We start from the raw sequence: 57,671 nt of genomic DNA on the forward strand, positions 1-57,671 counted from the left end.
AACCCGGAAGCTAAGCCCTTCAGCGCCGATGGTACTGCACTCGACAGGGTGTGGGAGAGTAGGACACCGCCGAACACAACTTGAGAAAGCCCCCCAACATTGTTGGGGGGCTTTTTCGTGTCCCCGAAACACCCCCGGGATCGAGCGAACGGTACACCCGTCGCCTCGGATCGACCGAACGTACCGTTCGCACCATCACCGGCGGGGCAATCGAGGCGAACTGGACTCTGTTACAGCGCTGATTCCAATGTCTCGCAGAGCATTTCGAGTGCCCGAGGGTACTGGGACGGCGAGGGCGTGCTGTATCCGACAACGATGCCGTCGGAGCCGGCGGAAGACGCGTCGGGGTGCCGGAATGTTGACAGCCCTTCAAGGCCGAGGCCGCGCGAATTCGCGGCAGCCATTACTGCTTGTTCGCTGCCACGGGGCAATCGAACTACGGCATGAAGTCCCGCGGAGATCCCCTCGACCCGAACTTCGGGTACTCGCGCAGAGAGGATCGCAACCAGTTGATCGCGTCGTTGTCGGTAGGAAACCCGCATCTTCCGAATGTGACTGTCGAACCGTCCTGACTCGATGAAATCTGCCAGCGTCAGCTGATCGGTTGAACTGACCCAACGCTCGTACGGCCCTTTGACCTCGAGTACCGGTTCGATCAATCTGTCCGGCAACACCATCCAGCCGATACGAATGGCCGGCGAGAGGGTTTTGCCCGCGGTTCCGAGGTAGGCGACGTGTTGTGGGGCGATCCCCTGTAGTGCGCCGACGGGCTTTCTGTCGTAACGGAATTCACCGTCGTAGTCGTCTTCCAGTACTACTCCGCCAGTGCTCGACGCCCATTCGACGGCAGTTGCCCGTCGTGCGGGTGTGAGCGGTCCGCCGAGTGGAAACTGGTGCGTCGGCGTCAGAAGTGCGGCTCTGGCGGTAGTGGATGCCAATTCGTCTGTGCACGTGCCTGATTCGTCAACCGAGATAGGAACGGTTCGTATGCCCTCGTCGATCAGTAACTTCCGGTGTAGATGAAGACTGTAAGCATCCACTGCAAATGTTCCGCCGAGGGCGCGGGCTAGAAGCGAGATCCCGTGACCTGAACCGGCGCTGACCACTATTCGATTCGGGTCTACCCGCACCCCTCTGGTTCGGCCCAGGTATCCGGAGAGGGCGTTGCGAAGTTCGACGCGACCTCGGGGGTCGGTGGCGCCAAACGCGTCGTTAGGTGCTGCGGTCAGAGCCCGTCGGGCAGACGAAATCCAGGCCGAACGAGGAAAGGCTGATACGTCAGGCGATCCGGGCATCAAACTGTGTGTGAAGCGCACTGTCGGTGGTGCGGGCGCCGCGTCATTGCGGGAGTCCGCGAGCGAAGCGACGACGGTGCCGGAGCCCTGACGTGTCGCGAGCCACCCGGCTGCGGCGAGTTCGGCGTAGCAATCGGCTACGGTGTTTCGCGCTATGCCGAGGTCGTGTGCAAGAGTGCGCGACGGCGGGAGTCTGGTGCCAGGCTTCAAGACACCGCCGTCGATCGCGTCGCGAAGTGCCTGCAGAAGCGCTGCTTTGACGCCGACGCCGTGCGGCAGTTCGATGTGCAGATCGAAACCGAGATTGGCCCACGAATTCACTCGCAAATTGAACCATGTTTGAGGGGCATTGCGAGATTATCGTTCTAGGTATGACAACAACAGGGCAACGACTCAACATCGCACAGCTGGCACCCGACGTTTACAAGGCCATGGTTGCGCTGGACAGTGCTGCACGTAAGGGCCTGGATCCCACACTGGTCGAGTTGATGCTGACGCGTGCGTCGCAGTTGAATCATTGTGCATGGTGCTTGGACATGCACACACGTGATGCGCGCAAAGCCGGCGTGACGGAGCAGAAGCTGTACCTGCTGAACGCATGGGAGGAAGCCCGGGATCTCTACTCCGACAAGGAGCGCGCAGCCCTCGCATTGACGGAGGCCGTCACAGTTCTCACCGACGGGTTTGTCCCCGACGCCGTGTACAACGAAGCGGCTGAGCACTTTGCCGACGCCGAGCTGGCTCAGCTCATCAGTGTCATCTTGACCATCAATGCATGGAACCGCATTGCCGTCACTTCGCGTATGGCACCGCCTGTCCGGGACTGATTCCCCTCGTGTGGATAGTCTCGCGGCATGGATCTTCGACTTTCGGGAAAACGCGCAATTGTTGCTGGTGGTAGCAAGGGGATCGGGCTTGCGATCGCCAGAGGTTTAGCCGAGGAAGGCGTCGATCTCGCGATACTTGCCCGAACAGAACAGTCAGTGACCGACACGGCCCGAGAACTGGCGTCGGAGTTCGGGATTCGAGCAATCGGTGTGGCCGCCGATACGCGAGACGACGACGCGATTCAGGCGGCGGTACGTGAGGTTGTCGCGACGTTGGGTGGCGTCGACATTCTGGTCAACTCTGCGGCAACCCCGTGGAGCGCTGGAAGGCCAACGGATTTCTGGTCGACGACCGATGACGTAGTGCGGGGAGAAGTCGAGGTGAAGGTTCTCGGCTATCTCCGTACGGCCCGGGCAGTCGCCCCGCACATGGTGGCGCAGGGCTGGGGCAGGATCATCAACATCAGTGGCCTGGGCGCGCGTACCGCCACCTCGATTGCGCATACGGTGCGCAATGTCAGTGTCTCCGCGCTGACGAAGAACCTGGCGGACGAGTTGGGCCCCAGTGGAATCAATGTGACGGTTGTCCATCCTGGGGTGACTCGAACCGAGCGACTGAAGGCACGGATCGAAGGTGAGATGAATCTGACGGGGCAATCGCTCGCCGAGGTGGAAGCGGGGATTGCCACCAACTCGATTCGCAAGATCGTCGACGCCGCCGAGGTGGCCGACGTCGTCACGTTCCTGGCGTCGCCGCGCAGCGTCGCGATCACGGGTGACGCGGTTGCTGTCGGCGGTGGTATTCCGGGGCCGGTGTACTACTGACCTGCACGAAGGAGTATAAATACATCTTGTGTCTATGTTGCATTCCACGGCGGAGTCGGTATTCCGCGAAGTGAAGGAACTCATCCTGTCCGGGGAGTTACCCGGTGGTGAGCTCATCAGCGAGGGCGAGATCGCCAGTCGAATGGAGTGCAGTCGTACTCCCGTGCGTGAGGCGTTTCTGCGGCTCGAAGCCGAAGGGTGGATGCGCCTGTACCCGAAGAAGGGTGCATTGATCGTCCCCGTGGCGGACGGCGAGGCCGAGCATGTTGTCGCGGCGCGGCAACTGGTAGAGACGCAGAGTGTGCGTGTTATAGCTGACCGACCGCAGGCTCGCAGCGGATTGATTGCAGCTTTGCAGGCGAGCATGGCCGAGCAGCGCGAGCTAGCCGACGGCGGCGACGTCGCAGCATTCAGCGCCGCCGACGCAGATTTCCATAAGATGATCGTTGCTGCGGGTGATAACCCTCTGCTCGATACCTTCTACGCCGGTCTGCGGGATCGACAGCGGCGCATGACGGCACGATCGATCTCGCTCGACCCCGGCAAGCTCCCCAGGATTCTCGAAGACCACGCCGAACTGGTCAGCCTTGTCGAGGCCGGCGATGCCGATGCATACAACGACGCGGTGCTGGCGCATATGCGTCGTGTTCATGGTCTCGGACTGCGCGGGGGCCTGTGATGAGCGTCGAAACCCTGTTGTCGAACAGGTCAACGGAAAACCGTTCTGCCCGAGCCTGGCTCATGGTTGCCGCCAGTATGTTCGCAGTTGCCTGGGGCGGCAACGAATTCACACCGCTGTTGGTGATGTACCGAATCGACCACGGCTATTCGCCCGTGATGGTCGACTTCTTCCTCTTTGCCTACGTCGTGGGGATCGTTCCTGCGCTCTTGCTCGGTGGCCCGCTGTCCGATCGGCTGGGTCGACGCCCGATCATGCTCCCGGCCCCGTTCATCGCGATCGCAGGCTCGACGCTGCTGGCTTTCGGAGCAGATTCCGCAGCCGTCCTGATTGTCGGACGTATTCTCTGCGGTATCGCGCTGGGTATCGGAATGGCCGTCGGCGGTTCCTGGGTGAAGGAACTATCTGCAGCTCCTTGGGATCCGGATGCCACCGAGGGCTCTGGTGCCAGGCGTGCCGCGATGAGTTTGACCGCCGGTTTTGCGTTGGGTGCGGGCTTCGCCGGCGTGTTGGCACAGTGGGCGCCACTGCCCAGCGCGTTGGCTTATGTCTTGCATATCGTGATCACTGTGCTTGCGGGAGTTGCCTTGTGGCGCGCACCTGAGACTCGCGCCGCGCAACCGAAGACCGAGCGTCGACGGTTGATCGACGACCTGAAGATTCCGTCGGCAGGTCATCGCCGATTCCTGTACGTAGTTGTTCCGTTGGCGCCGTGGGTGTTCGGAGCAGCAAGTGTCGGGTACGCAGTCATCCCCGCGCTGATGACCGGCCACAGTGGCAACGCGCCGGTCGCCTTCTCGGCGTTCCTCTGTGTTGTTGCCTTGGCCTGCGGATTTGCGATCCAGTCCCTCGGACGCAAGATCGACACGAACAGCAGTGCACGTGGCGCCGTCGTCGCGCTGGTGTTCCTGGTAATCGGAATGGCTGCAGCGGCCTTGGTGGCGTCGACGCTGACAGTTGCCGCCGCGATTGTTGCGGCTGCGATCCTGGGCTGCGGGTACGGAATGGCGTTGGTGTCCGGCCTGCTCGAGATTCAGCGCATAGCCGGGCCGGATGACCTCGCCGGCCTGACCGCAGTGTTCTACTCGATCACCTACATCGGGTTCGCGGTTCCGGCGGTCTTGGCGATGCTGTCGGAAAGCATTCCGGCGCTGAGCTATACGGCAACCCTGTTGTTCGGCTCTGCGGCAGCTGCGGCCTGCCTCGTACTCGTACTGTTCAAATCCCGGTCGCATCTCCCGGCGGATGAATCGGCTATGGTCAAGGCGGGCTGAGCCTGGCCCACGAATCAGGAGGAATACTCAATGGGGACTTGGGGTTCGGGACCGTTCGAAAACGACGCGGCCGGCGATTTGCTTGTGGCGGTTCGGGCCGGTGAGTTCGACATCGCCGATTTCACCAGCCATGTCGACGACGAGTACGTCGAGGTGGACGATTCGCAGGCAGCAATCGCGATCGCTGAGATTGTTGCGGTGGCACATGGACTCCTACCGGCCCCTGAGCAACTCGACGGTATCGATGCCGTTGCCTACTCCGCGTCCTTGACCCCGGAGCAGCGCGAATGGATTCTCGCGACACTCGAGCGCACGATTGCCGACCCCGAAACTTCCGAACTCTACGAGTTGTGGGCCGAGAACGGTCCGGAAGATGTCGAGGAATGGCGGGCGCCGATCCTGAAAAGGTTGGAGAGCCTCAAAACCCTGAGCTGAGGTCGGACCGGTCGATGCGGCTCAGGTCCGGCGCGGTAAGGGTTTCTGATTGAGCCACGCGTCCCACAGCGGCCTCAGTGGGATGTCGGTGAATCGTGATGCCAGATCGGTGAACTGCTCGGTGCTGACAGTGCTGTGGCGGTGCTTGGTAGTCCACTGGCGGAGGAGCTCGAAGAACTTGTCGTCTCCCAGAACCCTGCGCAAAGTGTGCAGGGTAAGAGCGCCGCGTTTGTAGATTCGATCGTCGAACATCATGGCCGGCCCGGGATTGCCGAGGATGAGATCCTGAGGCTTGCGCATCAGTCCTTGATAAGCGTTGGCCGCAAGGGCTTCGGACGACGGGCCACCAGAGTTTTCAGACCAGATCCACTCCGCGTAACAGGCAAAGCCTTCGTGTAGCCAGATGTCGCACCACGCGCCGATCGTGAGGCTGTTGCCGAACCACTGGTGTGCCAACTCGTGTGCGACAAGGCGTTCGGAGCCGCGTCGGCCGGTGCAGTGATTGGCGCCGAAAATCGAGAGCCCCTGTGCTTCGATGGGAATCTCGAGTTCGTCGTCGGTGACCACGGCGGTGTAGTCGGCAAAGGGGTACGGGCCGAACAGTTTGCCGAAGACGTCGAGCATCTGCGGCTGGCGTGAGAAGTCGACGTCGAACTCGTTGTGCAACCGGGGTGGATGAACCGCGAAGATCGGGACCCGGCCGGAGCTGACCTGCCGATGCTCGTACTGCCCGATCTGAATGGTCGCCAAGTAGGTGGCCATGGGCTCGGTCTGCTCGTACACCCAGGTGGTTGCGCTGGCGCGGGTTTGCTTGCGCACCAATGCGCCGTTGGCGAGTGCGTAGAACGGTGAATCGGTGGTGATCGAAATGCGGTACGACGCTTTGGAACTGGGGTGGTCGTCGCACGGGAACCACGACGCGGCCCCGTTGGGCTGGCTCGCGACGAGGGTTCCTTCGGTGAGTTCTTCCCAGCCGACTTCACCCCAGAGACCTTTGATGGGTTCGGGATTTCCGGTGTACTGAACGGTGACCGAGAGCGCTCCGCCGGCGGGAATCTTGGTGCCGGGCGTGACGATCAGCTTGTTGTTCTGGCGGGAGTACTTGGCGCCGCGGGCGCCGTTGACCGACACCTTGGACACCTGCAGGTTCTGGGCAAGATCGAAGCTGAACTTGGATCGGTTCTCGGTGGTGACGGCGGTGATGACGGCTTTGCCGGCCAGACGGTTACTGAAAACCTTGTAGGTCAGTTCCAATTCGTACCGGGATACGCGATATCCGCGGTTGCCGTTCTGCGGCAGGTACGGATCGATCGGCTCGTCGAGCATCTTGTTCGGCTTCACGAAGCCGCCCATGGGGCAATGGGGTTGCCCTGCCATCGGGTCGACGGCGGAACGGTGTCACCTCGCATGACCAATGATGCAGGTCCGACGGTTGCGCCTGCGCCGATTCCGGCTGCGGGTAGCGCGACACAGTGTGGTCCCAGCGTTGCTCCGGCTCCCAAGGTGACGGTATCCATGGCCATAATCCGATCATGGAAGAGGTGAGTTTGCACGACGCACCCCCGTTCGACGGTTGCCCCGTCACCCAAAGTCACGAGATCTGCTTCGGGTAGCCAGTACGACTCGCACCAAACCCCTTTGCCTATTTTGGCGCCGAGTCCGCGCAAGAAAATGTTCAGTACGGCAGTGCCAGTTGCTGCTCGCGCGAACCAGGGCGCCGCGACAGTCTCGACAAAGGCGTCGGCAACCTCGTTGCGCCAGACGAAGGAACTCCAGAGCGGATGCTCCACCTTCTTGATCTTGCCGACGACAAGCCACTTGGCCGCGACGGTGATCGTCCCGGCAACGGCGCCCGCGATCAGCAAGACGACGCCACTGAGCAGAGCGGCGAACCAGAATCCGACGGCGCCGGCGAGGGCTTCGAGTGCAAACAGCACGCCAAGGCCGATGCCGAAGGTGACCATGACGGGGATGAGTCGGCAGGTTTCCACGACGCCGCGGGCGATCTTGAGACGCGTCGGGGGATTGAAGGTGCGGGCCGCGTCGGTGTCTCCGACTGCACGACGCAGGCGCACGGGCGGGCTACCGAGCCAGGAGGATCCGGACTTCGCCTTCGACGGCGTCGCGGACAACACCGCAACAAGCCCGTTCTTGGGGACGCGTCGGCCGGGGGCGGTCATTCCGGAGTTGCCGAGGAATGCGCGCTTGCCGATCTTGGCGTGCTCGATGTGCATCCAGCCGCCGCCGAGCCCGTAGCTGGCGACCATGGTGTCGTCGGCGAGGAACGCGCCGTCTGCGACGGTCGTGAACTTGGGAAGGAGCAGGACGGTGGACGCTTCGACGTTTTTGCCGATCTTGGCGCCGAGGAGGCGCAACCAGCCGGGGGTGAGCAGGCTGGCGTACAGCGGGAAGAGGAAGGTGCGGGCGGAGTCGAGTAGACGCTCGGTGGCCCAGACCTGCCAGCCGATCCGGCTGCGGACGGGGTGGTATCCCTCGGTCAATCCGATCGACAACAGGCGTACTGAGACCAGCGTGATGATGGCAAAGACCAGCAGGCTCAGAATCGTCGCGAAGGGAAGCATGATGAGCGACTGGGCAATTGCGCTACCGAGGGTTTCGGTGTTGCGAATCCACCAACCGATCAACACGATTCCGGCAACGAGAGCAAAGATCGGGACACCGGCAAGGAAGACGGACGTGATGCCGTACACCGGAACCCAGCCGGGGGCGCGCTTCGGATGTTCCGACGGCCAAGGATGATTCGCTTTGCCGACCTTGGTGGCTGGCGAACCTGCCCACTGCTGATTGGCTTTCACCCGGCCGAACACAGCTGATCCGGGTTCGACGACGGCGCCGCGTCCGACACGGGCACCGGGCAGAAGTGTGGAACGCGAACCGATAGAAGCACCGGCCCCGATCTTGATCTCACCGATATGAATGAGATCGCCGTCGATCCAGTGACCGGACAGGTCGACTTCGGGTTCGACGGAGCACCCGTCGCCGAGTTCGAGCATGCCGGTGACGGGCGGCAACGTGTGCAGGTCGACGCCGTGGCCGATGTCGGCTCCGAGGGCTCGCGCGTAGTACAACATCCACGGTGCGCCCGAAAGATTCGCTGCGCCACTGGCTTCGGTGAGTCGCTGAGCAATCCACAGTCGCATGTGTTCACTGCCGCCGCGCGGGTAGGTGCCCGGCTGCAGGTTTCGCAGCAGCGCTCGGGTACCGATCACCGCGATGGTCATACGGCCGATCGGCGTGATGAAGACGATGAATGCCAACAGAATCCACCACCACGAGACCGTCGGCGCCCAGCTGACGTCGACGAACCACGCGAGAACGTTGTTCGCGATCGCGATCCAGGTAACCCACTGGAGTCCGGCCAGGGTGGTGATCGGAACCGTTGCCGCAACCTGAGCCAGTTGGGTTTTCAGAGGCGTGGGCGTGACGATACGTGGTTCGACGGTTTCCGTAGGAGCCAATTCGTCGAGGTATTCGGCCAGGGACCCCAACCGTGGATGATCGTAGAGCTGGGCGACGGTGACCTCGGGGAAGCGTTCGCGTAGTGCCGTCACCAGCTGCGCCGCGGAGAGTGATCCGCCGCCCACTTCGAAGAAATCGTTGTCGAGGCCGGTGATCTGGGCGCCGAGGATGGAACCCCACAGTCCCGCGACCCAGGCCGCGGTTCCGTCGAGTCCGAGTGCGGCTCCGGCATCTTCGCCGGCACCGGGCAGGGGCCAGGGGAGAGCGTTGCGGTCGACTTTGCCGGAGGTGCGTGTCGGGAGTTCGTCCATCAACGCCAGACGCGGGACGAGCGCTGCCGGCAACTGTTCGCTGAGCGTCGCGTGTGCGGCCTTGAGGTCGAAATCGGGGTCGGTGCTCGCGATGTATCCCACGAGTATTTGGTTTCCGGCCGCAGTCTTCTTGACCGCGGCTGCGGCACCACTGACACCGGGAAGGTTCTGCAGCGCGTTGTCGACCTCGCCGAGTTCGATCCGTCGGCCACCGAGCTTGACCTGATCGTCGGCCCGGCCCTGGAACATGAGCCCCTCGAGCTCGAGTCGGACGAGGTCGCCACTGCGATAGGCACGCTCCCAACCGAGTGAGGGCATCGACGCGTACTTCTCGGCGTCTTTTGCCGGGTCGAGATAGCGGGCGAGGCCGACGCCACCGATCACCAGTTCGCCCACCTCCCCGACTGCGACGGGGTTGTTCTGAGCGTCGACGACTGCAAGGTCCCAGCCGTCGAGGGGGAGCCCGATGCTGACGGGACTCTTGCCGTCCATCAAAGCCCCGCACGCAACAACCGTCGCTTCGGTCGGTCCGTACGTGTTCCACACCTCGCGGCCTTCGACGGCCAGGCGTTCGGCCAACTCGGGCGGGCAGGCTTCACCGCCGAAGATCAGGAGGCGGACAGCTTCGAGGGCCTCGGCCGGCCACAACGACGCCAACGTGGGAACAGTGGAGACGATGCTGACGTCGCGGGAGACCAGCCACGGCCCGAGGTCCATGCCACTGCGCACGAGTGATCGCGGTGCGGGAACCAGGCAGGCGCCATGACGCCACGCGAGCCACATTTCCTCACACGACGCGTCGAAGGCGACGGACAGTCCCGCGAGAACACGGTCACCGGGCCCGATCGGCTCGTCCTGAAGGAACATGCGGGCCTCGGCGTCGACAAACGCTGCGGCATTGAGGTGGGTGACGGCGACGCCCTTGGGTGTGCCGGTGGACCCGGAGGTGAAGATGATCCAGGCGTCGTCTTCGGGCAGGGGATCGCGCACGGGTGGGTGCTCCAGCCGCTTCGGTGCCGTGCCAGGCCCGATGCCGTCACCCGTGATGATCGCGGCTACCTGGGCTTCACCGAAAACGAGTTCGGCGCGCTCTTCCGGATCATCGGCGTCGACGGGTACGTAGGCAGCGCCGGCCGCGAGGATCGACAGGATTGCCACGTACAGCGAACGCGAACCGGACGGCATCCGGATGCCGACGCGATCACCCGCGCCGACTCCGGCATCGGCGAGCCAGCGCGCGCCCTGTTCGATTTCGCCCAGCAGTTCGGCGTACGACAGCGTCGTCTCACCGTCGTCGATGGCAGGTGCTTCGGAGTTGGCCTGCGCGGATGCCCGCACGATGTCGATGAGGGTGCGCGGCGCAGGTGCCTGCGTCGAGCGGAGAAATACGGACGGAATCCCGAAAGACGATTCCGTTTCCGCGTGCGGCTGGAGTGGCAAACCCGTTGATCCTGTTCTGCTCATGAATCTCAGTCGTGCGACCTGTCGAGTTGTTATCTCATGACAAGTTTGCGAGTTGGTGAACAGTTCTGCCTAATGCAACATGCCGACGCGGCGCTTATTCCGAGTTCGTGACGCTCTGCAGGTGTCCTTCGGCCGAATCGGCGAACTCCGGAGTGTCGAACACTTCGCCGCCCAGCGGGTCGACGGCACGAGAATCTGGGGAGATGTCGACGACGCCGGTATCCGGGTTGATGTTGACCGCGTGCTGCGGTACTTCGTGGACTGCGACGAACATGTGGGTATCACTCGGATCGGTGGTGATGCCCGATTGCGACGGCGTCAGTCCGGCGAAGCTCGACGAGATGTTCAGGTCGCGCAATCGTTTGGTCGACGGTTGTGGCACGTCGACCGAGCTGTTGGTGGTCGAGATCCGCAAGTACCGCGGAGCCGCGGCAACCTCGTATCGGAACGCCTTGAGCATCGACAGGCACGCCAGCACCATGATGATCGAGAACGGAACCGCCGTCGCGATAGCCACGGTTTGCAGGGCGGTCAGTGATCCACTGCCGCCGACCAGAAGCAGAACAGCCGCGGCGGCGCCGGACAGGAAGGTCCAGTAGACCCGGGTGATCTTGGATGTCTCGAGATTGCCGCCCGTCGCGAGAATGTCGATGACGATCGAACCCGAGTCGGCCGACGTCACGAAGAAGAACACGATGACAACGATCGCGAGAACACTCGAGATAGTGCCGAGCGGAAGACCGTCGAGCAGCGTGAACAGCGACGTGTTGGTATCGACGGCGCCGGACGCGTCGAGCATGGTGCCCTCGTTGCGCTGACGCAGGATGCCGGAGTTGCCGAAGATCGTGAACCACAGCGAACCGACGAGTGTGGGCGCGAGCAGAACACCGAACACAAATTCACGGATGGTGCGTCCACGCGAAATGCGGGCGATGAACATGCCGACAAACGGCGCCCAACTCATCCACCATCCCCAGTAGAAGATCGTCCACGCGCCGGCCCAGCCGTCGTCGGCAAACGGTGAGGTGCGCAGCATCAGTTCCGGAAGAGCCTGAACGTAGCCGCCGAGGTTCTGCACCCAGGACTGCAGGAGGAACAGCGTGGGGCCGAGGATCAGCACGAACAGAGCCAGAACCGCGGCCAGGATCATGTTGATGTTGGAGAGCCACTTCAGTCCCTTGGTGACGCCGGAGACCACGGAGAAGGTAGCCATACCCGTCACGATCACGATGATGGCGATGACCAACCAGTTGTCGGTCTCCACCCAGCCGAGGTAGTCGAGGCCGGCGGTAATCTGCTGAACACCGAATCCGAGCGAGGTAGCGACGCCGAACAGGGTGCCGACGATCGCGACGACGTCGATGGCGTGCCCGATCTTGCCCTCGATGCGGGCGCGTCCGAGTAGGGGTTCGAGGAGCCAGCGGATCGACAGCGGGCGACCCTTGCGGTAGGTCATGTACGCCAGTCCGAGGCCGACGACAACGTAGATTGCCCACGCGTGCAGGCCCCAGTGGAACATCGTCAGTTCCATTGCCTGATTTGCGGCCGCGTCGGTCGATCCTGCTACCCGGCCCGCGACCGGCGGGTCCACGTAGTGCGAAAGTGGTTCTGCCACTCCGTAAAACACCAGACCGATGCCCATGCCTGCGCTGAAGAGCATGGCAAACCAGGACATCATGCCGAACTCGGGTTGTTCGTCGTCGCGGCCGAGTCTGATGTTGCCGATCCGGCTGATCGCGCAGTAGAGCGCAAAGACCACAAATCCGGTGGCAGACAGGATGTACCACCAGCCGACACCATCGGTGATGGCGTTGTTGAGGCTCTGGAAGGCGTCGGACGCAGTCCCGGAGTAGATCACAGCAAAGGCGATCAACCCGAAGATCACTATCGATGCCGGGACGAATACGGGTTTCCGTAGTCCCCTCCACGCGTTTTTGACCGCAGTCATCTCGCTCCTTCACACAGTTCAGCGTTCTTGTCGCACTCCGGCGACATCGTCGACGCGCTCAGCCCTCGTACGGCGGCCACAGGTCACGTAGGTGGGCATGCGCTCGCACCATCGCAGTAAAGACCGGGCTATTGCTTTGCAATTCAACGTAGCTGCGCAGTTCTGTCGACTCAAATGAATGAAAGATGGTGCAGTGTTGACGAATCTGCCGGTCTTGTTCGACTATCGATCTGTATTTTGTTGCTGTTTAAGGATTCTCGTAATCGTTTGCTCGAAATCTGTTCGAATCTCTCTGGAATACAAGGAATGAAGGGTCATTGCGAGATTCGGAACGAATCGTATTTGTCAAACTCGGTGAATGATTCTGTAGGTCAAGCGCTTATGGCCCGTGAATGCTCCTCGGAAGGTTGCGGTGCCACGGAGGCCGAAACGTTACCGTGATGGTGGTCACCACGAAGAGATGTCGGGCGATTTGTCGGAGTCGAGAGCGTGTTCTGCGTTGGGGTTGACAAGCCGGTTGACTCCTGCCATTCTCGTTTGCAGGTCACGAGTACCAGTGTTCAGCCCCGGCTTGCTGGTCGGCAACCCTCCTCCGCGGTGGGGTGCTCCGGGTGACGACCCGGCTGTATCCGAAAACGGATTCGGCAAGCGCGGACTCTTCCGGGGACATCACCCGAACGAATGAGTCCTTGAACGTGAGGATTGTCTTCGATGACTGCTGTTCTGAGTGCCGATACCTGCACCGCTCCCATTGCCAAGGTTTCTGGTGCCGACCTACAGGTTCCCCTCGTCCAGGGTGGCGAGTGTTCCTACGCGAACTTCGACTACGCAGCGAGCGCGCCCGCATTGGCCCAGGTCACCGATCGCATTGCGGAACTTCTTCCCACGTACGCCAGCGTTCACCGCGGTGCCGGATACGCCTCCCGGATCTCCACGCTGACCTACGAGAACGCTCGCGAATCGGTTGCTCGCTTCGTGAACTGCGCTGACGATCAGGTTGTCGTCTTCACCCGCAACACCACGGACTCGCTCAATCTTCTCGCTCAGTCCGTGCCCGGCAGCACCGTCGTTCTCGACGTCGAGCATCACGCAAACCTGTTGCCCTGGAACGATGCTCGCATCGTCACGGCCGCCGATACCGTCGAAGAGACCATCGAGCGCCTGATTGCGGAACTGTGCACCAAGCCCGCCGCGCTCCTCGCCATCACGGGAGCGTCCAACGTGACCGGCGAGATCCTGCCGATCGCACGCCTCGCGGACATTGCACACCGTTGTGGTGCACGCATCCTCGTCGACGCCGCTCAGTTGGCTCCCCACCGTCGTATCGATCTGCAGGAATGCGGAGTCGACTACCTCGCGTTCTCGGGTCACAAGCTGTACGCACCGTTCGGTGCCGGCGTCCTCGTCGGTCGCCGCGACTGGCTCGACGAGGCCAAGCCGTACCTTGCCGGTGGCGGCGCTGTCCGTGAGGTGACGCTGGAATCCACCGAGTGGGCCTGTGCTCCCGCCCGTCACGAGGCCGGTTCGCCCAACGTCCTCGGTGCTGCTGCAATCGCCGCAGCCTGCGACGCACTGACCGCGCTCGACTTCGACGCCATCTCGGAGCACGAGAAGGCGCTCACCGCTCAGCTGACCGACGGACTGGCCGCCATCGCCGGCGTCAACTTGCTCCGGTTGTGGGCCGATGCTCCCGACGCCGTCGGAATCGTCACCTTCACGGTCGACGGCTACGAGGCCGGCGAGGTTGCCGCATTCCTCTCCGCAGAACACGGCATCGGCGTCCGCGACGGACGCTTCTGCGCGCACCCGCTGCTCTCGCGTCTCGGCCTGTCCGGCGGTGCCGTGCGCGCCAGCCTCGGGTTGGGCAGCAGCTCCGACGACGTCACCCGCCTGATCAACGCCGTGAGCATCCTGGTTTCGAATCAGCGTGATTGGAACTACGAAAAGACCGCCGGTGCATGGAATCCCGTGCCCGAGACCCGCACTTTCCTTGGTGGCACCGCAGGCGACGCCGGCGCGGCCGAATGCGTCTGAGCCCACATCCGGATGCACTGATCGAAATAGGCAACTAACATGGCAGACATGACAACTGCGACGTTTGGAATGTGTACGAGCTGACGATCGTCTCGCGCTCACCCCTCCCTCCATACTTTCGGAGAAACACATGTCTTCTATCGCATCTCATTCCCTGCATGTAGCTGTTGAACTCACCGGATTCGGCCACCACCCCGCTGCCGAAGGAGCTCCCGGAAACCTTCCGCTCATCGGCGCGGATTACTGGGTGGATCTCACCGAAGGTGACACCCTTCTCGATCTGACGGCCTTCCCTGTCAATGTCATTCGTATCCGGGCCAGCGACCTGCGCGATGCGCAGGCTCAGCGCGCCCAGATTCGTGCAGCGATCGCCGAGGACGGCCGCGATCCCGACTCTGTTGCAGTGTTGGTCGATCTCGAAGTTCTGATCGCTCCGGAAGCACGGGCCGCGCGTAAAGAGTTGGCGCAGTTGGACAGTGCGCTGAACGTCCCGCGAGTCCCGGCGTCGCTGCATTACGTCGGTACGCCGTCCGGGCTCGGCAGTTTGATTGCCGATATTCGAGCTGCCGACGTCGCAGACGGTGTGACTTTGCTCCCGTTGTCGTTGCCTCGAACCCTCGAACATCTTGTCGGCGAAACCATTCCGTGGCTGCAGTCGCGGGGATTGGTGACTCCGGCCACCGCTGTCGACGAAGTTCTCGGTCGCTTCGGATTGCCCCAGCGTCAGCGCACTCTCGCGTCCTGATCACCGATTGCATCTGCGTACAGGTGGAACAGCGAGGGTAGTTGGTCGGCGCCGTCCACCTGTGCCAGAAGTGTCCAGCACTGCGCAGTGATCGACCGCGCTCTCTTGCCGATCCAGTTGGTGGGCAGTAGTTCCGGTGGCAGGAGCGGATCGGGTTCCATCGCTCGCGTGAATTCCGCGGCGAGTTCGACGGTCATCGTGACGGCATCGGTGGCAGTGAAGGCTGAGGTGTTCCGCAGTTTTTGCAGGCGCGCGGTCGCCACGTTCAGTAGCTGATCGTATCCGGCCGCAATCTGATCCAGTGGCCACAATTGTGCGGCAATCTTCGACGGGTCTTCGAGGGTGCCCACTTTCAGGTCGCGAGTGGTGAGCGAAGACAGATACTGTTCGACGTCGAGTTGGGCGGCCGCATCGAGAACATAGGGTTCCCACGCGTGCGGCGAGACGTACAAGCCGCCCTGCACCAGGGCTCCACCGAGATAGGTCACCCTGGTGCGCAGTGCATCTCGCGCTTTCCGCGACGACTCCGGAATTGCGAATCCCACCACATGCCAGCGCCCATCCCACGGCGCCTCGGTGCCTCGATCTTGTTGAAAGGCGAGCCGAACGAACTCGACGTCGGGTTCCATCTCCCGCACGGCTTTCGCGGTTGCCCGCAGCGTGGCCTGGCGCCCACGCCCCTCCTGTGTGAACTTTCCCTCGGCGACCAACCGCTTGATGCACAGCCGAATCTGCTGGTCCGTCATGTCGAGGGCGCCGGCGGTGGCATACAGGGTGTGCCCGTCGACAGTTCCGTCTGCGCGCAGAAGTCCCTCGATCAGAATCCGCGTGGGTACATCGACAGCTGTCATCGCTCAGCCCTTTCTTTCCTTCTCGACATCTTCGCCCCTAACTGTACTATCGAAATAGCAACGGTCGTTCGAGATTCGTACGTTAGGGCGGGGAGATGGCAGTGCAATCGGTGCGCGAGAGGACGAACAGCCCACGTTTACGCAGGTGGGTGATCGCTTCTCTGGGGGTGGTCGTTGTACTGATCATTGGTCTGGTCGGCTGGAACCTGTACCAAAACACCTACGACATCCGTGAGGACAAAGTGACGATCACCGGGGGGCCGGTGCCGCTTCAGGGAGTGTTGGCACTTCCCGATCGCGGTGACGGTCCCTTCGGGCTCGTGGTTTTTGTCCACGGAGACGGACCGATCGATGCAACACACGAGACCTTCTACCGGCCGCTCTGGGAGTCGTTTGCGCAGGCAGGCTACGCGTCACTTTCATGGGACAAACCGGGGGTCAACGGGGCGCCGGGCAATTGGCTGGATCAGAGCATGGATGATCGAGCCACGGAGACAGAAGCGGCGATCGAGTGGGCGCGGGGACGCTCGGATATCGATCCGGCTCGCATCGGCCTGTGGGGTGCAAGTCAGGCAGGCTGGGTGATGCCCAAGGTGGTAAACCTCGATTCGGACATCGCGTTCGTCATTGCTGTGAGTCCCGCGATCAACTGGCTAGAGCAAGGTGAATTCAATACTCGTGCAGAGCTTTCCGAACGGAATGCGTCGGCCGACGAGTTCGAGAAGGCCCGGGCCGACCGAGCGAAGAATTTGGAACAGTTGGCCAGGGACGCGTCGTTCGACGAACTTGTGGTGTCCGGCGAGGCTGACGGTCTCACCGAAGATCGCTGGAACTTCATCCGGAAAAACTATCGGTCTGATGCCCGAGCCGATCTCGAAACCGTGGATGTTCCGGTGCTCTTGATTCTCGGCGGACATGACGTGAACGTCGACGTGGCAGATACGGAATCGGTATATCGCGAATTGCTCGACTCACCAGGGCAATTGGTGGTCAAGAAGTACCCTGAAGCGACTCATTCGCTGGTGGAAAAGAACCTCGAAGACTCCGAACTGATGTCGACCCTGGTGGCCGTCCTCGCTCCTCGTTCGCTCTTCGCGCCCGGGTATCTGGCGGATCAAACCGCATTCTTGGCGGGAATTCAGGGCTGAGTGAAGTGACGGACTGTGATGCCGTGCTCGTCGATCCGGACGGTTCCGTCCTCGTACCTACGCTCAGATGACCATGTGGCAGTAGATGCGGTCGCCGCGGTGTAGTGCCCCGGTTGCCAGTTCGGCAAGCTCAGTGAGAAACGGCACGGAATCTTCGGAAGGTTCGATCGTCTCGTCGATTGCCCAGGCGCGAGCCGCTGCCATCACACCTTCGGCATCCAAACCGGCTAGCGCATCCCGTAGTTCGTCGGCGACGGTCAGGACGTAGGCGTCGCCGTCGTCGTTGACAGCAACCAACGATCCTCGCCTGGGTCCGGCTGTGATCTCGTCATATGCCTTGCCGGTGAGCACCGACTCGAGGCGACTGAGGGAGACGATCGGGTCGACACGCTTGGCTTGCACAGGGTCGATCGGCCCGTCGTCCAATGCGGTGGCTGCGGCGGCATCCGAGGGGGCTGCGAAGTAATCGGTGATGGCAGACATACGCCGCATATTCTCACATCTGCCTGACCGCCGGTGGGCCTGGCAAATAAGGAAACCGTCGGCACCTGATGGTGTCGACGGCTTCGCAAGTGTCAGTGCCCGCCTTGCGCCTCTCGGCAAGTGGCCGCTCGAAGCGGCATTTCTGGGGTGGTACCCGGGGCAAAGAACCGAACGCCGACAGCCAGTACAACGACCGGGTCCTAGAAGTTATTCCGCAGCCGTCACCTGCGGGTATTGATCATCCGAAGCGCAAAACGGAACAAGACCGCAGCGCCAAGGCCGACAGCGAGGCCCGCAAGAACGTCGGTGAGAAGGACTCCGATACCAACACCGAGGACCGTCGCGGCCGCGACGGCAAGGGCGACATCAGCGCGAGGAGCGGCTATCGCGAGGTCCTTTCCCGAGAATCGAACGAGTGCCGGTCCAGCGGAGCATGCCATAAATCCGTTCTCTGTGGGTGTGACGCGGCGGGCGAGGCCGACTCCGACTTCTCTGAGACAAACGCGAAGCGGGACGCAGTCCGAGTCGCGTAGGCGTCATTTGCTGTTTCGGCAAGGAACGTTGCGCCAATTGCGGCGATTGCTCATCCTGGAATGCATGAGCCACGAACACCATGACCCCGAACACCATGACCACGCACACCAGAACCACGACAACCACGCTGACGCGACCGAGAACCCGTATGCCAAGGCGGATGCCCAATTCTGGAACTCGCTGTATGAGGAACGCCCAGCACGGTGGAGCGGAAACCCCAACCCGCAGTTGATCGCCGAGGCTTCCGACCTCGCACCGGGTACCGCACTCGACGTCGGCTGCGGCGAGGGCGCCGACGCTCTGTGGTTGGCACGCCGCGGGTGGAAGGTCACGGGCACGGATATTTCGTCGGTGGCGCTCAGTCGCGCTAAGGCCCACGTCGAGGGCTCTGGCGTTGATATCGAGTGGCTGGAAGCAGACCTGACCAAGTGGGATCCGCAGGGCCGTTCGTTCGATCTGGTGTCCGCGCAGTTCTTCCACATGCTCGAACCCGCACGCGGGGAATTGTTCCGAGCTCTCGGTGAACTGGTTGCACCGGGTGGCCATTTGCTGATCGTCGGTCATTCGCCCCACGAGTCGCCGACGGAGCACCATCGGGCAATGCTGCATACCCCGGACTACGTGGAGTCGCTGTTCACGGATGGGTGGAAGGTGTTGGTCTCGGAGTCGCGGGAGCGCGATCTTCCCGCGAACCCCGAGATGCATCACACCACGGATACCGTTGTGCTGCTTCAGCGATTGAGTGCGAGTACCGACAGCAGCTCGTAAGCGACGTGAGCCGCTGCGATACCGGTGATCTCGGCGTGGTCGTATGCCGGCGCGACCTCGACGATGTCGGCGCCGACCACGTTGAGGCCCACCAAACCTCGCAGTGTGTTCAGCAATTCGCGCGACGTCATGCCGCCCGCTTCGGGTGTTCCGGTACCCGGAGCGTGGGCGGGATCGAGTACGTCGATGTCGACGGAGACGTACACCGGGCCACCGTCGAGGCGCTTACGCATGCGCTCGACGATGCTGGCGACGCCGTCGACCTCGTAGTCGTCGCTGCGAATCACCTGGAAGCCGAGCACTCGGTCGTCCTCGAGGTCCTTCTCGCTGTAGAGCGGTCCGCGGATGCCGATGTGCTGTGAGCGCTCCATGTCGATGAGGCCCTCTTCGCTGGCGCGGCGGAAAGGTGTTCCGTGCGTGAAGGGTTGGCCGAAATAGGTGTCCCACGTATCGAGGTGGGCATCGAAGTGCAGCACGGCGATGGGTCCGTGATCGCGTGCGAGTGATCGCAGGATCGGCAGCGCGATGGTGTGGTCGCCACCGAGCGTGAGTACCGAGGAGCCGTCGGCGCGCAGGTCGGTGACCGCGGATTGAATCGTCGTCAACGCTTCCTGGATGTCGAAGGGGTTGACGCCGATGTCGCCGAAGTCGGCAACCTGCTGGTTGGCGAAGGGGGAGACCTTCAAAGCCGGGTTGTACGGACGCAGCAACTTCGACGCAGCGCGGATGTGACCAGGGCCGAAGCGCGCGCCGGGACGGTAGCTGACCCCTGAGTCGAAGGGGATTCCCAGGATGGTCACGTCGGCGCGCGACACCTCGTCCAGACGCGGCAGGCGCGCAAAGGTGGTCGGTTCGGCGTATCGGGGGACTCGAGTCGCGTCGACTGGTCCGATGAATGATCCGGCGTCGTTGGTGGCCATGTGTGGGGTCCCTGCTTGTGAACGGCACATCGGTGATGTAGCTCTCTGTGCAAGTATGGTTTCTTCAAGAAGCCTATTTGTCAACTCTTGTTTCCTATAAGGGACAGATTGTGTTGAAGGAGTTACCGCGTGGTGAAGATGAAGGACAGTTCGGAGCCTGGTGGGCCGCAGATCGGGGCCAGGCTCAAGGCTGCCCGTCAGTCGAAGCGGTTGACCCTCGACGACCTGGCCGCTTCGTGCGGAGTGACCAAGGGATATCTGTCGAAACTCGAGCGCGATCACGTCAACGCGTCGGTGGCGACCCTGATCAATGTGTGCGCTGCACTGGAGATCCCGGTCGGCTCGCTGTTCGAGAACGCGACAGCAGGCGAGGTGGTGCGCGCCGACGCTAGGCCACAGATCAGCTTCGGCGGCGAGAAGATGGCGGAATTCCTGCTCACGCCGTCGAATGAGCGTCGCATCCAGGTGCTGATGAGCGAAATCGAACCCGGTGGGGGAAGTGGGCGGGAGTACTACAGTCTGCCGGCCGATGTGAACTTCGTTCACGTCCTCGAAGGTGGTTTGCGGGTGTCGTTCGAGGGCGGGAGAACCGACCCGGAAAGTGAGTCCGTCGACGCGGAGGACGTGGTCCTCCAAGTGGGGGATTCGTTCACCTTTGCTCCGCGTCACAACCACAGTTTCTCGGCTGAGGGCACCGTGCAGGCCAAGGTTCTGTGGGTGTTGAATCCGGCTTTGCCGGAGGGTCCACGTGTTCCCGCCTGATTTCGCAGGTTGAATTTTAAGAAACTCTAGTTGACAGATTGGGCGTTGCCGATCACCCTTTGTAGTCGTCCCCGTCGCATACTGACGTCACGGAACTTCTCGAGGAGCGCACGATGAAGGTCGATTCCCTCCGCGTCGGACTGTTTCAAGGCCCGCTCACGTCGAAAGATGCCATTGCGTCGGTGGAGTGCAATGTGGAGGCGATCGGGGCCGCAGCACGCACAGCGGCGGCGTCGGGGGCATCCATCCTGGTGACGCCGGAGATGTCCGCAACGGGATACAACATCGGTGGACTGGTCGGAACGCGCGCGGAACCGGCGGACGGACCGATCTTCGACGCGATTGCGGCGGTCGCGGTCAGCACCGGAATCACCATTGTCTACGGCTATCCTGAACTCTCCGGCAGCGATGTCTACAACAGCGTGCAGGTAGTAGGGCGCAACGGCCTCTCGCTTGCCAACTACCGCAAGACGCATCTCTTCGGGGTGCTCGATCGTGAGAATTTTGTGCCAGGTGACACTTTGGTTATCGGATTCGATCTCGACGGAATCCGGTGTGGTCTGTTGATCTGTTACGACGTCGAATTCCCCGAAGCTGTTCGTGCCCATGCTGATGCCGGAACCCAGTGGTTGATCGTGCCCACCGGACTGATGGCTCCGTACGAACACATCGCACAACAAGTTGTTCCGGCTCGTGCCTACGAGAGCCAGATGTTTGTGACCTACGTCAATCGCTGTGGTTCGGAGTCCGAACTCACCTATTGTGGGTTGTCGTGTGCGATCGATCCGACCGGTAGGGAACTGGCCCGAGCGGGTGCCGCGCAGGAACTGATTCTTACCGATATCTCCGCCGCGGTTGTCACTCGATCACGTTCGCTCAATACACATCTCGATGATCGTCGACTCGATCTGTATCCCGACTATCGCTCCCAGCGAGAGGGCCGCCGATGACCGTTCCCGTAGCTCCCGACAGTTCCTCCGAGCCGGGTCCGTTGCCTCCGTTGACGATGTTCGGCCCCGACTTTCCCTTTGCCTACGACGATTACGTTGCCGACCCGGCTGGGTTGGGATCGGTGCCCGACGTCGCGTTCGGTACCGAAATCGCGGTGATCGGCGGCGGGCTTGCCGGCATGATCGCGGCGTACGAGCTGCTCAGAATCGGACTCAAACCGGTTGTCTACGAGGCAGATCAGATTGGCGGCCGAATGCGCTCGGTCGAATTCGACGGCTACCCGGGCGTAGTGGCGGAAATGGGTGCGATGCGATTCCCGCCGTCGTCGACAACGCTCTTCCACTACCTCGACGAGATGGCGCTAGAGACCCAGGAGTTCGCCAACCCGCTGGCGGAGGTGACCCCGAGTACCGTCATCGACCTCAAGGGCGAAAGCCACTATGCGCACACACTCGAGGATTTGCCGCCGATCTTCACCGAGGTCGCACAGGCGTGGGCACGCACTCTGGAAGACTACGCCGATTTGATTCCCATGCAGCAGGCAATTCGGGACCGCGATACCGCTGAGATCAAGCGGATCTGGAACGAGTTGGTGGTGCGATACGACGACCAGACGTTCTACGGATTCCTCGCCGCGTCGAAGCACTTCAAGTCCTTTCATATGCGGGAAGTGTTCGGGCAGGTAGGATTTGGTACCGGCGGCTGGGATACGGATTATCCCAATTCGATCCTCGAGATCCTTCGTGTGGTCATCACAGCAGCCGATGACGATCACCGTGGCATCGTCGGTGGATCGCAGCAGTTGCCGTTGCGGCTGTGGGACCGAACCCCCGCGCAGATGAGGCACTGGCCGGCAGGCACAACGGTTTCTTCGCTGAATGGCGGGAAAACGCGGCCCCGTGTCACTGAACTGCGACGTACCGAACCGTGTCGGTTCACGGTTGTCGATGCCGAGGGTTTCATCCGAACATATGCGAGTGCCATTGTGACTGTGCAGAGCTGGATGCTTCTCAACAACATCCGCTGCGCCGACGATCTGTTCCCGATCGATCACTGGACTGCGATCGAGCGAACCCATTACATGGGCTCGACCAAGGTATTTGTTCTTGTCGATCGTCCGTTCTGGAAAGACAAGGATCCCGAGACCGGTCGCGATTCGGTGTCTATGACACTGACCGACCGCATGAGTCGCGGCACGTACCTCCTCGATCAAGGGGAAGGGAAACCCGGCCTGATCTGTCTGTCGTACACGTGGTCGGATGATTCGTTGAAGTTGTTGGCGCTGAACGCTACCGAGCGCATGGAGATCATGTTGCGCTCCTTGGAAGAGATCTACCCCGGCGTCGATTTCCGTAGTCACATCATCTCCAGTCCGGTCACGCTGTCCTGGGAAACCGAACGCGACTTCATGGGTGCCTTCAAGGCAAATCTGCCCGGGCATTACCGGTACCAGGAGCGGCTGTTCTCGCACTTCGTGCAAAGTGACCTGGAACCGCGTCATCGCGGAATCTTCCTCGCGGGCGATGACATCTCCTGGACGGCGGGCTGGGCCGAGGGAGCGATCCAGACGGCGATCAACGCAGTGTGGGGCGTCGTCCACCATCTGGGCGGTTCTACGCCGTCCGGGAATCCTGGTCCTGGGGACGTCTTTGCGGATCTGGCGCCGATCCGGCTGGGTGACTGACCCGAGATTTGCAACTGCCGGATTGTCGTGTCCGGGGAGGGTTTGTACTCCTATCGGGCACGAACTTTATTCGGTGATGCACGTAACACTGGAAAGTGTTCGGATCCAATACTTTCCAGGAGGGTGTTCAATGGCGAGCACATCAACGGCAACCAAGTCAGAATTCGCGGACTCAGCGGATCCAGCGTTGGGACTGGTTGCCGAGTTGGCAGCAGCAGGGCAACGACTGGTATTTCGTCAGGGCGACGAACTGACCGGCGTGGTTCTGTGGCCGTCCGGAGAGCCCTCCCTCTCCGATCTGTGCGAGAACTTCGAATCCCTCGGACTTCGAGTGTCGACGCACCGCCCGCTTCCGACAGTTCTCGGATCGGCGCATCATTTCACCTTCGAGCCCTGCGCCTTCGACGGCGGTGCACTCGAGAAGATGGCCTCGGCTTTCGAAGCTGTTGTTGCCGGTAGGACCCGGATGGACAACTTCTCCAGCCTGATCGGCCGAGCCGACATCACGTGGCGTGACGCAGAGTTGCTGCGCGCGGCGTGCCGGTTCCTCGCGCAGGCACGCATCGGGCTGTCCGAAGGCTACATCGTGGGAGTATTGCAAGCGAAGCCCCTATTCGTTCGGGCGGCACTCGGACTGTTCACTGCGCGATTCGACCCGGCAGTGCCGAAGCGCAGTGTGGCGGTTGCCGCCGCGATCACCTTGATCGACGAGTTGGTCGACAGCGCAGACACTCTCGACGAAGATCGGGTTCTTCGCGGTGTTCGCTCGTTTCTCCAGGCAACATTGCGGACCAACTGGTACCTGCGCGACGGCGCCGGCAATCCGCTGTCGTATGCGTCGTTCAAGATCGACTCCCAGGTTCTGTCGACGCCGCAGAAAACCGTTCCGTTCCGCGAGATCTACGTCAGCGCACCCAACGTCGAGGGCGTTCACCTGCGTAGCTCGTCGGTGGCCCGTGGCGGCCTGCGATGGTCCGATCGCTTCGAGGACTTCCGCACCGAGGCCTTGAGCCTCATGAAAACCCAGAGTGTCAAGAACTCGCCCATCGTTCCGACCGGAGCCAAGGGCGCTTTTGTCGTGCGCGGAACATCCACGCCCACACCGGACCAGGTGCAGGAGTCGTACAGCACGTTCATTCGCGGACTGCTCGACGTGGTGGACAACATCGTCGACGGCTCGCCGGTACATCCGGCCGAAGTGATCGCCTACGACGGTGAAGACTCGTATCTTGTCGTGGCAGCGGACAAGGGAACCGCCCGGTTCTCCGACGTGGCGAACGGCATTGCGATCGAGCGTGGTTTCTGGCTGGGCGACGCCTTTGCGTCGGGTGGTTCGGCCGGCTACGACCACAAGGCCATGGGCATCACCGCCCGCGGCGCGTGGGTGGCTGTGCGACGCCATTTTGCCGAACGTGGTGTGGACGTCGACACTGATCCTTTCACCGTCGCGGGGATCGGCGACATGTCCGGCGACGTGTTCGGCAACGGAATGTTGCTCTCGCACAAGATTCGTCTGGTTGCGGCGTTCGACCACCGCCACATCTTCATCGACCCGAACCCGGACCTGGAGGCCACGTTCAGTGAACGCGCCCGCCTCTTCACCGTGCCGCGCTCGTCCTGGGACGACTTCGATCGCACCGTGATATCGAGCGGCGGCGGCGTGTGGCCGCGCAGCGCAAAGTCCATCAGTCTTCCGCGCGAGGCCCGCGACGCACTCGGAATCACCGAGGAGAAGCTCACCCCGCAGGAATTGATCCGGGCGATCCTGTGTGCGCCGGTCGACCTGTTGTGGAACGGGGGCGTTGGCACCTACGTGAAGGCGTCGGGCGAGAGCAACGTCGACGCGGCCGATCCGTCCAACGACGGTGTTCGTGTGAGTGCGGACGAATTGCGTGCCGGCGTGGTGGGGGAGGGCGGCAATCTCGGTTTCACACAGCGCGCGCGGATCGAATACTCTGCCGGCGGTGGACGAATCAACGCCGACTTCATCGACAATGCGGCCGGTGTTGCGACGTCGGACCGAGAGGTCAACATCAAGATCGCTCTTGCGGGGTTGGATTCCGGCTCACGAAATGCGCTTCTGGCGTCGGCCCAGGACGAGGTAGCCGCGTCGGTACTGAAGGCCAGCGAGGATCAAACCCTTGCCATCAGCCTGGCCGAGCATCGAGCGCCGGCACTTCTCGACCAGCATGAGCGGCTGATCGAGAATCTGATTGCGGCGGGCGCCATGAAACGCGTCGAAGAATCGCTGCCGGATGCCAAGTCGCTTGCCGTGCGGGCCCGGGCAGGTCAGGGGCTTCTTCGCCCCGAACTTGCTGTGCTGGTTGCTCAGTCGAAGAATGTGCTGACTGCCGAGTTGGGTGCTTCCGAGGCCCCTGACAACAAGATCTTTGCCGACCGGCTGACGCAGTACTTCCCGCCGTCGGTGGTCGAGGCAGCGCCAGAGGCTGTGCAGGCGCACCGACTCGGACGCGACATCATCATCACTTCGGTGGTCGACGAACTGGTCAACCGCGTAGGGCCGGGTGTGCTGTTCCGGCTGGAAGAGCACTTGGGTGTGCGCAGCCCGGAAGCGTCGTTGGCGTATGCGGTGGTCAGTGAGGTGCTCGGCACCGAGGGTCTGCGCCGCGACATTCTGAACTCCGATCTTGATGCTGCCGAACAACTTCAGGCACTTGATCGACTGCAACAGTTGCTCGAGTCCGAAATGAGCTGGGTGCTGCGACGGCCAGGAGCGGCCGGACGGTTTGCGGTGAACCCGCGGGCAGACATCGATCGATGGTCGGGGCCGGTGCGCGAACTCACGGCGGGGCTGAACTCGAGCGAACGTATCGAGGTGTCCTTCGGAGCTCTGGCGTTGGCCGACCTTGCACTGCAGGAGAATACGTCGGTCCAGGCGGCTGCGACCGTCTACCGCGAGCTTGCCGCAGAGCTCGATCTGGGTGACGTGCTCGGCGGCGTCGACGTTGCCGTCGGAGCTTCACACTGGGAGGTCATGGGCAGCGCTGCCGTTCATGCTCGATTGACGACGCGATTCGCGGATCTGGTATCAGGTGCTCTCGACGACGATCGCGACGGTGTGGTGCAGCGGTGGTCGAGCGCCAATCTCGATGCTGTGCACCGATTTACGACGTTGATGTCCAGTGTTCGCCGCAGCGGTTCGCTCGACACTGCGCGACTGTGCACCGTCGACGCGGAACTCGAACTGCTGATCCGCGGCACATCGTCGTTCTTGTCAGCGGCTCTCCCAAGCGAGTAGCGACAGCAGCAGTTCAGCTCTGACCCTGGCCTCGCCGAGGTCGCATCGCAAGAGTTCTTCGACGCGGGTGATGCGACCTCGGAGAGTGTGCCGGTGGATACCGAGTTCGGAAGCGGCAGATTCCCATTGGCCGTTGGCCTCGAGGTAGGCGCGGAGCGAGATCGCGAGGGCTGTTCCGTGTTTGTCGTCGTGTTCGGTCAGCACGGGAATCGTGTCGGCGGCCATGGCAACAAGCGCTTCTCTTGCGGGTTCGGACGCAAGAATCGTCGAACCCGTCAGTGCATCGAATTCGAGAATGCGCGCTGTAGCCGTTGTGAGGTTGGCTGCAGCGCGGGCTTGGACGAGTGCGCGCGAAGCGTCGAGGATTGGGTGCGGCGTGCTGATCCCGGCGCGAACTGCCTTGGATTCGCTCGGAGACAGCTGCGCCAGAAGCGCTTGTGCGGTGTCGACGGTATCGGTGCCACGAAGCAGCACGGTGAGTGCGGTGTTCTCCACTTGGGCAAAAAGAGGTCTTCCTGCGCGTGCAAGTGCGCTGTCCAGCTCGCGTAGAGCAGGTCCCAGCGCTGATCCTCGGATGTGGACGACGCGTACCAATCCGTTGGTGTCGCTCGCTTCGCCGAGATACGACGGCACGGAGTCTTCGGCGATTCGTCCGTCGAGTAGCAGTCCGAATGCCATCGAGTTCAGCTTGGATCGTTCGGCCCGCAGGCGCACTGGCTTCTCGAGTTCCAGGGTCAACAGTGAAACAGCATGTCCGAGAAGCACTCTGTCGATGTTGCTCAGTGGTCCCGAACCGGCCAGTGCAAGGTAGCCGTGCCAACTGTCGGTCACGCCGACAGGGGAGAGCGTAAGCGTCCGCTCGGGGGTGCTCTGCGAAATCGATGCCGGTGCATTGGGATCGCGAGTGGTCGCGGCCACGGCACGCACCTCGGCGATCAGCGACTTCTGATTTGCGGGATGTACGGCGGTAATGCGGTCGCCGACAAACGCAACCGAAGTTTTTGTCGCCGTGGCCAGTTCGCGCACGATCGCGGAGACACCGCCGCGCAGCGCAACCCGGGTGATGCGCGTCTGTACTTCTGCCGCGCGCAGGACAGACTCGTACTCCTGCTGACTCAGCCGGGTCATCACCGCGCGGGTGACTGCCGCGAACGGGGTGGTGAACGGAACGTCGAGCAGGGGAAGTCCGCGACCGCGGGCAGCTGCGAGAAGTTCCGGCGGGACCTCTTTGTGAGAAAGTCCCGTTCCGAACCCCAGTGCTGACACTTCCGCCGACGCCAAACGGTCGACGTAGTCGGCAAAATCAGCGGCAGTAGCGCCCACGAATGCAAGCCCGGTAGTGAGCACCAGTTCCCCGCCCGAGAGCCACGGAGTGGGGTCCGTCAGCTCTGTGGCCTGTGCAAACGTGACCGGCTGAGTGGATGACGACGGGTCGGTCAGCAATGTCAGCGACAGGTGCTTCTGACGCAGTAGCCAGGAGATCGGAACGGTCACGAGTTCAAGGCTAGCGGGAGCTGCCGATATGGAGTAGGCCTGAGTATGTAGATATCCATTTCGGCACTGCTCGATGGTGCTCGCGCGTCGCATACTCGAATGCAATACACAACCGAGAGGGTGGTCACATGAGTGCAATCGAATACCGGCTTCCGCAGGAACGTCGCATCGTCACGGAGTTCCCGGGCCCGCGCTCGGCTGCGCTCGCAGAGCGTCGTAAGAAGGTTGTCGGCGCAGGCGTCGCGTCCACCCTTCCGGTGTACGTCGCTGACGCGGACGGCGGAGTGATCGTCGATGTCGACGGCAACTCGCTCGTCGATCTCGGTGCCGGTATCGCCGTGACCAGCGTCGGTGCATCCAACCCGGCTGTTGTCGCCGCAGTTCAGGATCAGGTTGCGCACTTCACCCACACCTGTTTCATGGTCGCTCCGTACGAGGGCTACATCGAGGTCGCCGAGCGCCTGGCCGAGCTCACCCCCGGTGACCACGAGAAGCGTTCCGTTCTGTTCAACTCCGGCGCCGAAGCCGTCGAGAACGCCGTCAAGATCGCGCGTCACGCAACGGGTCGCGACGCCGTTGTGGTGTTCGATCACGCGTACCACGGCCGCACCAACCTCACGATGGCACTGACGGCAAAGTCCATGCCGTACAAGAGTGGCTTCGGTCCCTTTGCCCCCGAGGTCTACCGTGTTCCGATGTCCTACCCGTACCGCGAGGGCCTGAACGTCGACGGTTCGAAGATCACCGGTGAGCAGGCCGCACAGCGCGCCATCACGATGATCGAGAAGCAGATCGGCGCGTCGAACACGGCAGCCATCCTCATCGAGCCCATCCAGGGTGAGGGCGGATTCATCGTTCCCGCAGAAGGATTCCTCCCGACGCTCGTCGCGTGGGCCAAGGAGAACGGCGTCGTCTTCATCGCCGACGAGGTCCAGGCAGGCTTTGCTCGCACCGGTGCCTGGTTCGCCAGCGACCACGAGGGAATCGTCCCGGACCTGGTCACGCTTGCCAAGGGCATCGCCGGCGGCATGCCGCTCGCAGCTGTCACAGGCCGCGCCGATCTGATCGACGCAGTCCACCCGGGCGGCCTCGGCGGCACGTACGGCGGTAACCCCGTCGCCTGCGCCGCGGCGCTGGCATCCATCGACCAGATGCACGAGCTGGACCTCTGTGGTCGCGCCCGCACCATCGAGACCACCGTCGTCGGCCGAATGAACGCGCTGGCAAAGGAACTCGACGTCATCGGCGACGTTCGTGGACGCGGCGCCATGCTCGCCATCGAGCTGGTCAAGCCCGGCGGACAGGAGCCGGATGCCGACATCACGAAGGCCATCGCAGCTGCGTGCCTCGCGGCAGGCGTTGTGATCCTCACGTGCGGCACTTACGGTAACGTCATTCGTCTACTCCCTCCGTTGGTCATTTCCGAAGAGCTGCTCGACGACGCCCTGACCGTCCTCGAGTCTGCTATTCGCACTGCAGCACAGGAGAACTGACATGTCGAACGTCTCGGAACTTCTCGATTCCGTACCCCAAGGTCTCTGGCTGGGCGGCAAGCTCACGCCGGCCGAGAAGACCTTTGCGGTCTACAACCCGGCAACCGGCGAAGAGTTGGCTCAGGTGGCCGACGCCACTGCAGCTGACGGTATCCATGCGCTCGATCTCGCTGCTGCGGCACAAGATGATTGGGCCGCGACGCCCGCTCGGAACCGTGGCGAGATCTTGCGTCGCGCGTTCGAGTTGTTGCATGCCCGCGCCGAGGACTTCGCGCTGATGATGACCCTGGAAATGGGTAAGTCGTTGGCCGAGAGTCGCGGTGAGGTCAACTACGGCGGCGAGTTCCTGCGTTGGTTCAGTGAGGAAGCCGTCCGCATCGGTGGACGTTTCACACAGGCTCCGGCCGGTAACGGTCGCATCCTCGTCACCAAGGAAGCCGTCGGACCGGTTCTGGCGATCACGCCGTGGAATTTCCCGTTGGCCATGGGAACCCGAAAGATCGGACCGGCACTTGCGGCCGGCTGCACCATCATCGTCAAGCCGGCCGAGGACACTCCGCTCACCATGCAGCTTCTCGGCCAGGTATTTGCCGACGCCGGCCTGCCTGACGGTGTGCTCTCGATCCTCCCGACCTCCGACGCCGCAGCTATCAGCGGACCGCTGATGGAAGACGCACGTCTGCGCAAGGTTACGTTCACCGGTTCCACCGGCGTCGGAAAGCTGTTGGTGCGCAATGCCGCTGACAAGCTTCTCCGCACGTCCATGGAACTGGGTGGCAACGCTCCGTTCATCGTCTTCGACGATGCCGACATCGATGCAGCTGTCGACGGTGCGATGCTTGCGAAGATGCGTAACGGCGGCGAGGCGTGCACCGCAGCTAACCGCATTTACGTTGCCAACTCGGTGCGTGAAGAATTCACCGACAAGTTCACCGCCAAGGTTGCGGCCTTGAAGGTGGGCGCAGGTGACGCCGAGGGCACCAACATCGGCCCGCTGATCAACACCAAGCAACTCGCCACCGTCACCGGACTCGTCGACGACGCCGTGTCCAAGGGTGCTCGCGTGCGCACCGGCGGATCGGCGCCAGAAGGCCCGGGGTTCTTCTTCGCCCCGACCGTTCTCGACCAGGTGCCCGCCGACGCGCGCCTGCTGAAGGAAGAAATCTTCGGACCTGTTGCAGCCGTAGTCGGTTTCGACACCGAAGACGAAGCCATCGCCGCAGCGAATAACACCGAGTTCGGGCTTGTGGCGTACTTCTACACCCGTGACATCGATCGCGCGATGCGCGTCTCGGCGAAGCTGGACACCGGCATGGTCGGCGTCAACCGCGGCGCGATCTCCGATGCCGCAGCACCGTTCGGTGGTGTCAAGGAATCGGGCTTCGGTCGCGAAGGCGGAACCGAAGGTATCGACGAGTACCTCGATACCAAGTACGTAGCGCTGTAAGTTCTTTCGCGAACAACGAAGGCCTCGCCGGATTCCCGGCGAGGCCTTCGTTGTTCGAGGTTATTGTCCCAGCGGAGTGGGGCGGTAGTACTTGCCCTCGTGATAAAGAAGCGGCGCCGCAGCGGAATCATCGTCTTCGTCGGCGTGAACTCGGGTGACAAGCCCGACAACAAGGGTGTGGTCGCCAACCGGAATCAACTGATCGACCGTGACGCGCATCCAACTGGGCGTGCCGTGCAGAACCGGCTCGCCGGTATCGAGGACAGCCCAGAGTGATTGATCGGCAAAACGCTGATCTGCGCTGCGCGCAAAGCGCTGGGCCAAATGCTGTTGGTGTTCACCGAGAAGATGAATCACCAAGGACTTTGCGGCCTTCAGGGCGGTGATGCTCGACGACGTCTCCGCGATGTTGAACGACACGAGCGGCGGTTCGAGCGAGAGCGACGAGAACGAGGTCGCCGTGAACCCTACCGGTCCGGTGCCGGAGTCGAGGGTGACAACAGTGACTCCCGCGGGGTGACGGCCCAGTGCGGCCCGGTAGTCGGCGGCGCAGATGCCGGTGGACAACTCGGGCGCGGTGGTCGCGTCGGGCGTGGTTGGGTTGGAAATATCGTTCGGCGTGTCAGTCAACGGGGCTCTCCGGTGGGAAATTTGGTCTTTCGACCCACTATAAGCGCGCGTCTGACCGTCCTTAGTCCATATCCACGGCAAGGCCGGCCGTGATGCGCAGCAGTTCCGGATACGTCGTGCGGAAGACTGTGTTCGGATGGCCCGCCGCGGCCCACAGGATCGGATACTGCTCGAGCGCGGTGTCGACGTACGTCGGCAGGTTGGTGGGGTGCCCGAGCGGCGCTACTCCGCCGATGGGTTGACCCGTTGCGGCCTTGGCCATCTCCAGCGGAGCCCGGGTCAGTTTGCCTTCGAGGCGCTCACCCGTTGCCTGCAGATTCACCTGGTGCGCGCCTGAGACCAGCAACAACACTGGATCGTCGTCGAGTAGGAAGACGAGTGACTTGGTGATCGCGCCCACCTCCACCCCGACAGCTGCCGCTGCTTCTTCGGCAGTGTGCGTCGCGTCGGCTTGCGTGACGATGACGCCGTGATGACCGCGAGCGATCAGGGTTTCGGCGACGTGCGAGGCGTTGGGGTGGAGGAGGCTCGTCATGAATTCAAGAGTAGGACTAGTCGGCGATTGTCACAGCCGGAGTTGGCACTGTGTCGGCGGACTTTCGGTTCTTCCTGATTGTAAATCCGAACAACATGGCGGCGCCGACCACGGCGTACAGGAAAAGCGTCAGTACGGGCTGGCCGACTCCGACGTTGCCGAAGTACACGATGCTTCGAACACCCTCGGTGCCGGCGCCCGGAGTGATCCACCGGCCGATCGCCGCATAGAACGACGGGAGCACATTCGAGCCGAAAGCGCCTCCGGCACTGGGATTGCCGAGGATGACAAACACTGCGATCGCCAACGGGACGGCGAGAACGCCGATTGCCGCGCGGAGTCCGACCGTGAACATTGCCGTACCGAACACGACGGCACTTCCCAGCAGTGAGAGCGGGAGCCAGTGCCCGGCAAAGGTCCCGAGAACATGCGACGTGATGAGTGCGCCAAACGCCCCGGAAATCACCGAGTACACAGCGATCACACCGGTATGCGCAGCTGCCTGGCGAAGCGTCTTCGGTGCACCGATGAACAGGCCGATTGCTGCGGCAAAGAGGTAGCCGCCCACAACCCAGCCGATCGAGAGGTAGAAGCCGGACAGGCCGCGGTTGTCGTGAGCGCCCACCGGGATCTCGTCGCGCACCACGAACTCGCGGTTCTGGCTGCTCTCGACCTGGGCAAAGATCGATTCGAGTGACGTTGCAATGGAGCTACCGCCCGCGCTGGCGGTGATCAGGGTGTCGGCTCCCGCCGGATTGATGACAAACGCACCCTGGATCTCGCGATCGTGGAGCATCCGACGCGCTGCGGCGGTGTTGTCGCCAACGCGCGCGTCGAGCGGGCTGCCGTCGATGGCGTTGAGCTTGTCGGCGATCTGCTGATCCATGCCGGCCGGTGTGCCCTGATCTGCGATGACCACAATCTCGATGTCACGTGGCGTCGGCTGATGGAACGCGGCGACATAGCTGAGGATGAAGCCCATCTGGAGCAGGATCATGCCGACGAACAGCGCGACCATGACTTTCGGGGCGCCGTATTTGGCCAGCAAGTTGTCGCTGGGGTGTTCGTGCGGAGGCGTGGGTGTTTCCGGTGCGGCGTGTGCCGGATGCGTTGTGGTCACGATGAGTCCTGATCTTGTCGAAAGTAAAGAGCTTGTCAATACCCGAGGTATTGAATACTCTAGGTATCGTGACTGAATCCCGTCAACCGGACTTCGTGCCGGTAACCCGCCCCGGACGCGACGTTGTGCGGCAAAGACTGCTCGACGCTGCGGCGGAAGAATTTGGGGAGCAAGGATTCAGTGCTGCACGTCTCACCGAAGTGGCCCGCCGAGCGGGCTTCACGAAGGGCGCCGTCTACTCCAACTTCGAGTCCAAGCAAGACCTGTTTGCCGAACTATTTGCGCAACGGTCACTCGAACTTGCCGGGAGGGTGCTCGCCGAGATCGCGGGCATGAGCCCCACCGATGCCGCCGGCAAAAGCGGCGAGGCAATCGCGTCGTGGATGGCGGGCAACCCCGGGTGGTTGCTGCTCGTCCTCGAATTCGGGGTCCTCGCCGGACGCGACCCCCAGATCGCCCAGGCGTACCTCCGAGAGCGTCGGCACCTACGTAGTCAACTGGTGGAATTGATCGGAGCGCGAGCCCGGGAATGGGGCGTCGAGGATGCCTTCGATGTGCGGACTACCGCAATCTCCTTGATGGCCTTGATATCCGGATTGGTTCTCGAACACTCCGTGGACCCGGAAGAAGTCGATCAACAAGCAATGGGCGCCGCAGTGACCGCTCTATTTGCAGGCGCAGTCGCGCGGGCCGGTTTGCCTACCAGCTAACGAATTGGCGTCTGGGTGGCGTCGCAGTCGCGGATATTCGGTGCCGCGCGCCAATTGTGCGCCCGCAGGGACAACTGGCCGCGCGGCTGAACATTAGCCGCGCGGCAACCACATCAATTCCGGCATAGCAAACAAAACGCCCGCGACCGGAATCGGCCGCGGGCGTTGAGAAAAGAAACTCAGACTGTTGCTGGAGTGTTCTCGTCGAGTTTCGGATCTTCGTTCGCGATCCGCTTGTTTCGGATAACGCTGCTGATAAAGGCCGCGCCGATCAAGAAGACACCAACAAGGCCGGTGATGATCTCGTTGATGTGAACACCGATGGACACCATCAGGATGACGGCCAGAGCGCCGATGGCCCAGTGAGCGCCGTGCTCGAGGTAGACGTAATCGGACAGCGTGCCCTTGCGGACGAGGAAGACGGTGATGGAGCGGACGAACATCGCGCCGACAAAGCCGAGGCCGAGAGCGATGATGATCGGGTCCGAGGTGATCGCAAACGCGCCGATGACGCCGTCGAAGGAGAAGGACGCGTCGAGGACCTCGAGGTACAGGAACAGGAAGAATCCGGCCTTACCTGTTGCCTTGGCCAGCTCGGTGGGTCCGCCGGACCTGACGGTCTCTTCGTCTTCGTCCTCTTCGGGAAGGTTGAAGAGTTCACCCAACCCGTTGACGGCGATGTACGTGATCATGCCGAGCACGCCGGAGATCATGACCGTCGTGACCTTGTCGTCTGCGGCGAGGAACGAACCTGCCAGAACCAGAGTGAGGCCGGCAACGACAACAGCGAGCTGATCCAGCTTGCCGATCCGCGCAAGGGGCTTCTCGAGCCAGGACAGCCAGGTGATCTCACGCTCTTCGAAGATGAAGCCGAGGAACAGCATCAGCAGGAACATGCCACCGAAGGCGGCGATGGTCGGGTGAGCGTCGGTGATCAGTGTTTCGTAGCTCGGATCGCCGTTGGGGAAGTAGGCGGCGTCGTCGGCCGGCGGGTTCAGCGCGAGGTCGAGTGCCGCGATCGGACCCAGGCCCGATGCCGCCCACACGATGACAAGCGGGAACACCAGACGCATACCGAACACCGCGATGACGATGCCGACGGTGAGGAAGATCTTCTGCCAGAAATCACTCATTCTTCGCAGAACGGTGGCATTGATGACGGCGTTGTCGAAGGAAAGCGAAATTTCCAGAATTGACAGGATGACAACGAGGAACAGAGCCTCGGGTCCGCCGTAGATGAACGCGACGATCATCGCGATGATCGAAATGCCGATCGATAAACCGAATATTCGCAGTACCACGGAGCGTGGCCCTTTCTAGTTGGTCAGTGCGCAGTGGTTACTGCAGCGGTTATCTCACCGCAATCGATACGAAGCCGGGGAGAGTTCCACAGCGTACTGCGGAACTCTCCCTTTGGTCAGCTCGACGGTAGGTCGACTATCAGACGTTGACGCCGTAGTCGCGTGCGATGCCCGCGAGGCCCGAGGCGTAGCCCTGGCCGATAGCGCGGAACTTCCACTCTGCGCCGTTGCGGTACAGCTCGCCGAAGACCATTGCGGTCTCGGTGGAGGCATCCTCGGACAGGTCGTAGCGGGCAAGTTCGTTGCCGTTGGACTTGTCGACAACGCGGATGTACGCGTTGCGGACCTGGCCGAAGGACTGCGAGCGTGCTTCTGCGTCGTAGATCGAGACGGGGAAGACGACGCTCTCGATGTTGGCCGGAACAGCGGCGAGGTTCACGTCGATCTGCTCGTCGTCGCCTTCGCCTTCACCGTCGGTGTTGTCACCCTTGTGCTCGATCGAGCCGTCGGGCGAACGCAGGTTGTTGAAGAAGATGAAGTGCTGGTCGGAGACGACCTTCTTGTCTGCACCTGCGCCGATTGCGCTGGCGTCGAGGTCGAAGGCTGCGCCGGTGGTGGAACGTGCGTCCCAGCCCAGGCCGACAACCACTGCGGTCAGGTTCGGGGCCTCCTTCGTGAGAGAGACATTGCCGCCTTTGGTCAAGCTGACGCCCATTCAGGGGTCCTTTCAAGAGAAGAGACATGGCCCGCGACGACGATTGGCCGTCTTGGGAATGTGTTTACCTCCTCCACCCTAACGGCACTTCGGGTGTGGCTGCGGTAACAGTGGAAATCGAAACGGAAGCGCAAGCAGTCGGCCCCGTAGGATTCAATCGTGGTAGGCAGATGGTCGGAGCGCTTCAATCGGGGGGTGAGCGTGGAGGAGTCGATCAGTCGTGCGCGGGAGGCGCAGACTGCGATGGTCTCGGCGTTTCTCGACATGGACAAGCGTCAGACGATTGCTTCCGCTGCTGTCAAAGCGTCGACCGAGCTCTTCCCCGAGCGTGGTCTGGGCGAGGCCTGGAAACCGGTGAGGGACAAGTGCTACGTGGCGGTGTCGAACTACCTGTCCACGAGCGAGCAGTACGGGAACGACCAAGCTCTCCATCGTGATGCGCGCACTGCCACTGCGGCCTTCGAGAAGTCGGTGGCCGAACTGGTATCCGCTGCTCAAAGCATTGATGCTTTCTACAACGGCAATCGAAGCCACCTCGAGCAGGCCACGGCGACGATGTCCACGATTCCGGTTCTCGGTCAGCAGGCGCGCACGGCTGCCGAGGCCGCTCGCCGCGCGTTGAGTGATACCGATCGGCGCTATTGCGAGTACCCGTCGGTAGTTGCGTCGTCGGAGCATCTGGACGCGTCCGTTGCCGCGCTCGCTCGGGCGGAACACGGTGAGCGGGCAGACGAAATCCGGGTCGAAGCCGAGCGGGTCAACGCCGCGGCAGCAGCACTCACGGAAGCATTGGCCCAGGCACCGTCCACACAGCGACATGCGCAGACGACGGTGTCGGCCGTGTCGACGAGGCTGGCGGCGGTGCGAACGCGGGTGGACCGCCTCGACCCTGCGTATTCGGCATTGCTCCGGGAGTTCAATGCCGCGAGTTCAGCAGATCTGGTCAACAACAGCAGTCGGAGTCGTGAACATATCGATAACGCCGCTGCCGATTTGAACGAGGCAATGCAGGCTTTGGATGTGGGCAATCCGGAACATGCGTTGGCGTTGATGGCAGATGCGCGGCTTCATCTTGCCGAGGCGGAAGCCTGCGTTGATGCTGTGACGGATCGTTTGACAACACTTCGGGCAGTTCGGGCAGATCCGACAGAAAAAGAGCGTCAGGTCCGTTTTCGTTTGAAAGACGCGCAGATGTTTGCCGTCAATCACGGTTTGGTGGCGGAATGGGGGTCCGTGCTCGATGCGCAGTTGGCGCGGATCGAACGGGCGGCTGCGTCACTGACGGGAACTCATCCGGACTACTGGTCGTATGTCATGCAGTTGGATTCGGTTTCGGCGTTCATCGCCGAAGTCGTCGAAAAGATGCGAACGCAAGCAGGAAGACGCTGACCAAGAACTGAATATGCAGGTCGGGGCCGATCGGGGGATCGGGATGGACACCCGAAAAATCAAGTGGGGGGCATGAAACGTGGAATTGCCATCGGTCATAGAGAGAAGAGACATGCAGCACTTTCAACACCTCGAGGATGATGTGCGGGAGCAATTGTTCCTGCATGCTCCCCGAACCTTCAGCGATTCCGACGAGCGAGATCTGCTGGCGATCGCTTTGGGCGCGACTCTCTACGTTCCCGCCACGCGGGCAGGGTTGGCCGAGATCGTGGAGAAGCGCGCTGGCGAAGGTGTCAGTTCGATGGTTCTCGATCTCGAGGACGCCGTCGCGGACGACGAGGTGGAAACTGCGCGGGCCAATGCCGTGGCCGCGCTCGACAAGATCGCGGCAACGGATGCGGTCGGCATGTTGCTCTTCGTCCGGGTCCGTGAAGTGTCCGACATCGCGGACATTGCACAATCGCTGACGATTGGGCGCGCTGCGCTGACCGGATTTGTCATCCCGAAATTCGGGAGTGAAACCGGCGAGTCATTCCTCGATGCCGTCGCTGACGCGTCGGAAGCGCTCGGAAAGCATCTGTACGCCATGCCCGTGCTCGAATCGCCGGAATTGGTACACCGTGATACCCGCGATCATGAATTGCGCAGTGTCCAGGAGCTTCTTACTCGTCATCGGGATCGCATTCTCGCGGTTCGCATCGGTGCCACCGACATGTGCAGCACGTTCGGTATCCGCCGTGACCGCGACTTGACGATCTACGACGTGCGTGTAGTTGTCGATGTCATTGCCGACATCGTCAATTACCTTGGCCGAGCCGATGGTTCGGGTTTTGTCATCACCGGGCCGGTGTGGGAGTACTTCGCGGACCACGAGCGTATGTTCCGCCCGATGCTGCGTGCGACGCCGTTCGAGGAGCACGACGCGGTGCGGTTCCGGCAGCACTTGGTGAGCCGCGACCTGGACGGTTTGTTGCGGGAAATCGCTTTGGATCGGGCCAACGGCATTCAAGGTAAGACGGTTATCCACCCGTCGCACGTTGCCGCGGTCAATGCATTGTCCGCAGTCACGCATGAGGAGTACCACGACGCTCTCGACATTCTGGGCGTCGAGGTGGGTGGGGTGCAGGCGTCCGGCTATCGGAACAAGATGAACGAGATGAAGCCGCATCGCAACTGGGCTAGGCAGACGGCCTTGCGCGCACGTGTTTTCGGCGTGACAAACAAGGGGATCACGTTTGTCGAACTGCTGACGGCGTTGGTTGATCGATGACCAGCAGCGTGGGGTCGGTTCCCTGGGCCACAGAAGAATTCGGATTGGATCTTGTACACGGCGACTCCGCTGTCGGACGGACGGTGCCGGAGTTGGTGATTCCCGGACTGCGTCGCAATCCGCGCCGCGCGCACCTGTTGGTGTCGACGGTACTCGGCAAGCACATCCCGACGCCGCCATCGGTCGTCATCGGGGCCGCCGACGATCTGGGTGATCTGGTGCGCGAGCGCCTGGGCGTCGGCGTTGATGTTGTTGTGCTCGGATTTGCCGAAACTGCAACAGGTTTGGGCCATTGTGTTGCAGCCCGCCTGCATGCTCACTGCTACTTGCATTCGACGCGCCGCGACGTACCAGGGGCTACTACGTTGGCCGGGTTCGAGGAGGGGCACTCGCATGCGACAAGTCACCTGATGCAACCGACGTCGGCGGAACTGTTCGAGAACAATTTGCCCCTGGTGTTGGTAGACGACGAAATATCTACCGGTGCTACAGCTATCGATGCCATTCGCGCACTGCACGGCCAGTGCCCGCGCGAGCGGTACGTCGTGGCCTCGCTGGTGGACATGAGAACCGACGAGCATCGCGCGGCCAGTGAGGCTGCCGCGGCGGAAATGGGAGTGGCTATCGATTACGTCAGTCTCGCATCGGGTTCCACTGTTCTGCCGCTCGGTCTGACGGAACGAGTGACGGCGCTGGATGCTCCCACTCTCAATATTGCCGGTACCGATCGCGGTTCGGTCACCAGAGTGGACATTCCGTGGCCGGCGGCAGTGCCGGACGGAGGCCGTCACGGGTTCCTCGACGCGGATTCGGCAGGTTTCGACAGCGCGGTCGAAGCCGCTGTCAGGGTTCTGGATTCGACGGTGGTGCCAGACCGTGCACTGATCGTGGTCGGTCACGAAGAGTTGATGTATCTCCCTCTTCGCATTGCGAGCGGTCTCGAACGCGGCGGCCGCCAGGTGCGGTACCAGACGACCACGCGGTCTCCGGCATACGTCATGGACCATGTGGGCTACCCGCTGCGTCGTGGATTCACCTTTGTCGCACCGGAATCCGGCGAGAACGAGCCGCGCTTTCTGTACAACGCGCAGTGGCCGGACGTGGCCGTCGACGCACTTGTCGTGCTGATCGTGGACGAACCTGCCGACACCGATCGCCTGATGGCGTCCGGCGGTGTCGTGGAGGCACTGAGAAATGCCGGGACCGATGTTGTCGTGGCAACGGTGCGCGGCGCAGACCCGTCGACGTTGCGGGATTCGAGAGAAGGTGAAGGCACATGACGGCGCCTCTGGTCGGACCGGAGTTCGGTTCGTATGCACCCGACGAAGTGACGTGGTTGCTCAAGGATCTGTCTCACGTGGACCTCGAAGCGGATGTTGCGCTGCGGGAGAAACGTATTCAGTCGGGTGAAGCACATTATGCCGAATCCCTTCCCATCGAGTACCAGCCCGATGCCGCGTATCGCGAACTGTTCGAAACCGTGTTGTCGGAGAGTGCGCCCAGGTTGGCGCGTGCGGTCGGAACGGTTACAGACCTGGTGCTGGCCGAGCGCGGCTCCGACGTCGTATTGGTCTCGCTGGCGCGTGCGGGTACTCCGGTCGGAATTTTGATGCGTCGGTGGGCGCAGCACGTTCACGGATTGACCTTGCCGCACTACGCCGTGTCCATCGTGCGAGGTAAGGGCATCGATTCTGTCGCGCTCGATTATCTTGCGCGCCATCATGATGCGTCGAACATCGTCTTTGTCGACGGCTGGACGGGCAAGGGTGCTATTGCCCGGGAACTCGAGGCCGCTCTCACCGAATATCATGCGGCGGGCGGCGCCGAATTCAATCCGGACCTCGCTGTTCTCGCGGATCCCGGATACTGCGTTCGGACCTACGGCACTCGAGACGATTTCCTGATCGCGTCGGCGTGCCTCAATTCGACTGTGTCCGGTCTGGTCTCACGGACGGTTCTCAACGACACCCTCATCGGACCCGGGGACTTTCACGGCGCGAAGTTCTACGCCGATCTGGCCGATGTCGATGTGTCCAACCGTCTACTCGACGTCGTCTCGGCGGAATTCGACAACGTACGGAGCGATGTCGCGGATTCACTTGCCGCTGTGCGCGCTTCGGATCGGACACCGACCTGGGCCGGCTGGGAATCGGTGGAGAAGGTGCAGGCGGAATACGGGATTTCGACCGTGAACTTCGTGAAACCGGGTGTCGGCGAGACCACCCGCGTGCTGCTTCGTCGTCTGCCGTGGAAGGTACTCGTACGTCAGAGGGCCGCGCCCGAACACGCACATATCCGTCTGCTGGCCGAAGCTCGCGGCGTCCCGGTCGAGGAAGTGCCCGATCTTGCGTACTCCTGCGTCGGATTGATCAAGGACATCACATGAGTGCGTCACCGGTACTGGTTGCGACCGATCTGGATCGCACGATGATCTATTCGAAAAACGCGATCGGCGGGGATCCCACCGGCACCGATCTGACCTCGGCACAGCACTACGTGTGCGTCGAGTACTACGACGGCGGTCCGCTGTCCCACATGAGCACCGAGACCATCGATCAGCTCCGGGCGCTCAGCGCGGCAACGCCGGTGATTCCCACAACCACCCGGACTATCGCGCAGTTCCAGCGCATCGACCTGCCGGGCGCTCCGTGGAAATACGCGATCACGAGCAACGGCGGCAACATCCTGGTGGACGGAAAGCCCGATCTCCGCTGGCGCAGCGAGATCGACCGATCGACCCGCACTGCCGGGATGGAGCTGGCGCACGTTCACAGTGAACTGGAAACCCGCATCGACGTCAGCTGGGTCAGTTCCATGCGGGTGGCAGACGAGCTGTTCCCGTACTTGGTAGTGGACTTGTCGACCATCCCGGCCGATTTCGAAGCGGACTGGAGTGCCTGGTGCACCTCACGCGGATGGAACGTCTCGCGACAAGGCCGGAAGATCTACACGATGCCGGACGCGGTCTCGAAATCTCGAGCACTCGCCGAGGTGCGAGCCCGCCTCGTCGACGCGGGCGAACTCACGCCGGACGCCACTGTCCTGTCGGCCGGAGACGGTGCACTCGATGCGGACATGCTCGAATATGCGGACTTCGCGATCCGGCCCCGGCACGGTGAGCTGGAAGAACTCAACTGGCAACGGCCGACCGTTACTGTGACAGAAGGATCCGGTATCGCGGCGAGTGCGGAGATTGTGCGTTGGTTCTCCGCCCACGTTGCCGCGATGACGGTCGGAACACCGCAAGAGTCCGAGCAGCTCTCTAAGTAATGCACGCTCTGAAATGAAGGAGATGTAGTTGTCTGTATCGCTTGCCAAAGGTCAGAACGGTCCGTTGGATGTGCCGGAGGTGATTGTCTCAGTGCAGTTGGCCGCCGCCGCTGACCTCTCCGCACTGCTCGTGGCCGGCAACGGCAAAGTGCGCTCCGACGCGGACTTCGTCTTCTTCAATCAGCCCACCGGGCCAGGCGTGCAGTTGGTTCCCAACCCGGGTGGCATCGCGTCGCTCAAGGTTTCGCTGGCCGGTGTGCCTGCCGACATCGAGCAGGTTCGTGCGGTGATCACTCTCGACGACACTTCCTCGAATTTCGGGCGCACCGCGGCGCCGACGGCTCGGGTATCGGATGCCGCCGGAAACGTGCTGTACGAGTACGTGATCGACGGGCTGTCCAGCGAGTCCATCGTCATCGCGCTCGAGGTGTACCGACGTCAGGGCGCGTGGAAGGTCCGCGCCGTCGGGCAGGGCTATGCCGGTGGATTTGCAGCGTTGGTGACGGATCACGGTGTCTCCGTCGACGACGCACCAGCACCCGCTGCCCAGGCCGCACCCCCGCAACCGGCCTACAGCCCGCCGCCGCAGCAGCAGCCGGTGTACAACCAGCCTCCCCAGCAGCAGCCGGTGTACAACCAGCCTCCCCAGCAGCAGCCGGTGTACAACCAGCCGCCGCAGCAGCCGTCGTACAACGCGCCGCCGGCCCCGCCCGCGCCGCCGGTGTACAACCAGCCTCCTGCCGCACCGGCTGAGGTGAGCCTGGTGAAGGGTCGCCCCGTCAGCCTCACCAAGGGGCAGAAGGTCACGCTCCGCAAGGAGGGCGGCGTTGCACTCACTCTGATCCAGATGGGGTTGGGCTGGGACCCGATCAAGAAGAGCGGCATGTTCGGCAGCCGCACGGCCAATGTCGACCTCGATGCGTCGGCGCTCCTGTACGCCGACGGCAATCTGGTCGACGTCTGCTACTACGGACAGCTCACGTCGAAGGACGGGTCGGTGCGTCACATGGGTGACAACCTGACCGGCGACGGTGATGGTGACGACGAAGTGATGACGGTCGATCTCCAACGCGTGCCTGCGCACGTCAACGCGGTGATCTTCACGGTTACGTCGTACCGCGGGCACACTTTCGAGCAGGTGCAGAATGCGTTCTGCCGTTTGGTCGACAGCACGACCAACTCCGAATTGGCTCGGTACACGATGCAGGGCGGTATGGCGTTCACCGGAATGGTGATGGCAAAGGTGTACCGGCAGAACGGTGAATGGAAGCTGCAGGCGATCGGCGAGGGCATCCAGGCAAAGCACGCCGGCGAAGCCGCACCACAGCTGGGCCGTTTCCTGATGGCGTAGTGAGTGAAATTCGGTTGGGGTGTGAAAGGGCTTGGCTCGGTAGATGATTAATCGTGGGATTCGGTTCGGTTCAGTTGCGGCCACCGTGGTGGGACTGGTTCTGACGTTGGCGGGTGCCGGCGCCGCACACGCGTCGGTTCCCGTGGACTCCGGAGAGAACGCAGGCATCAAGTACACCGCTCTCGGAGACTCCCGGGCGTCGGGACCACGCTTGGAACCGATGTACCCCGACGGGTGCTCGCGGTCGTACGAGAACTTTGCGGGCAAGATATCGCGCGAACTCGGAACCTCGGAGTTCGCGGACGTGTCATGCAGTGCTGCTCGTAGCGAGAACATCATCTCCACACCCCAACTGATTCCGACGCAGTGGCCGGTCCAATTGGATGCAGTACACCCGGACACGAATCTGATCACCCTCTCGGTCGGGGGCAACGACTCGAACACCCTGATCGTGGGGGCACTGTGTGCTGCTCCCGCACCGGGCGTCGATCGCGGATGTCGCAACGATCCGCTCACCGAGTCCCTTGCGCAGTCCGGCATCGATCAGGCTGCCGATTCGCTCGACAAGACTCTGGCTGCGCTGACGCAGCGGGCTCCGCAGGCGCGGATCTACATGGTCGGAGCAGGCGGGATGATCGGTGCCAGGGCGTGCTGGCCCAATGTTCCGTTCTCGGACGGTGACGCGGCGTGGTTCATGAACTACTACGCGCGTTTCAACACACAATTTGCCGCGATCGCCGGCCGGTACGGCGTTCACGTCATCGACATCGCCACGGACGCGGTAGCGGGTGGACACGACGCCTGTGCTGCGCCGGAGCAGCGGTGGTTCGAGGGCATGTTCTCGGAGTCGACGGCGCAACGACTGCACTTCACAGCGAGCGGAATGACCGAAGTTGCAGGCCGAATTGTGGCAGATCTGCGAGCGAACCCCATCGGCGTGGCATAGTTCTCGGCTGTGACTGTGGAGTTCGTTCCTGGACAGAATGCGCCGCTGCAAACATCCGTCGTGACGTTTCGTGCGTCCAGCCAGACGCCGTTCGACGTGTCTGCGATGGTGACGGATACGCGCCTGCAGGCCCTGTCGTCCGACGCTTTTGTCTTCTACAACCAGCCGTCGACGGCCGGCGTGCAGCTGACAGGCGACGTCGTCCGGGTCGATCTCGATCGTCTTCACCCCGATGCGGCAGCGGTGCTGTGCATCGTGAGCGTCGATCCGAGTGCCGCCACAGCCGGGGCCTTTCGGGTTGCCGGTTTGTCTGCGCGGCTGAGCGATGAATCCGGTTCGGTACTCGGCGAATTCGACATTCCCACCGCAGGTTCGGAGACCGCAGTCATCTGCTGGGAGTTGTACCGGCGAAACGGCGCGTGGAAGGTTCGAGCAGTCGGACAAGGCTATGCGGGCGGTTTGGCCGAACTCATCGGCGTTCACGGAGTCGAGGTAGACGACGTGCCGGCAAACGCGGGAAGCCCTACTGCGTCGGTGCGCGACGATCAGGTTGTGGAGCCCGTCGAAGAGGGCCGCGCACTCGAACGTATGTGGATGATCTTCGAAGACGCATCGAGGTCGGCGGCGTCGCTGATATCGAGCAGCGAATACGCGATGACGAGGTTGGACGAGGAACTGTCGGTAGCGGTAGCTGACGCGAGCACCCGCAACTCGCCGGCCGGTATTGCCGCCCGTGAAGCTGCGCAGAAGCGTCACGACGAACTGGTGGCGACAGCCCGCGAGAGCCATACGCGAGATTCCGCGCAATTGGCCCATGAGCTGACCGTCGTGGATTCGGTGATTCCGCGGGCGATGGCGTCCTGGGAATCACCGGTATGGGCGGCGGGTTCGGCGAGGGAATCTCTGACGTCGAGTGATGGTGTGCGACTTGGCATGTTGTCCGCACCTGACCGAAGTTCACTGAGTGTGCCCTACTGCATGCCGCTCCCACTGCCACGGCCGATCTGGGTGGACAGCACCTCCGGGGCAGCGGCGGTCGCTGTGGTCAGTGCGTTGACGCTGCGAATCATGGCTGCCGGGCCGATGCCGTTGCTTGACGTCGTCGATCTGACCGGGTCGTACACGTTGCTGACGGATCGTTTGTCCGCGCAGTTGGCCGGCCCGGTGATTCGCACGCATCAGGAGATTTCTGCGCGGTTGACGGAGTTGGCCCAAGCTGTGGATTTGGCGGGGCTGGCAAGAAACAGCGGCCAGGAGTTCGCGATGTCTCACGACGCCGGCCCGAGCACTCCACGACTACTGATACTCGGCGACTTCCCGCATGGGTATTCGGCGCAGGACGCCGAGGCGATCATGTTTCTCGCCGAGCACGGACCGATGATCGGATTGTCGATACTGCTTGTCGGAGATGACGAGTCGAGTTCGACCGAGGAGAGCATCGTGGCCTTGGCACATGGGTGCCGCCACGTTCCGGCGGCCGGTGAGATCGACGTCCACGATCCGTGGACGGGCTCGCACTGGGTCTTGGTCCCGGACACCCTCAATCCGGCCACGCAACCGCAACTCTTTGCCGCATTCGACAAACTCTGACTCGATCAGAGTTCGTCGAGCGTAATAATCCCGTCCTGCAATGCACGTGCAAGCAGGCTCATCTTCGTGGGGGCTCGCCGACCGACGGCCGCGTATTTCCCTCGAATTCGCATCAGATGTGTGTTGATTGTCCCGATCGAGATGAGCAGCTGCGCGGACACGACGGTCTTACTGTCGGATTTGAGCCAGTGCCGGAGCACTTCGATTTCGCGGCTGGAGAGACCGGGATCGCGTGGCGGCGCAGCGGGTTGTTCGGGCGACCCGGTCACGGAAGTGCTCCTCGATCTTGACTGATTGCAGGGCCGCAAGCATATAAGAACCTACCGGAAGGTTTTAATTGCAGGGGTGGATGGCAAAATTCGGGGCTCCCAGGCAAAGTGGTTGGTACGACTACGCGCGGTGCGTGGCGGCTCTACCCGAGGAGACTCATGGCATTCTGGGATCAGCTGAAGGCTAAGGCTCAGGAAATGAACAGCCAGCTCAAGACCAAGACGAGCCAGTTCCAGAACAAGGAGTTCAAGAACGCAAGTATGGCGATGTGCGCGTTGATCGCGGCCGCAGACGGCTCGATCGACCCGGCGGAGCGTCAGAAGACGTCGGCATTGATCATGAGCAACGAGTCGCTGGCGGTCTTCCCGCCGGCAGAGTTGAGTCAGCAGTTCGATTGGTACTGCAGCAAGCTGACGTCGGACTTCGAGTTCGGAAAGCTAGAGGCAACCGCGGCAATTTCCAAGCTCAAGTCCAAGCAGGATCAGGCTCGCGCGGTCATTCAGATCGGCATCATCATCGGCGGCGCCGACGGCAACTTCGATCAGCATGAGCGCGCAGTAGTGCGGGACATGTGTTTTGCGGTCGGAATTGCTCCCTCGGAATTCGATCTCTGATAGTTCTCTTGCAGAAAGCGGGTGCGGTGCCACTGGCACCGCACCCGCTTTTGTCTCGTCAGTACTCCGGGTAACCGTCCTCGGGGCCGAGCATGCGCTCGATCCGGGTACATGTGATCTTTGCCAACTCGTCGACGCAGATCTTGCGTTCCACGGATGCCGGATTAGTCAGGCGGACGCGGATGTTCTCGAGGAGATCCTGGGCATCGTGCCCGTGTGAGCACCAGATGTATCGGAACGCGAAGGTCGACTCGTATTCCTCACCGGCTCGGCGGATGGTGGCCATCAGTGACTCGTCGGAATCCCAGATCGCGCATTGTTCGAGGTGGGATGGCACACTTTGGGCGCGGACGCCGACGGGCGGATGGCAGTGCAGGGCATTTTCGACATCTGCGTCGGACAGGTTGAGCAGTGCGTTCTCCGCTCGGGCCAGGATCTCCGCGTAACTGGCAAACGGGCGACCGTCGCTGACCCATCCAGCCCACGTCATCGAGCAACAGCATTCGTACAGCGCATGGATTGCCTTCGGGCGGGGCAGTTCGTTGAAGCGTTCCAACCCGATCGACTGATGTAGCAGCATGTGCCCTCCCGGTCGGTTCCTGAGGCAGTGTTGGGCGTCCTGCCACGGGTTAGCCAGATGTGCGATCACCATCGATGATCCGACGTTTACCTGCGAATGGGAAGGTTTGCCAGCTCGAATTTTCAGGGTTCTTAACACGTGGGAAATCCGTTCAACCGACGTGAACATGGGGCCGGCGGGAGCGTCGACGTTCGGCGCGGCGCAGCACTTCGCGGGTTACCGGAGCGGTTTCGCCTTCGCCGATGAACAGGAAACGAAGCAGGTTGGTCAGAGGATTTCCCTCGGACCATTCGAAGTAGACATCCGGGATCACGCCAGTGAGATCGCGAGCCTTCAGGAGAACGGCTGCGATGGTGTTCGGCACTGCCGGACTGTCCACTCGCAGGACTCGGTGTCTGCCGCGGCGTCGGCCGTGGACAACAAGATCGGTGCTGAAATCGGAGGAGTCGGTGACATTGACTTCCATGAAGATGATCGATTCACCTCTGGGGATGTTGCTGTGCACTCGTTGCTGGAGTTCCTTGACTCGATACTCCTTTTCGCTGAGGTGGGCGGCGTCGTGCGCGACAATTGCGAGATAGCCCCGGTGCGTGGCTTCGTTGATGAATTGCACAGCGGTGTCGTCGAATTCGACGGATTTAGCGCGCAGCTCGAACGCGCGTGTCACCCTCGACAGGAGGGATACGACCATGATCGCAGCGATGAAGAACGATGCAACTTTCACCCCGTCCGGTCGTTCGATGATATTGGCGATGGTTGTGTAGACAAAGAGAGCTGCAACAAAACTGAAGGCTACGAACAGTTTTCGATTTCCACGTCTGCGCACGGACAGGGTGACTGCCACCGCCGCGGAGGAGATGAGAACCAACACGCCGGTTGCGTACGCGGAACTCTGGGCGTCGACGCTTGCATCGAAGTAGAACGTCACGGTGATCGCGATGACGCTGAACACGAGCACGAGTGGGCGGACCGCGCGAGCCCACGACGGGGCCATTCCGTACCGGGGGAGATATCGGGGAACAAGATTGAGGAGACCGGCCATCGCGGAGGCGCCGGCAAACCACAGGATGAGGATCGTGCTGAGGTCGTAGACGGTGCCGAATATCTGCCCGAGATAGTCGTGAGCAAGAAATGCCAAGGCGCGCCCATTTGCAGCGCCACCCGGCTGAAACTCGTTCTCCGGGATGAGAATTGTTGTCACCAGGCTCGACGTCAGCAAGAACCCACTCATGATCAAGGCGGCCGCGGTGAGTAGATGTTTAGTGCCGCGGATACGGCCCTCCGGTTGCGCTTCGGTGTCGCGTGGCCCGCCTTCGATCTGCGGCATCACGGCAACACCGGTCTCGAAACCCGAAAGGCCCAGAGCAAGTTTCGGGAATACGATCAGAGCGATCAGGATCATCATCGCGGGATTGCCGTGTTCCGTCGACATGGCTCGGGTCCAATCGGTGACCAATGCGGGCGCGCTCACGATGTGCCACAGGCTCACGCCGATCACCACGAGATTCAGCGTCAGGTACACCGCGACGAGTCCGACCGCGATGCCGATGGCCTCGGTGAAACCGCGAAGGAACACCGCTGACAGCAGTGCCAGGAGAACCAGCGTGATGACAACGGTCTGTCCGGAGAGAAATGTTGGCGCAAAAGGATTTTCGACGAGGTGGGCGGTTGCATCCGCAGCCGAGAGCGTCATCGTGATCATGAAGTCCGTTGCGGCAAATCCCAGTAGCACCAAGACGAATATCTTGCCGCGCCACTTCGGAAGCAGACGTTCGAGCATGGCAATCGAACCTTCGCCGTGCGGACTTTCCCGCGCCACGCGTCGGTAGACGGGTAGTGCGCCGAACAGGGTGAGAAGGATGAGCACAACCGTTGCCAGCGGGGCCAAGGTGCCGGCTGCGAGGGCGGCGATCCCAGGTTGGTACCCGAGCGTCGAGAAGTAATCGACCCCGGTTAGGCACATGACTTTCCACCACGGGTGGCGATGTTCCTGCTTTGACGTGATGCGGTGTGGACCCAGGTGTCCGCCGGGTTCTTCGGTGATGTCTGCGAGCATCCACGACCTCAGCCGACGTCTAGGAGTGTTCGGTTCGGCGGTCGTCGCCATAGTGATCGCTCCTCGTGCGCAGGCTCGATCAACCGGGTACCCGTTTTCCGGTTCTCAGCATTTCCGGTTCTCAGCGGATTCGCAGGAATCTCGAGCTGAATTCTTCGGGAAGCGGGTCTACATTGAAGTAGTCGAACTTCGCCGCAGGCTTGACTTTTGGAACCTGCGACGAGAATGCGGAGTCGAGAGGATCGTGTAATGGCTACCACTGTGGAGACCAGGAATCCGAGAAGTTCGAGCGTGCGGACCGTCCCGCTGGCTCAGTACATCGAAGAGCACCCGACGGTGCGGGTTTTTCCTCCGACGAGCGAACGCGCCGCGCGGATCGCGATGCAGACGATGTGGGCGCTGATTGCAGTGTCGCTTGTGATCTTGGTGCTGGATGAGGCCGGGCTCTTCGGCTGATCGCAACTCGAGGTTACTCTTGAGTAATGAGCGAACAGAAGAGCTGGAATGCGTTCACCGTAGAGCGCGAAGACCACATTGCCCAGGTCACGTTGATCGGCCCGGGCAAGGGCAATGCGATGGGCCCGGATTTCTGGAGTGAACTTCCCGAGATCTTTGCGGACCTCGACACCGATCCCGATGTGCGCGCCGTCGTCATCGCCGGTTCCGGCAAGCACTTCTCGTTCGGTCTTGATCTGCCGGCGATGAGCGGTGAATTCGGTGCTGTCCTCGCGGACAAGGCTCAGGCCGGTCCGCGAACCAAGTTCCACGACATGATCAAGCGCATGCAGTCCGGCATCAATGCAGTCGCGGATTGCCGCAAGCCGGTGATTGCCGCAGTTCAGGGTTGGTGCATCGGCGGCGGCGTCGACCTCATCACGGCAGCAGACATTCGCTACGCGAGCGTCGACGCCAAGTTCAGCATCCGTGAGGTCAAGGTCGCCATCGTTGCGGACATGGGCAGCCTCGCCCGTCTGCCTGCGATCATCGGCGACGGACACCTGCGCGAACTCGCGTTGACCGGCAAGGACATCGATGCTGCGCGCGCCGAGAAGATCGGCCTCGTCAACGACGTGTTCGACGACGCAGACGCCGTGCTTGCCGCAGCCCGCGCAACTGCCCAGGAAATTGCGCTCAACCCGCCGCTCGTCGTCCACGGCATCAAGGACGTGCTCGATCACTCGCGCAGCGCGAGCGTCGACGACAGCCTGCGCTACGTCGCAGCCTGGAACGCGGCGTTCCTGCCGTCGCAGGACCTGACGGAAGCCATCACCTCGGTCTTCCAGAAGCGCCCGCCGGTCTTCACCGGGGAGTAGACAAGCGGGGAGTAGGCAAACGGGGAGTAGACAAACGAAAATCCCCGCGCACCGGAAGGTGTGCGGGGATTTTTTGTGCGCAGATCTTTCAGTGACCGCCGTTGGCAGCGAGACGCTTGATCGAAGCCTCGACCTCGGCCTCTGCCTCGGCGCGGCCGACCCAGTTTGCAGCCTCGACGTGCTTGTTCGGCTCCAAGTCCTTGTAGTGGACGAAGAAGTGCTTGATCGCGTCAAGCTCGAACTGCGAAATGTCGCTGAGGTCCTGGATGTGATCCCAACGCGGATCACCTGCAGGAACGCACAGGACCTTGTCGTCTCCGCCGGCTTCGTCGACCATTTTGAACATGGCAACGGGACGAGCTTCGACGATTACGCCGGGGTACACCGACTCGGGCAGCAGAACCATGGCGTCCAGAGGATCGCCGTCCTCGCCGAGGGTGTTCTCGATGTATCCGTAGTCAGCCGGGTAGCCGAAGGCGGTGTAGAGGTAACGGTCCAGCTTGACGCGGCCGGTCACGTGGTCGACCTCGTACTTGTTGCGCTGACCCTTGGGGATCTCGATGGTGACGTCGAACTCCACGCCGATTCCTCGCTGTCGTGTCGGTAATGATTCGTCCGGAAGGATATCGGGTCAAGGATAAGGTTGGCTGACCACCCAGCAGGGCGAGCACAGACGGAGGGGCGTTGGCGGGCCAGGGAAAGAAAAAGATCGGCTCGTTGGAAGAGCGCAAACGACGCACAGTGCGCATTCTGCTGGCGGTGTGTGTGGTCGCGGTAGTCGCGATCGCGGCAGTGTTGGTTGTCGCACTGGGAACTTCCGAAGAACCCACGCAGAACGCGATTGTCACGACATCGCCACAACCGAGCCCGGTGACGCCGTCGCCGCAGGTAGTTCCTGTTCCGGCAGACGCGCCGATACCGTCGGAGGCTGGAATTGCCGCGGCCATCGGACCGGCTGTCGCGAACCCCGACCTGGGGAAATTCACCGGCGTTGTCGCTGATGCGCTCACCGGGCAGGTTCTGTGGAGCGCCGACCCGTCGACGCCCATGACACCGGCATCCACCACCAAAGTGCTGACGGCAGCTGCTGCGCTGCTGGCATTGCCGCTCGATCATCGACTGTCGACGACAGTGGTCCAGGGTGCTGCGCCGGGGCAGTTGGTGCTGGTCGGTGGCGGTGACCCGACATTGACCGCAACGCCGAAGGGGCAGAGCGGGTACTACGCAAACGCTGCGCATATTGCCGATCTTGTCGATCAGATCAAAGCGTCGGGAACGCCGGTGGACAGCATCGTCGTCGACAGCGGTCTGTTCAAAGGTGACACCATGGCGCAGGGATGGTTCCCGGCCGATATCGCTGCGGGATACATCACACCCATCGAATCGGTGATGATCGAGGGCGGTCGATTCGACGGCTCCATGGACGAATCACCGCGTTCGGAAACTCCCGCATTGGACGCGGGGAAGGTTCTGGCACAGGCACTGGGCGTCGACGCGGCCAAAGTCTCGGCAGGAACTGCGCCCGCCGGCGCCAAGGCGATCGCGAGCGTGCAGTCCGCACCGCTCAGTGACCGTCTGATCCAGATGATGGAACATTCCGACAACGTGCTCGCCGAGACCATCGGGCGCGAGGTGGCGATTGCGTCAGGCACCGAAGCGTCGTTCGCTGGGGCAGTGGAGGGAACCGCCAAGACTCTGCGCGCCGCCGGCTTCGATTACACCGGTGTGACGCTGTTCGACTCGAGTGGACTCTCCGTCGACGATCTCATTCCCGCGGAGGTTCTCGATCGAGTGATGACCGCCGCAGCGGGAGACGGCGACCCGAAGCTGCGGCCGTTGCTCGACTATCTGCCTGTTGCCGGTGGAACCGGCAGCTTGTCCGACCGATACGCGTCGGGCAATCGGACCGGCGCAGGCTGGGTGCGTGCCAAGACGGGAACTCTGTCGACGGCTAGTGCGTTGTCAGGTTTTGTGGTGGATCAAAACGGACGAGTGCTCACCTTTGCGCTCATGTCCAACGATCGGCCACCGGAAGTCAGCCGTCCGGCTTTGGACGCCATCGCCGGAGCATTGAGGAATTGCGGGTGCCAATAGTGGCAGCAGAGAACGACTCGACAACTCTGGGTGGAGCGGTCGACTGGAGTCTCGCGACCAAAGCCGGCATCAAATTGGCTCGCGGTGGTCCGGCCATGTCGCGCTACACCGCCGAAACCGCAACCGCGGAGCTGGCTGACGCGTCGAAGCGCGCCGAACTGCCGGTGCGCGATGTCACCGGTCTGGCCGACGGCCTGCCCGTCCCGGCAGCGGAGGTTCTCGACCGAGCCGGCTGGATCACTGCGGCGTCGCGGTCGATGGCCCATCTCACCGGCGCCGATCCGGACGGCAACGGAAATCTGCTGGTCGGCAAACCCGCGGGATTGCAGGCAGGTGCGATGCTCGCCTACCTGTCGTCGGCGATTCTCGGGCAGTACGACCCCTTCACCGGCGAAAACGGCACACTGCTTCTGGTCACGCCGAACATCGTGTCCGTCGAGCGTTCGCTCCGACTCAACCCGAGTGATTTCCGGCTATGGGTCTGCCTCCACGAAGTGACGCACCGCGTGCAGTTCTCGTCGTCACCGTGGTTGGCGGATTACATGAAGGAATCCGTCGAAACATTGAGCGCGAGCGTCGACGAGTCGATGACGGATGTCGTTGGGCGTCTCACCGCCGAACTGCGGTCCAGGAAGAACCCTGCAGCCGACGGTGACGACGCCACCCCCGGCGGAATCATCGGGCTGCTGCGTGCGTCGCAGGCGGAGCCGCAACGCGAAGCACTTGATCGCATGCTGGTTCTCGGCACTCTGCTCGAAGGTCATGCCGACCACGTGATGGATGCAGTCGGGCCTGCCGTTGTGCCGTCCGTCGCCACGATTCGCGCCGCCTTCGACAAGCGCCGGCAACGCAAGTCCAATCCGGTCCAGCGCATCATCAAGATGCTGCTCGGCATGGACGCCAAGATGGCGCAGTACGTCCGAGGCAAGGCGTTTGTCGACGCCGTGGTTCTCAAAGTCGGGATGGAGCAGTTCAACACCATCTGGACCGGCCCGGAAACACTGCCGTTGCTCGACGAGATCGACCATCCCGACGCGTGGGTGACACGCGTTCTCGGTTAGACGGTGCTGCCTGAAACTGCGTCACTGCTGGAAATGCGGCTGGCGCTGCGGGGGTGGCTGCGTCGCTACCACTCCCACGGCCGGGTGTGTGTGGCGCTGTCCGGTGGTGCTGATTCCTTGGCGCTCACTGCCGCTGCGGTGGCCGAAGCGGAGTCGGTGGACGCGCTGATCGTCGACCATCGTCTGCAGGAGGGCTCGGACGTCGTCGCTCGCGCCGCCGCTGATCAGGCACTGGCTCTGGGAGTTCGCTCGGCGCGGGTACTCACTGTCGACGTCCACGGTAACGGCAGCCTGGAGGCCGCCGCCCGCGATGCGCGCTACGAGGCACTGGACGGCAGTCGGGGAGATGCACCGGTTCTGCTCGGACACACCCTCGACGACCAGGCCGAAACGGTTCTTCTCGGACTCGCCCGCGGATCCGGTGGTCGATCCATTCAGGGAATGCAGGCCTTCGACGATCCGTGGGGTCGGCCGCTGCTCGGCGTGCGACGCGGCGTGACCCGAGCCGCCTGTGAGGACCTGTCGATCACGCCGTGGGAGGACCCGCACAACACCAACGACGAGTTCACGAGGGTTCGATTGCGGCACGAGGCCTTGCCGCTACTCGAGGAAATTCTTGCGGGCGGAGTTGCCGAAGCACTGGCCCGCACTGCCACACAACTACGTGAGGACGGGCAGGTTCTCGACGCGCTTGCCGGCGCCGTACTGCTTCGCGTTGTTGTCGACGGGGAAGTGGAAGTGGACACACTTGCCGAATCGGCCGGCGCGATCCGACGGCGCGTTCTTCGGAGCTGGCTTCTGGGCAGTGGTGCAAAAGCGTTGACGGACAAGCAGTTACGAGCCATCGATGCCTTGATTGCCGATTGGCGGGGGCAAGGTGGTGTCGCGATCGGTGGCGGAACCCCGGAGTCGAGGTTGGTGGTGGTTCGTCGACGTGGCAGGCTGACCGTCGGATTCGAAGACCGACGAAGGGTTTGACGCGTGTACGAGGGTGACATCGCATCGGTACTGATTACCGAGGAACAGATTCGTCAGCGAACGGCCGAACTCGCGGAGGAGATCGCGGCGCGTTACCCCGTCGGTGCACCCGAGGGTGACCTGCTTCTGATCGGTGTTCTCAAAGGCGCAGTCTTCTTCATGACGGACTTTGCCCGGGCTCTCCCGATTCCGTCTCAGATGGAGTTCATGGCCGTCAGCTCTTACGGGTCCTCGACCTCGTCTTCGGGCGTCGTCCGCATTCTCAAGGACCTCGACAAGGACATCGCCGGCCGCCACGTGCTGATCGTCGAGGACATCATCGACTCCGGTCTCACGCTTTCCTGGTTGATGCGCAACCTCAAGACCCGGAACCCCGCGTCGCTCGAGGTCGTCACGCTGCTCCGCAAGCCCGACGCCGTGAAGATCGACGTCGACGTTCGTGACGTGGGCTTCGACATTCCCAACGAGTTCGTCGTCGGTTACGGACTCGACTACGCCGAGCGTTACCGCGATCTGCCGTACATCGGATTGCTGGATCCCGAGGTTTACGGCGGCTGAACTCGCTGCCTCGCGTGAGGTAGGAGTGCGTGTTCGCTTACAGGGAACTATGCGCTGTGGTTGCTCGGGAACCTCGTGGTCCTGGTCGTCGTTGAAATTGCAGACGATCGTTTCGATCGACCTCGACGGCTGCTGACGGGCACAGACAGGACCGACCACGGTAACCTGCAGGTGTCCGGTTGACAGCCGGCGGCGACCGGCAGACCCGCACTCCCGAAAGGACCGGCCACATCGGCCGACCTGTATGAACCGTAAGACTGTGTTCCGTAACGTGCTACTCGTAGCCGTCGTGCTGATGGTGATCTACGCCTTCAGCTACTTCGGTAACGACACCCGTGGCTTCAAGACCGTCGATACGTCGGTCGCGATCTCCCAGATAGACGCTAAAAACGTCACGTCTGCGCAGATCGACGACCGTGAGCAGCAGGTTCGCCTGTGGCTCAAGGAAGGTAACGACGCGACTGGTGGCCAGACGCAGATCTTGGCGAAGTACCCCGAGAGCGCGTCTCAGCAGATCTTCCAGGACATCGAGGGTGCCGGGCTCGAGAAGTTCAACACCACCGTCACCACTCAGAGTTGGCTGACGTCGATTCTGTTGTTCGTCCTGCCGATGATCATTCTGTTCGGCATCTTCTTCTTCGTCATGAACCGCATGCAGGGCGGCGGGGGACGCGGCGGCGTGATGGGCTTCGGTAAGTCGAAGGCCAAGCAGCTGTCCAAGGACATGCCCAAGACCACGTTCGCCGATGTCGCCGGTGCGGACGAAGCTGTCGAAGAGCTGTACGAAATCAAGGACTTCCTCCAGAATCCGACGCGTTACCAGGCCCTCGGCGCCAAGATCCCGCGCGGTGTTCTGCTGTACGGGCCTCCCGGTACCGGTAAGACGCTGCTCGCTCGCGCTGTTGCAGGCGAAGCCGGTGTCCCGTTCTTCACCATCTCCGGTTCCGATTTTGTCGAGATGTTTGTCGGTGTCGGCGCGTCGCGTGTTCGTGACATGTTCGAGCAGGCCAAGCAGAACAGCCCTTGCATCATCTTTGTCGACGAGATCGACGCCGTCGGTCGTCAGCGTGGCGCAGGCCTCGGCGGCGGGCACGACGAACGTGAACAGACTCTTAACCAGTTGCTCGTCGAGATGGACGGTTTCGGTGACCGCACCGGGATCATCCTGATCGCCGCAACCAACCGCCCCGACATTCTCGACCCGGCTCTGCTCCGTCCGGGCCGCTTCGACCGCCAGATTCCCGTCGGTGCCCCCGACCTCGCCGGCCGACGCGCCATCCTGCGTGTTCATTCGCAGGGCAAGCCGATCGATCCCAACGCAGACCTCGAGGGTCTCGCCAAGCGGACCGTCGGTATGTCGGGTGCAGATCTGGCCAACGTCATCAACGAGGCCGCACTGCTCACGGCGCGTGAGAACGGCACCGTCATCACGGAAGCCGCACTGGAGGAATCCGTCGACCGCGTTGTCGGTGGACCGCGTCGCAAGAGCCGCATCATCAGCGAGCACGAGAAGAAGATCACCGCGTACCACGAGGGTGGACACACACTCGCGGCGTGGGCGATGCCCGACATCGAGCCCGTCTACAAGGTCACCATTCTCGCTCGCGGTCGCACCGGCGGCCACGCGATGACGGTGCCAGAGGACGACAAGGGTTTGATGACGCGCTCCGAGATGATCGCGCGTCTCGTGATGGCAATGGGTGGACGCGCCGCGGAGGAATTGGTCTTCCACGAGCCCACCACCGGAGCGTCGTCCGATATCGACATGGCCACCAAGATCGCTCGCGCGATGGTCACCGAATACGGCATGAGCGCCAAGCTCGGTGCAGTCCGCTACGGGCAGGAGGGCGGCGATCCGTTCCTCGGCCGTTCGATGGGCGTGCAGTCCGACTACTCGCATGAGATCGCCCGAGAGATCGACGAGGAGGTGCGCAACCTCATCGAGGCCGCGCACACCGAAGCGTGGGCAATTCTCAGCGAGTACCGTGACGCCCTCGACCTCATTGCCAGCGAACTGCTCGAGCGTGAGACGTTGACCCGCAAGGATCTCGAGAAGATTCTTGCCGGCGTCGAAAAGCGTCCGCGCATCACGGCTTTCAATGATTTCGGCGGCCGCACGCCGTCGGATCGTCCGCCGGTCAAGACGCCTCGTGAATTGGCGATCGAGCGTGGCGAGACGTGGCCGGAGCCGGCCCCGGCGCCCGTGCTC

50 protein-coding genes and 1 riboswitch (1 of these 51 running past the window's edge) are annotated in these 57,671 nt (G+C 62.2%); of the genes, 32 read left to right on the forward strand and 18 right to left on the reverse strand.

The window, feature by feature from the left end:
- Window positions 1-230: 230 nt before the first annotated feature.
- Window positions 231-1,616, reverse strand: coding sequence for a PLP-dependent aminotransferase family protein (locus tag C7T36_RS24080; protein WP_045069595.1), 1,386 nt, complete (start codon window positions 1,614-1,616; stop codon window positions 231-233).
- A 50-nt stretch (window positions 1,617-1,666) separates the two neighbouring features.
- On the opposite strand from C7T36_RS24080, the gene C7T36_RS24085 reads away from it, so the two are divergent.
- From C7T36_RS24085 to C7T36_RS24105, 5 genes are read left to right on the forward strand one after another with little or no spacing between them, the layout of a single operon-like run.
- On the forward strand, window positions 1,667-2,122 hold the full coding sequence (locus tag C7T36_RS24085; RefSeq protein ID WP_033236276.1) for a carboxymuconolactone decarboxylase family protein: 456 nt from the start codon (window positions 1,667-1,669) through the stop codon (window positions 2,120-2,122).
- Between the two features lie 27 nt (window positions 2,123-2,149).
- Complete coding sequence (locus tag C7T36_RS24090; protein WP_045068243.1) at window positions 2,150-2,947, forward strand: SDR family NAD(P)-dependent oxidoreductase; 798 nt, start codon at window positions 2,150-2,152, stop codon at window positions 2,945-2,947.
- Window positions 2,948-2,981: 34 nt separating this feature from the next.
- Window positions 2,982-3,626, forward strand: coding sequence for a GntR family transcriptional regulator (locus C7T36_RS24095; protein WP_045068245.1), 645 nt, complete (start codon window positions 2,982-2,984; stop codon window positions 3,624-3,626).
- Entirely contained in the window at window positions 3,626-4,900 is a 1,275-nt protein-coding gene (locus C7T36_RS24100; protein WP_045068247.1) for an MFS transporter, read from the forward strand. The genes C7T36_RS24095 and C7T36_RS24100 overlap by 1 nt, the downstream gene beginning before the upstream one ends.
- A gap of 30 nt (window positions 4,901-4,930) precedes the next feature.
- Window positions 4,931-5,335, forward strand: coding sequence for a DUF4259 domain-containing protein (locus tag C7T36_RS24105; RefSeq protein WP_045068250.1), 405 nt, complete (start codon window positions 4,931-4,933; stop codon window positions 5,333-5,335).
- Window positions 5,336-5,356: 21 nt separating this feature from the next.
- On the opposite strand, the gene C7T36_RS24110 is transcribed toward C7T36_RS24105, so the two are convergent.
- From C7T36_RS24110 to C7T36_RS24120, 3 genes are all read right to left on the reverse strand, one after another.
- Window positions 5,357-6,688, reverse strand: coding sequence for a M1 family metallopeptidase (locus C7T36_RS24110; RefSeq protein WP_045068253.1), 1,332 nt, complete (start codon window positions 6,686-6,688; stop codon window positions 5,357-5,359).
- Window positions 6,673-10,590, reverse strand: a complete 3,918-nt coding sequence (locus C7T36_RS24115; RefSeq protein WP_106939821.1) for a Pls/PosA family non-ribosomal peptide synthetase — start codon at window positions 10,588-10,590, stop codon at window positions 6,673-6,675. Before C7T36_RS24115 ends, C7T36_RS24110 begins: the two co-directional genes overlap by 16 nt.
- 94 nt (window positions 10,591-10,684) lie before the next feature.
- Window positions 10,685-12,538: a BCCT family transporter gene (locus tag C7T36_RS24120; protein ID WP_045068256.1), complete on the reverse strand. Its 1,854-nt coding sequence runs from the start codon at window positions 12,536-12,538 to the stop codon at window positions 10,685-10,687.
- Window positions 12,539-13,080: 542 nt separating this feature from the next.
- Window positions 13,081-13,195: riboswitch (SAM riboswitch) on the forward strand.
- Window positions 13,196-13,249: 54 nt separating this feature from the next.
- On the opposite strand from C7T36_RS24120, the gene C7T36_RS24125 reads away from it, so the two are divergent.
- Together C7T36_RS24125 and C7T36_RS24130 are read left to right on the forward strand one after the other, a co-directional pair.
- Window positions 13,250-14,572, forward strand: coding sequence for an aminotransferase class V-fold PLP-dependent enzyme (locus C7T36_RS24125; protein WP_033236282.1), 1,323 nt, complete (start codon window positions 13,250-13,252; stop codon window positions 14,570-14,572).
- Between the two features lie 130 nt (window positions 14,573-14,702).
- A complete protein-coding gene (locus C7T36_RS24130; protein WP_033236283.1) occupies window positions 14,703-15,317 on the forward strand; it encodes an LLM class flavin-dependent oxidoreductase in 615 nt (204 codons plus the stop codon).
- Here C7T36_RS24130 and C7T36_RS24135 read toward each other — a convergent pair.
- Window positions 15,296-16,168 carry a PaaX family transcriptional regulator C-terminal domain-containing protein gene (locus C7T36_RS24135; protein WP_045068258.1) on the reverse strand — a complete coding sequence of 291 codons (873 nt, stop codon included), beginning with the start codon at window positions 16,166-16,168 and terminating at the stop codon, window positions 15,296-15,298. The genes C7T36_RS24130 and C7T36_RS24135 overlap by 22 nt on opposite strands.
- Before the next feature lie 149 nt (window positions 16,169-16,317).
- On the opposite strand from C7T36_RS24135, the gene C7T36_RS24140 reads away from it, so the two are divergent.
- Window positions 16,318-17,316, forward strand: coding sequence for an alpha/beta hydrolase family protein (locus C7T36_RS24140; protein WP_375129355.1), 999 nt, complete (start codon window positions 16,318-16,320; stop codon window positions 17,314-17,316).
- A 63-nt stretch (window positions 17,317-17,379) separates the two neighbouring features.
- On the opposite strand, the gene C7T36_RS24145 is transcribed toward C7T36_RS24140, so the two are convergent.
- Both C7T36_RS24145 and C7T36_RS24150 read right to left on the reverse strand, forming a co-directional pair.
- Window positions 17,380-17,799, reverse strand: coding sequence for a hypothetical protein (locus C7T36_RS24145; RefSeq protein ID WP_045068261.1), 420 nt, complete (start codon window positions 17,797-17,799; stop codon window positions 17,380-17,382).
- Between the two features lie 221 nt (window positions 17,800-18,020).
- Complete coding sequence (locus tag C7T36_RS24150) at window positions 18,021-18,239, reverse strand: hypothetical protein (protein ID WP_033236287.1); 219 nt, start codon at window positions 18,237-18,239, stop codon at window positions 18,021-18,023.
- Window positions 18,240-18,396: 157 nt separating this feature from the next.
- On the opposite strand from C7T36_RS24150, the gene C7T36_RS24155 reads away from it, so the two are divergent.
- Window positions 18,397-19,101: a bifunctional 2-polyprenyl-6-hydroxyphenol methylase/3-demethylubiquinol 3-O-methyltransferase UbiG gene (locus tag C7T36_RS24155; RefSeq protein WP_052683568.1), complete on the forward strand. Its 705-nt coding sequence runs from the start codon at window positions 18,397-18,399 to the stop codon at window positions 19,099-19,101.
- On the opposite strand, the gene speB is transcribed toward C7T36_RS24155, so the two are convergent.
- Window positions 19,065-20,021: an agmatinase gene (speB, locus tag C7T36_RS24160; RefSeq protein WP_033236289.1), complete on the reverse strand. Its 957-nt coding sequence runs from the start codon at window positions 20,019-20,021 to the stop codon at window positions 19,065-19,067. The two genes, C7T36_RS24155 and speB, sit on opposite strands and share 37 nt — an antisense overlap.
- Window positions 20,022-20,159: 138 nt before the next feature.
- On the opposite strand from speB, the gene C7T36_RS24165 reads away from it, so the two are divergent.
- The 4 genes from C7T36_RS24165 to C7T36_RS24180 all read left to right on the forward strand — a co-directional run bounded on the left by C7T36_RS24165 (window position 20,160) and on the right by C7T36_RS24180 (window position 26,677).
- Complete coding sequence (locus tag C7T36_RS24165) at window positions 20,160-20,783, forward strand: helix-turn-helix domain-containing protein (protein WP_045069599.1); 624 nt, start codon at window positions 20,160-20,162, stop codon at window positions 20,781-20,783.
- Window positions 20,784-20,896: 113 nt separating this feature from the next.
- A complete protein-coding gene (locus tag C7T36_RS24170) occupies window positions 20,897-21,733 on the forward strand; it encodes a carbon-nitrogen hydrolase family protein (protein ID WP_045068263.1) in 837 nt (278 codons plus the stop codon).
- The gene (locus C7T36_RS24175; protein ID WP_045068264.1) at window positions 21,730-23,418 is read left to right on the forward strand and encodes an NAD(P)/FAD-dependent oxidoreductase; all 1,689 of its coding nucleotides are present in this window, start codon (window positions 21,730-21,732) and stop codon (window positions 23,416-23,418) included. The genes C7T36_RS24170 and C7T36_RS24175 overlap by 4 nt, the downstream gene beginning before the upstream one ends.
- Window positions 23,419-23,548: 130 nt before the next feature.
- Window positions 23,549-26,677, forward strand: coding sequence for an NAD-glutamate dehydrogenase domain-containing protein (locus C7T36_RS24180; protein ID WP_033236292.1), 3,129 nt, complete (start codon window positions 23,549-23,551; stop codon window positions 26,675-26,677).
- On the opposite strand, the gene C7T36_RS24185 is transcribed toward C7T36_RS24180, so the two are convergent.
- Entirely contained in the window at window positions 26,654-28,171 is a 1,518-nt protein-coding gene (locus tag C7T36_RS24185; RefSeq protein ID WP_045068265.1) for a PucR family transcriptional regulator, read from the reverse strand. The genes C7T36_RS24180 and C7T36_RS24185 overlap by 24 nt on opposite strands.
- Before the next feature lie 128 nt (window positions 28,172-28,299).
- Here C7T36_RS24185 and gabT point away from each other — a divergent pair, with 128 nt between their 5' ends.
- On the forward strand, window positions 28,300-29,664 hold the full coding sequence (gene gabT, locus C7T36_RS24190; protein WP_033236294.1) for a 4-aminobutyrate--2-oxoglutarate transaminase: 1,365 nt from the start codon (window positions 28,300-28,302) through the stop codon (window positions 29,662-29,664).
- Window position 29,665: 1 nt separating this feature from the next.
- Window positions 29,666-31,111 carry an NAD-dependent succinate-semialdehyde dehydrogenase gene (locus C7T36_RS24195; RefSeq protein WP_045068266.1) on the forward strand — a complete coding sequence of 482 codons (1,446 nt, stop codon included), beginning with the start codon at window positions 29,666-29,668 and terminating at the stop codon, window positions 31,109-31,111.
- A 60-nt stretch (window positions 31,112-31,171) separates the two neighbouring features.
- On the opposite strand, the gene dszD is transcribed toward C7T36_RS24195, so the two are convergent.
- The 3 genes from dszD to C7T36_RS24210 form a co-directional block, all read right to left on the reverse strand.
- The gene (gene dszD / locus C7T36_RS24200; protein WP_033236296.1) at window positions 31,172-31,741 is read right to left on the reverse strand and encodes an NADH:FMN oxidoreductase DszD; all 570 of its coding nucleotides are present in this window, start codon (window positions 31,739-31,741) and stop codon (window positions 31,172-31,174) included.
- Window positions 31,742-31,802: 61 nt separating this feature from the next.
- Window positions 31,803-32,276: a YbaK/EbsC family protein gene (locus C7T36_RS24205; protein ID WP_033236297.1), complete on the reverse strand. Its 474-nt coding sequence runs from the start codon at window positions 32,274-32,276 to the stop codon at window positions 31,803-31,805.
- A gap of 16 nt (window positions 32,277-32,292) precedes the next feature.
- Window positions 32,293-33,396, reverse strand: coding sequence for a membrane protein (locus C7T36_RS24210; protein ID WP_033236298.1), 1,104 nt, complete (start codon window positions 33,394-33,396; stop codon window positions 32,293-32,295).
- Window positions 33,397-33,464: 68 nt separating this feature from the next.
- Between C7T36_RS24210 and C7T36_RS24215 the strand changes: the two genes are divergently transcribed.
- Window positions 33,465-34,106, forward strand: coding sequence for a TetR/AcrR family transcriptional regulator (locus C7T36_RS24215; RefSeq protein ID WP_045068267.1), 642 nt, complete (start codon window positions 33,465-33,467; stop codon window positions 34,104-34,106).
- 179 nt (window positions 34,107-34,285) lie between these two features.
- Here the strand turns inward: C7T36_RS24215 and C7T36_RS24220 are convergent, their stop codons facing one another.
- Both C7T36_RS24220 and C7T36_RS24225 read right to left on the reverse strand, forming a co-directional pair.
- Complete coding sequence (locus C7T36_RS24220; protein ID WP_033236299.1) at window positions 34,286-35,407, reverse strand: DUF475 domain-containing protein; 1,122 nt, start codon at window positions 35,405-35,407, stop codon at window positions 34,286-34,288.
- A 139-nt stretch (window positions 35,408-35,546) separates the two neighbouring features.
- A complete protein-coding gene (locus C7T36_RS24225; RefSeq protein ID WP_033236300.1) occupies window positions 35,547-36,122 on the reverse strand; it encodes a TerD family protein in 576 nt (191 codons plus the stop codon).
- Between the two features lie 243 nt (window positions 36,123-36,365).
- On the opposite strand from C7T36_RS24225, the gene C7T36_RS24230 reads away from it, so the two are divergent.
- The 8 genes from C7T36_RS24230 (at window position 36,366) to C7T36_RS24265 (ending at window position 45,938) form a co-directional block, all read left to right on the forward strand.
- A complete protein-coding gene (locus tag C7T36_RS24230) occupies window positions 36,366-37,511 on the forward strand; it encodes a hypothetical protein (RefSeq protein ID WP_033236375.1) in 1,146 nt (381 codons plus the stop codon).
- Window positions 37,512-37,623: 112 nt separating this feature from the next.
- Window positions 37,624-38,781: an HpcH/HpaI aldolase/citrate lyase family protein gene (locus C7T36_RS24235; RefSeq protein ID WP_045068269.1), complete on the forward strand. Its 1,158-nt coding sequence runs from the start codon at window positions 37,624-37,626 to the stop codon at window positions 38,779-38,781.
- A complete protein-coding gene (locus C7T36_RS24240) occupies window positions 38,778-40,061 on the forward strand; it encodes a phosphoribosyltransferase family protein (protein ID WP_045068271.1) in 1,284 nt (427 codons plus the stop codon). Before C7T36_RS24235 ends, C7T36_RS24240 begins: the two co-directional genes overlap by 4 nt.
- Window positions 40,058-41,167: a cysteine protease StiP family protein gene (locus tag C7T36_RS24245; RefSeq protein WP_033236303.1), complete on the forward strand. Its 1,110-nt coding sequence runs from the start codon at window positions 40,058-40,060 to the stop codon at window positions 41,165-41,167. Before C7T36_RS24240 ends, C7T36_RS24245 begins: the two co-directional genes overlap by 4 nt.
- Window positions 41,164-42,051, forward strand: coding sequence for a haloacid dehalogenase (locus tag C7T36_RS24250; RefSeq protein ID WP_033236304.1), 888 nt, complete (start codon window positions 41,164-41,166; stop codon window positions 42,049-42,051). Before C7T36_RS24245 ends, C7T36_RS24250 begins: the two co-directional genes overlap by 4 nt.
- Window positions 42,052-42,079: 28 nt before the next feature.
- Complete coding sequence (locus C7T36_RS24255; protein ID WP_045068278.1) at window positions 42,080-43,402, forward strand: TerD family protein; 1,323 nt, start codon at window positions 42,080-42,082, stop codon at window positions 43,400-43,402.
- A 43-nt stretch (window positions 43,403-43,445) separates the two neighbouring features.
- The gene (locus C7T36_RS24260; protein WP_033236306.1) at window positions 43,446-44,348 is read left to right on the forward strand and encodes an SGNH/GDSL hydrolase family protein; all 903 of its coding nucleotides are present in this window, start codon (window positions 43,446-43,448) and stop codon (window positions 44,346-44,348) included.
- A 9-nt stretch (window positions 44,349-44,357) separates the two neighbouring features.
- Window positions 44,358-45,938 carry a TerD family protein gene (locus C7T36_RS24265; RefSeq protein WP_045068281.1) on the forward strand — a complete coding sequence of 527 codons (1,581 nt, stop codon included), beginning with the start codon at window positions 44,358-44,360 and terminating at the stop codon, window positions 45,936-45,938.
- Between the two features lie 5 nt (window positions 45,939-45,943).
- On the opposite strand, the gene C7T36_RS24270 is transcribed toward C7T36_RS24265, so the two are convergent.
- Window positions 45,944-46,207 carry a LuxR C-terminal-related transcriptional regulator gene (locus tag C7T36_RS24270; RefSeq protein ID WP_033236308.1) on the reverse strand — a complete coding sequence of 88 codons (264 nt, stop codon included), beginning with the start codon at window positions 46,205-46,207 and terminating at the stop codon, window positions 45,944-45,946.
- Between the two features lie 159 nt (window positions 46,208-46,366).
- On the opposite strand from C7T36_RS24270, the gene C7T36_RS24275 reads away from it, so the two are divergent.
- Window positions 46,367-46,822, forward strand: a complete 456-nt coding sequence (locus C7T36_RS24275; protein ID WP_033236309.1) for a tellurite resistance TerB family protein — start codon at window positions 46,367-46,369, stop codon at window positions 46,820-46,822.
- Window positions 46,823-46,880: 58 nt separating this feature from the next.
- Here the strand turns inward: C7T36_RS24275 and C7T36_RS24280 are convergent, their stop codons facing one another.
- Together C7T36_RS24280 and C7T36_RS24285 are read right to left on the reverse strand one after the other, a co-directional pair.
- Window positions 46,881-47,402, reverse strand: coding sequence for a 2-oxo-4-hydroxy-4-carboxy-5-ureidoimidazoline decarboxylase (locus C7T36_RS24280; RefSeq protein WP_045068284.1), 522 nt, complete (start codon window positions 47,400-47,402; stop codon window positions 46,881-46,883).
- Window positions 47,403-47,553: 151 nt separating this feature from the next.
- Window positions 47,554-49,509 (reverse strand): amino acid permease, encoded by a 1,956-nt coding sequence (locus C7T36_RS24285; RefSeq protein WP_045068286.1) that lies wholly within the window; start codon window positions 49,507-49,509, stop codon window positions 47,554-47,556.
- 198 nt (window positions 49,510-49,707) lie between these two features.
- On the opposite strand from C7T36_RS24285, the gene C7T36_RS24290 reads away from it, so the two are divergent.
- Together C7T36_RS24290 and C7T36_RS24295 are read left to right on the forward strand one after the other, a co-directional pair.
- Window positions 49,708-49,914, forward strand: a complete 207-nt coding sequence (locus tag C7T36_RS24290; protein WP_092806021.1) for a hypothetical protein — start codon at window positions 49,708-49,710, stop codon at window positions 49,912-49,914.
- A 26-nt stretch (window positions 49,915-49,940) separates the two neighbouring features.
- Window positions 49,941-50,771, forward strand: a complete 831-nt coding sequence (locus C7T36_RS24295) for a crotonase/enoyl-CoA hydratase family protein (protein ID WP_045068288.1) — start codon at window positions 49,941-49,943, stop codon at window positions 50,769-50,771.
- Between the two features lie 88 nt (window positions 50,772-50,859).
- Here the strand turns inward: C7T36_RS24295 and C7T36_RS24300 are convergent, their stop codons facing one another.
- Complete coding sequence (locus C7T36_RS24300; protein WP_033236312.1) at window positions 50,860-51,351, reverse strand: inorganic diphosphatase; 492 nt, start codon at window positions 51,349-51,351, stop codon at window positions 50,860-50,862.
- 104 nt (window positions 51,352-51,455) lie between these two features.
- Here C7T36_RS24300 and dacB point away from each other — a divergent pair, with 104 nt between their 5' ends.
- The 5 genes from dacB to ftsH all read left to right on the forward strand — a co-directional run.
- The gene (gene dacB, locus C7T36_RS24305; RefSeq protein WP_045068291.1) at window positions 51,456-52,865 is read left to right on the forward strand and encodes a D-alanyl-D-alanine carboxypeptidase/D-alanyl-D-alanine-endopeptidase; all 1,410 of its coding nucleotides are present in this window, start codon (window positions 51,456-51,458) and stop codon (window positions 52,863-52,865) included.
- The gene (locus tag C7T36_RS24310; RefSeq protein ID WP_375129365.1) at window positions 52,856-53,926 is read left to right on the forward strand and encodes a zinc-dependent metalloprotease; all 1,071 of its coding nucleotides are present in this window, start codon (window positions 52,856-52,858) and stop codon (window positions 53,924-53,926) included. The genes dacB and C7T36_RS24310 overlap by 10 nt, the downstream gene beginning before the upstream one ends.
- 33 nt (window positions 53,927-53,959) lie before the next feature.
- A complete protein-coding gene (gene tilS, locus C7T36_RS24315) occupies window positions 53,960-54,904 on the forward strand; it encodes a tRNA lysidine(34) synthetase TilS (RefSeq protein ID WP_045068295.1) in 945 nt (314 codons plus the stop codon).
- Between the two features lie 3 nt (window positions 54,905-54,907).
- Window positions 54,908-55,462, forward strand: coding sequence for a hypoxanthine phosphoribosyltransferase (gene hpt / locus C7T36_RS24320; protein ID WP_033236316.1), 555 nt, complete (start codon window positions 54,908-54,910; stop codon window positions 55,460-55,462).
- A gap of 244 nt (window positions 55,463-55,706) precedes the next feature.
- On the forward strand, window positions 55,707-57,671 hold the 5' portion of the coding sequence (ftsH, locus tag C7T36_RS24325) for an ATP-dependent zinc metalloprotease FtsH (protein ID WP_045068298.1). 660 nt of this gene lie beyond the right edge of the window; the window shows 1,965 of its 2,625 coding nt (coding positions 1-1,965); it begins with the start codon at window positions 55,707-55,709; its stop codon lies beyond the right edge, outside the window.

Origin of the sequence: Rhodococcus sp. AD45-ID, from assembly GCF_003023755.1 — a bacterium.
Lineage (GTDB): Bacteria > Actinomycetota > Actinomycetes > Mycobacteriales > Mycobacteriaceae > Rhodococcus_F > Rhodococcus_F globerula.

Bases quoted from the DNA above. Each gene is read 5' to 3' on its own strand.
- C7T36_RS24115 (WP_106939821.1), bottom strand. From the start codon at position 10,590: ATGAGCAGAACAGGATCAACGGGTTTGCCACTCCAGCCGCACGCGGAA.
- C7T36_RS24285 (WP_045068286.1), bottom strand. From the start codon at position 49,509: ATGGCGACGACCGCCGAACCGAACACTCCTAGACGTCGGCTGAGGTCG.
- C7T36_RS24205 (WP_033236297.1), bottom strand. From the start codon at position 32,276: ATGACGAGCCTCCTCCACCCCAACGCCTCGCACGTCGCCGAAACCCTG.
- C7T36_RS24110 (WP_045068253.1), bottom strand. From the start codon at position 6,688: ATGGGCGGCTTCGTGAAGCCGAACAAGATGCTCGACGAGCCGATCGAT.
- C7T36_RS24170 (WP_045068263.1), top strand. From the start codon at position 20,897: ATGAAGGTCGATTCCCTCCGCGTCGGACTGTTTCAAGGCCCGCTCACG.
- C7T36_RS24235 (WP_045068269.1), top strand. From the start codon at position 37,624: ATGCAGCACTTTCAACACCTCGAGGATGATGTGCGGGAGCAATTGTTC.
- C7T36_RS24130 (WP_033236283.1), top strand. From the start codon at position 14,703: ATGTCTTCTATCGCATCTCATTCCCTGCATGTAGCTGTTGAACTCACC.
- C7T36_RS24180 (WP_033236292.1), top strand. From the start codon at position 23,549: ATGGCGAGCACATCAACGGCAACCAAGTCAGAATTCGCGGACTCAGCG.
- C7T36_RS24240 (WP_045068271.1), top strand. From the start codon at position 38,778: ATGACCAGCAGCGTGGGGTCGGTTCCCTGGGCCACAGAAGAATTCGGA.
- C7T36_RS24275 (WP_033236309.1), top strand. From the start codon at position 46,367: ATGGCATTCTGGGATCAGCTGAAGGCTAAGGCTCAGGAAATGAACAGC.
- C7T36_RS24280 (WP_045068284.1), bottom strand. From the start codon at position 47,402: ATGCTGCTACATCAGTCGATCGGGTTGGAACGCTTCAACGAACTGCCC.
- C7T36_RS24105 (WP_045068250.1), top strand. From the start codon at position 4,931: ATGGGGACTTGGGGTTCGGGACCGTTCGAAAACGACGCGGCCGGCGAT.
- C7T36_RS24100 (WP_045068247.1), top strand. From the start codon at position 3,626: ATGAGCGTCGAAACCCTGTTGTCGAACAGGTCAACGGAAAACCGTTCT.
- speB (WP_033236289.1), bottom strand. From the start codon at position 20,021: ATGGCCACCAACGACGCCGGATCATTCATCGGACCAGTCGACGCGACT.
- C7T36_RS24135 (WP_045068258.1), bottom strand. From the start codon at position 16,168: ATGACAGCTGTCGATGTACCCACGCGGATTCTGATCGAGGGACTTCTG.
- C7T36_RS24150 (WP_033236287.1), bottom strand. From the start codon at position 18,239: ATGGCATGCTCCGCTGGACCGGCACTCGTTCGATTCTCGGGAAAGGAC.
- C7T36_RS24230 (WP_033236375.1), top strand. From the start codon at position 36,366: ATGGTCTCGGCGTTTCTCGACATGGACAAGCGTCAGACGATTGCTTCC.
- C7T36_RS24175 (WP_045068264.1), top strand. From the start codon at position 21,730: ATGACCGTTCCCGTAGCTCCCGACAGTTCCTCCGAGCCGGGTCCGTTG.
- C7T36_RS24250 (WP_033236304.1), top strand. From the start codon at position 41,164: ATGAGTGCGTCACCGGTACTGGTTGCGACCGATCTGGATCGCACGATG.
- C7T36_RS24125 (WP_033236282.1), top strand. From the start codon at position 13,250: ATGACTGCTGTTCTGAGTGCCGATACCTGCACCGCTCCCATTGCCAAG.
- C7T36_RS24290 (WP_092806021.1), top strand. From the start codon at position 49,708: ATGGCTACCACTGTGGAGACCAGGAATCCGAGAAGTTCGAGCGTGCGG.
- C7T36_RS24245 (WP_033236303.1), top strand. From the start codon at position 40,058: ATGACGGCGCCTCTGGTCGGACCGGAGTTCGGTTCGTATGCACCCGAC.
- C7T36_RS24295 (WP_045068288.1), top strand. From the start codon at position 49,941: ATGAGCGAACAGAAGAGCTGGAATGCGTTCACCGTAGAGCGCGAAGAC.
- C7T36_RS24260 (WP_033236306.1), top strand. From the start codon at position 43,446: ATGATTAATCGTGGGATTCGGTTCGGTTCAGTTGCGGCCACCGTGGTG.
- C7T36_RS24085 (WP_033236276.1), top strand. From the start codon at position 1,667: ATGACAACAACAGGGCAACGACTCAACATCGCACAGCTGGCACCCGAC.
- tilS (WP_045068295.1), top strand. From the start codon at position 53,960: ATGCGGCTGGCGCTGCGGGGGTGGCTGCGTCGCTACCACTCCCACGGC.
- C7T36_RS24165 (WP_045069599.1), top strand. From the start codon at position 20,160: ATGAAGGACAGTTCGGAGCCTGGTGGGCCGCAGATCGGGGCCAGGCTC.
- C7T36_RS24225 (WP_033236300.1), bottom strand. From the start codon at position 36,122: ATGGGCGTCAGCTTGACCAAAGGCGGCAATGTCTCTCTCACGAAGGAG.
- C7T36_RS24090 (WP_045068243.1), top strand. From the start codon at position 2,150: ATGGATCTTCGACTTTCGGGAAAACGCGCAATTGTTGCTGGTGGTAGC.
- C7T36_RS24155 (WP_052683568.1), top strand. From the start codon at position 18,397: ATGAGCCACGAACACCATGACCCCGAACACCATGACCACGCACACCAG.
- C7T36_RS24095 (WP_045068245.1), top strand. From the start codon at position 2,982: ATGTTGCATTCCACGGCGGAGTCGGTATTCCGCGAAGTGAAGGAACTC.
- C7T36_RS24195 (WP_045068266.1), top strand. From the start codon at position 29,666: ATGTCGAACGTCTCGGAACTTCTCGATTCCGTACCCCAAGGTCTCTGG.
- C7T36_RS24120 (WP_045068256.1), bottom strand. From the start codon at position 12,538: ATGACTGCGGTCAAAAACGCGTGGAGGGGACTACGGAAACCCGTATTC.
- C7T36_RS24145 (WP_045068261.1), bottom strand. From the start codon at position 17,799: ATGTCTGCCATCACCGATTACTTCGCAGCCCCCTCGGATGCCGCCGCA.
- gabT (WP_033236294.1), top strand. From the start codon at position 28,300: ATGAGTGCAATCGAATACCGGCTTCCGCAGGAACGTCGCATCGTCACG.